The 57,671-nt window shown below is 37.9% G+C and carries 53 protein-coding genes and 2 tRNA genes (2 of these 55 cut by a window edge); 28 read left to right on the forward strand and 27 right to left on the reverse strand.

The window, feature by feature from the left end; all coding sequences use genetic code 11:
- The 14 genes from FHS59_RS10440 to FHS59_RS10505 all read right to left on the reverse strand — a co-directional run.
- Window positions 1-1,518 carry the 5' portion of an acyl-CoA dehydrogenase family protein gene (locus FHS59_RS10440; RefSeq protein ID WP_184495085.1) on the reverse strand. It extends 276 nt beyond the left edge of the window, so the window shows 1,518 of its 1,794 coding nt (coding positions 1-1,518); its start codon is at window positions 1,516-1,518; the stop codon falls past the left edge of the window.
- 43 nt (window positions 1,519-1,561) lie between these two features.
- Window positions 1,562-2,737 (reverse strand): thiolase family protein, encoded by a 1,176-nt coding sequence (locus FHS59_RS10445; RefSeq protein ID WP_184495086.1) that lies wholly within the window; start codon window positions 2,735-2,737, stop codon window positions 1,562-1,564.
- Between the two features lie 62 nt (window positions 2,738-2,799).
- A complete protein-coding gene (locus FHS59_RS10450) occupies window positions 2,800-3,159 on the reverse strand; it encodes a four helix bundle protein (protein ID WP_184495087.1) in 360 nt (119 codons plus the stop codon).
- A gap of 64 nt (window positions 3,160-3,223) precedes the next feature.
- Complete coding sequence (locus FHS59_RS10455; RefSeq protein WP_184495088.1) at window positions 3,224-5,629, reverse strand: 3-hydroxyacyl-CoA dehydrogenase/enoyl-CoA hydratase family protein; 2,406 nt, start codon at window positions 5,627-5,629, stop codon at window positions 3,224-3,226.
- A 45-nt stretch (window positions 5,630-5,674) separates the two neighbouring features.
- Window positions 5,675-6,145, reverse strand: a complete 471-nt coding sequence (locus FHS59_RS10460; RefSeq protein WP_184495089.1) for a MarR family winged helix-turn-helix transcriptional regulator — start codon at window positions 6,143-6,145, stop codon at window positions 5,675-5,677.
- 270 nt (window positions 6,146-6,415) lie between these two features.
- A complete protein-coding gene (locus tag FHS59_RS10465; RefSeq protein ID WP_184495090.1) occupies window positions 6,416-8,164 on the reverse strand; it encodes an AMP-dependent synthetase/ligase in 1,749 nt (582 codons plus the stop codon).
- A 472-nt stretch (window positions 8,165-8,636) separates the two neighbouring features.
- Window positions 8,637-10,298, reverse strand: coding sequence for an Ig-like domain-containing domain (locus FHS59_RS10470; protein ID WP_184495091.1), 1,662 nt, complete (start codon window positions 10,296-10,298; stop codon window positions 8,637-8,639).
- Window positions 10,295-11,191, reverse strand: coding sequence for a class I SAM-dependent methyltransferase (locus tag FHS59_RS10475; protein WP_184495092.1), 897 nt, complete (start codon window positions 11,189-11,191; stop codon window positions 10,295-10,297). Before FHS59_RS10475 ends, FHS59_RS10470 begins: the two co-directional genes overlap by 4 nt.
- Window positions 11,192-11,193: 2 nt before the next feature.
- Window positions 11,194-13,059 (reverse strand): tRNA uridine-5-carboxymethylaminomethyl(34) synthesis enzyme MnmG, encoded by a 1,866-nt coding sequence (gene mnmG / locus FHS59_RS10480; RefSeq protein ID WP_184495093.1) that lies wholly within the window; start codon window positions 13,057-13,059, stop codon window positions 11,194-11,196.
- A gap of 79 nt (window positions 13,060-13,138) precedes the next feature.
- Window positions 13,139-13,564: an rRNA maturation RNase YbeY gene (gene ybeY / locus FHS59_RS10485; protein WP_184495094.1), complete on the reverse strand. Its 426-nt coding sequence runs from the start codon at window positions 13,562-13,564 to the stop codon at window positions 13,139-13,141.
- A gap of 3 nt (window positions 13,565-13,567) precedes the next feature.
- Window positions 13,568-13,969, reverse strand: coding sequence for an ATP-binding protein (locus FHS59_RS10490; protein WP_184495095.1), 402 nt, complete (start codon window positions 13,967-13,969; stop codon window positions 13,568-13,570).
- Window positions 13,970-13,999: 30 nt separating this feature from the next.
- Window positions 14,000-14,764, reverse strand: coding sequence for an exodeoxyribonuclease III (locus FHS59_RS10495; RefSeq protein WP_184495096.1), 765 nt, complete (start codon window positions 14,762-14,764; stop codon window positions 14,000-14,002).
- 1 nt (window position 14,765) lies between these two features.
- Entirely contained in the window at window positions 14,766-15,128 is a 363-nt protein-coding gene (locus FHS59_RS10500; RefSeq protein ID WP_184495097.1) for a hypothetical protein, read from the reverse strand.
- Between the two features lie 8 nt (window positions 15,129-15,136).
- A complete protein-coding gene (locus tag FHS59_RS10505; RefSeq protein ID WP_184495098.1) occupies window positions 15,137-15,478 on the reverse strand; it encodes a carboxymuconolactone decarboxylase family protein in 342 nt (113 codons plus the stop codon).
- An 83-nt stretch (window positions 15,479-15,561) separates the two neighbouring features.
- Between FHS59_RS10505 and FHS59_RS10510 the strand changes: the two genes are divergently transcribed.
- The 6 genes from FHS59_RS10510 to FHS59_RS10535 all read left to right on the forward strand — a co-directional run bounded on the left by FHS59_RS10510 (window position 15,562) and on the right by FHS59_RS10535 (window position 19,195).
- Window positions 15,562-16,254, forward strand: a complete 693-nt coding sequence (locus tag FHS59_RS10510; RefSeq protein WP_184495099.1) for a ComF family protein — start codon at window positions 15,562-15,564, stop codon at window positions 16,252-16,254.
- Window positions 16,255-16,261: 7 nt separating this feature from the next.
- Window positions 16,262-16,795 (forward strand): YfiT family bacillithiol transferase, encoded by a 534-nt coding sequence (locus tag FHS59_RS10515; RefSeq protein ID WP_184495100.1) that lies wholly within the window; start codon window positions 16,262-16,264, stop codon window positions 16,793-16,795.
- A gap of 16 nt (window positions 16,796-16,811) precedes the next feature.
- Window positions 16,812-17,570 carry an SDR family NAD(P)-dependent oxidoreductase gene (locus FHS59_RS10520; RefSeq protein ID WP_184495101.1) on the forward strand — a complete coding sequence of 253 codons (759 nt, stop codon included), beginning with the start codon at window positions 16,812-16,814 and terminating at the stop codon, window positions 17,568-17,570.
- Window positions 17,571-17,605: 35 nt separating this feature from the next.
- Window positions 17,606-18,196 (forward strand): hypothetical protein, encoded by a 591-nt coding sequence (locus tag FHS59_RS10525; protein ID WP_184495102.1) that lies wholly within the window; start codon window positions 17,606-17,608, stop codon window positions 18,194-18,196.
- A 9-nt stretch (window positions 18,197-18,205) separates the two neighbouring features.
- Window positions 18,206-18,652 (forward strand): PaaI family thioesterase, encoded by a 447-nt coding sequence (locus FHS59_RS10530; protein ID WP_184495103.1) that lies wholly within the window; start codon window positions 18,206-18,208, stop codon window positions 18,650-18,652.
- Window positions 18,653-18,781: 129 nt separating this feature from the next.
- The gene (locus tag FHS59_RS10535) at window positions 18,782-19,195 is read left to right on the forward strand and encodes a hypothetical protein (RefSeq protein WP_184495104.1); all 414 of its coding nucleotides are present in this window, start codon (window positions 18,782-18,784) and stop codon (window positions 19,193-19,195) included.
- Here FHS59_RS10535 and FHS59_RS10540 read toward each other — a convergent pair.
- The gene (locus FHS59_RS10540) at window positions 19,192-19,725 is read right to left on the reverse strand and encodes an RNA methyltransferase (protein ID WP_184495105.1); all 534 of its coding nucleotides are present in this window, start codon (window positions 19,723-19,725) and stop codon (window positions 19,192-19,194) included. The two genes, FHS59_RS10535 and FHS59_RS10540, sit on opposite strands and share 4 nt — an antisense overlap.
- A gap of 92 nt (window positions 19,726-19,817) precedes the next feature.
- On the opposite strand from FHS59_RS10540, the gene mutS reads away from it, so the two are divergent.
- The 5 genes from mutS to FHS59_RS10565 all read left to right on the forward strand — a co-directional run bounded on the left by mutS (window position 19,818) and on the right by FHS59_RS10565 (window position 24,593).
- Window positions 19,818-22,424 carry a DNA mismatch repair protein MutS gene (gene mutS / locus FHS59_RS10545; RefSeq protein WP_184495106.1) on the forward strand — a complete coding sequence of 869 codons (2,607 nt, stop codon included), beginning with the start codon at window positions 19,818-19,820 and terminating at the stop codon, window positions 22,422-22,424.
- A 56-nt stretch (window positions 22,425-22,480) separates the two neighbouring features.
- Window positions 22,481-23,290: a LuxR C-terminal-related transcriptional regulator gene (locus tag FHS59_RS10550; RefSeq protein WP_184495107.1), complete on the forward strand. Its 810-nt coding sequence runs from the start codon at window positions 22,481-22,483 to the stop codon at window positions 23,288-23,290.
- A 126-nt stretch (window positions 23,291-23,416) separates the two neighbouring features.
- A tRNA-Gly gene (locus FHS59_RS10555) sits at window positions 23,417-23,489 on the forward strand.
- A gap of 65 nt (window positions 23,490-23,554) precedes the next feature.
- Window positions 23,555-23,638: transfer RNA gene (locus FHS59_RS10560), tRNA-Leu, on the forward strand.
- A gap of 103 nt (window positions 23,639-23,741) precedes the next feature.
- Window positions 23,742-24,593: a mechanosensitive ion channel family protein gene (locus FHS59_RS10565; protein WP_184495108.1), complete on the forward strand. Its 852-nt coding sequence runs from the start codon at window positions 23,742-23,744 to the stop codon at window positions 24,591-24,593.
- A gap of 2 nt (window positions 24,594-24,595) precedes the next feature.
- Here FHS59_RS10565 and FHS59_RS10570 read toward each other — a convergent pair whose 3' ends face one another.
- Window positions 24,596-25,063 carry a pyrophosphohydrolase domain-containing protein gene (locus tag FHS59_RS10570; protein ID WP_184495109.1) on the reverse strand — a complete coding sequence of 156 codons (468 nt, stop codon included), beginning with the start codon at window positions 25,061-25,063 and terminating at the stop codon, window positions 24,596-24,598.
- Between the two features lie 271 nt (window positions 25,064-25,334).
- On the opposite strand from FHS59_RS10570, the gene dapF reads away from it, so the two are divergent.
- The 7 genes from dapF (at window position 25,335) to FHS59_RS10605 (ending at window position 34,777) form a co-directional block, all read left to right on the forward strand.
- A complete protein-coding gene (gene dapF / locus FHS59_RS10575) occupies window positions 25,335-26,108 on the forward strand; it encodes a diaminopimelate epimerase (protein WP_184495110.1) in 774 nt (257 codons plus the stop codon).
- 97 nt (window positions 26,109-26,205) lie between these two features.
- Complete coding sequence (gene secA, locus FHS59_RS10580) at window positions 26,206-29,583, forward strand: preprotein translocase subunit SecA (protein WP_184495111.1); 3,378 nt, start codon at window positions 26,206-26,208, stop codon at window positions 29,581-29,583.
- 10 nt (window positions 29,584-29,593) lie between these two features.
- Window positions 29,594-30,136, forward strand: coding sequence for a hypothetical protein (locus FHS59_RS10585; RefSeq protein ID WP_184495112.1), 543 nt, complete (start codon window positions 29,594-29,596; stop codon window positions 30,134-30,136).
- On the forward strand, window positions 30,117-31,307 hold the full coding sequence (locus FHS59_RS10590) for a M20 metallopeptidase family protein (protein ID WP_184495113.1): 1,191 nt from the start codon (window positions 30,117-30,119) through the stop codon (window positions 31,305-31,307). Before FHS59_RS10585 ends, FHS59_RS10590 begins: the two co-directional genes overlap by 20 nt.
- 77 nt (window positions 31,308-31,384) lie before the next feature.
- Entirely contained in the window at window positions 31,385-32,155 is a 771-nt protein-coding gene (locus FHS59_RS10595; RefSeq protein ID WP_184495114.1) for a S1/P1 nuclease, read from the forward strand.
- A 92-nt stretch (window positions 32,156-32,247) separates the two neighbouring features.
- Window positions 32,248-34,110 (forward strand): tetratricopeptide repeat-containing sensor histidine kinase, encoded by a 1,863-nt coding sequence (locus tag FHS59_RS10600; protein WP_184495115.1) that lies wholly within the window; start codon window positions 32,248-32,250, stop codon window positions 34,108-34,110.
- Window positions 34,076-34,777 (forward strand): response regulator, encoded by a 702-nt coding sequence (locus FHS59_RS10605; RefSeq protein WP_246388398.1) that lies wholly within the window; start codon window positions 34,076-34,078, stop codon window positions 34,775-34,777. The genes FHS59_RS10600 and FHS59_RS10605 overlap by 35 nt, the downstream gene beginning before the upstream one ends.
- On the opposite strand, the gene FHS59_RS10610 is transcribed toward FHS59_RS10605, so the two are convergent.
- The gene (locus FHS59_RS10610) at window positions 34,778-36,847 is read right to left on the reverse strand and encodes a protein-disulfide reductase DsbD family protein (RefSeq protein ID WP_184495116.1); all 2,070 of its coding nucleotides are present in this window, start codon (window positions 36,845-36,847) and stop codon (window positions 34,778-34,780) included. It abuts the gene before it with no gap.
- 54 nt (window positions 36,848-36,901) lie between these two features.
- Window positions 36,902-38,290, reverse strand: coding sequence for a dipeptidase (locus FHS59_RS10615; protein ID WP_184495117.1), 1,389 nt, complete (start codon window positions 38,288-38,290; stop codon window positions 36,902-36,904).
- A 104-nt stretch (window positions 38,291-38,394) separates the two neighbouring features.
- Here FHS59_RS10615 and FHS59_RS10620 point away from each other — a divergent pair, with 104 nt between their 5' ends.
- Window positions 38,395-39,372 (forward strand): NADPH:quinone oxidoreductase family protein, encoded by a 978-nt coding sequence (locus FHS59_RS10620; RefSeq protein WP_184495118.1) that lies wholly within the window; start codon window positions 38,395-38,397, stop codon window positions 39,370-39,372.
- Window position 39,373: 1 nt separating this feature from the next.
- Here the strand turns inward: FHS59_RS10620 and FHS59_RS10625 are convergent, their stop codons facing one another.
- From FHS59_RS10625 to FHS59_RS10635, 3 genes are read right to left on the reverse strand one after another with little or no spacing between them, the layout of a single operon-like run.
- Window positions 39,374-39,805 (reverse strand): MarR family winged helix-turn-helix transcriptional regulator, encoded by a 432-nt coding sequence (locus FHS59_RS10625; RefSeq protein ID WP_184495119.1) that lies wholly within the window; start codon window positions 39,803-39,805, stop codon window positions 39,374-39,376.
- Window positions 39,806-39,851: 46 nt separating this feature from the next.
- Window positions 39,852-41,072 carry a redoxin domain-containing protein gene (locus FHS59_RS10630; RefSeq protein ID WP_184495120.1) on the reverse strand — a complete coding sequence of 407 codons (1,221 nt, stop codon included), beginning with the start codon at window positions 41,070-41,072 and terminating at the stop codon, window positions 39,852-39,854.
- A gap of 33 nt (window positions 41,073-41,105) precedes the next feature.
- Window positions 41,106-42,413: a Gfo/Idh/MocA family protein gene (locus tag FHS59_RS10635; protein ID WP_184495121.1), complete on the reverse strand. Its 1,308-nt coding sequence runs from the start codon at window positions 42,411-42,413 to the stop codon at window positions 41,106-41,108.
- A 175-nt stretch (window positions 42,414-42,588) separates the two neighbouring features.
- Here FHS59_RS10635 and FHS59_RS10640 point away from each other — a divergent pair, with 175 nt between their 5' ends.
- On the forward strand, window positions 42,589-43,521 hold the full coding sequence (locus FHS59_RS10640) for a hydrogen peroxide-inducible genes activator (RefSeq protein ID WP_184495122.1): 933 nt from the start codon (window positions 42,589-42,591) through the stop codon (window positions 43,519-43,521).
- Here FHS59_RS10640 and FHS59_RS10645 read toward each other — a convergent pair whose 3' ends face one another.
- From FHS59_RS10645 to FHS59_RS10660, 4 genes are all read right to left on the reverse strand, one after another.
- A complete protein-coding gene (locus FHS59_RS10645) occupies window positions 43,522-43,989 on the reverse strand; it encodes a copper resistance protein NlpE (protein WP_184495123.1) in 468 nt (155 codons plus the stop codon).
- Window positions 43,990-44,107: 118 nt separating this feature from the next.
- Window positions 44,108-44,716 (reverse strand): energy transducer TonB, encoded by a 609-nt coding sequence (locus FHS59_RS10650; RefSeq protein WP_184495124.1) that lies wholly within the window; start codon window positions 44,714-44,716, stop codon window positions 44,108-44,110.
- Between the two features lie 76 nt (window positions 44,717-44,792).
- Entirely contained in the window at window positions 44,793-45,158 is a 366-nt protein-coding gene (locus tag FHS59_RS10655; protein ID WP_184495125.1) for a VOC family protein, read from the reverse strand.
- Window positions 45,155-45,607, reverse strand: a complete 453-nt coding sequence (locus tag FHS59_RS10660; RefSeq protein WP_184495126.1) for a DUF1569 domain-containing protein — start codon at window positions 45,605-45,607, stop codon at window positions 45,155-45,157. Before FHS59_RS10660 ends, FHS59_RS10655 begins: the two co-directional genes overlap by 4 nt.
- 140 nt (window positions 45,608-45,747) lie before the next feature.
- Between FHS59_RS10660 and FHS59_RS10665 the strand changes: the two genes are divergently transcribed.
- The 5 genes from FHS59_RS10665 (at window position 45,748) to FHS59_RS10685 (ending at window position 48,104) form a co-directional block, all read left to right on the forward strand.
- Window positions 45,748-46,323: a hypothetical protein gene (locus FHS59_RS10665; protein WP_184495127.1), complete on the forward strand. Its 576-nt coding sequence runs from the start codon at window positions 45,748-45,750 to the stop codon at window positions 46,321-46,323.
- Window positions 46,316-46,597 carry a winged helix-turn-helix domain-containing protein gene (locus tag FHS59_RS10670; RefSeq protein ID WP_184495128.1) on the forward strand — a complete coding sequence of 94 codons (282 nt, stop codon included), beginning with the start codon at window positions 46,316-46,318 and terminating at the stop codon, window positions 46,595-46,597. Before FHS59_RS10665 ends, FHS59_RS10670 begins: the two co-directional genes overlap by 8 nt.
- Before the next feature lie 42 nt (window positions 46,598-46,639).
- A complete protein-coding gene (locus tag FHS59_RS10675; protein WP_184495129.1) occupies window positions 46,640-47,146 on the forward strand; it encodes a hypothetical protein in 507 nt (168 codons plus the stop codon).
- Window positions 47,147-47,248: 102 nt separating this feature from the next.
- Window positions 47,249-47,809, forward strand: coding sequence for a hypothetical protein (locus FHS59_RS10680; protein ID WP_184495130.1), 561 nt, complete (start codon window positions 47,249-47,251; stop codon window positions 47,807-47,809).
- Between the two features lie 43 nt (window positions 47,810-47,852).
- Window positions 47,853-48,104 carry a CBU_0592 family membrane protein gene (locus FHS59_RS10685; RefSeq protein ID WP_184495131.1) on the forward strand — a complete coding sequence of 84 codons (252 nt, stop codon included), beginning with the start codon at window positions 47,853-47,855 and terminating at the stop codon, window positions 48,102-48,104.
- On the opposite strand, the gene FHS59_RS10690 is transcribed toward FHS59_RS10685, so the two are convergent.
- On the reverse strand, window positions 48,083-48,667 hold the full coding sequence (locus FHS59_RS10690) for a TetR family transcriptional regulator (protein WP_184495132.1): 585 nt from the start codon (window positions 48,665-48,667) through the stop codon (window positions 48,083-48,085). The two genes, FHS59_RS10685 and FHS59_RS10690, sit on opposite strands and share 22 nt — an antisense overlap.
- A gap of 732 nt (window positions 48,668-49,399) precedes the next feature.
- On the opposite strand from FHS59_RS10690, the gene FHS59_RS10695 reads away from it, so the two are divergent.
- The 3 genes from FHS59_RS10695 (at window position 49,400) to FHS59_RS10705 (ending at window position 55,765) form a co-directional block, all read left to right on the forward strand.
- Window positions 49,400-52,642: a SusC/RagA family TonB-linked outer membrane protein gene (locus FHS59_RS10695; protein WP_184495133.1), complete on the forward strand. Its 3,243-nt coding sequence runs from the start codon at window positions 49,400-49,402 to the stop codon at window positions 52,640-52,642.
- Between the two features lie 19 nt (window positions 52,643-52,661).
- Window positions 52,662-54,452 carry a RagB/SusD family nutrient uptake outer membrane protein gene (locus FHS59_RS10700; RefSeq protein WP_184495134.1) on the forward strand — a complete coding sequence of 597 codons (1,791 nt, stop codon included), beginning with the start codon at window positions 52,662-52,664 and terminating at the stop codon, window positions 54,450-54,452.
- Between the two features lie 68 nt (window positions 54,453-54,520).
- Window positions 54,521-55,765, forward strand: a complete 1,245-nt coding sequence (locus FHS59_RS10705; protein ID WP_184495135.1) for an alkaline phosphatase family protein — start codon at window positions 54,521-54,523, stop codon at window positions 55,763-55,765.
- Window positions 55,766-55,800: 35 nt separating this feature from the next.
- On the opposite strand, the gene FHS59_RS10710 is transcribed toward FHS59_RS10705, so the two are convergent.
- On the reverse strand, window positions 55,801-57,671 hold the 3' portion of the coding sequence (locus FHS59_RS10710) for a DUF4139 domain-containing protein (protein WP_184495136.1). It continues 7 nt past the right edge of the window; 1,871 of the gene's 1,878 nt are visible here — the last part of the coding sequence; its start codon lies beyond the right edge, outside the window; its stop codon occupies window positions 55,801-55,803.

Genomic DNA, 57,671 nt, shown 5'->3' on the forward strand with positions numbered 1-57,671 from the left:
TGCGGCATATATCTCAATCATCACATCCGCAAGATTCATCATGATTTCTTGCTCGTCTTCAATTTTATCCTGAAGTGCCATTGCTGCTTTGCCTCCAACCATCAAAAACACTTTTTTCAGTTTCTTCAAAACATCTTTTTCTGCGGCAAAAAGGACAGAAGTATCGATGGATTCAAATGATGGTACAGAAGTCAGTTCTGCAGAAACTGCCATTGCAGGTTCAAACAAATTCACTTCACCTTTCATCGCTCTTTTCAAAAGCATACCGATCATCAGCATTCGGTTGATTTCGTTAGTTCCTTCGTAGATTCTTGCGATTCGAGCATCACGATAGGCTCTTTCCATCGGTGCTTCAGCTGAATATCCCATTCCTCCATACACCTGAACGCCCTGATCCACAACATAATCCAAAACTTCGGAACCGTGGATTTTAGCAATGGCACATTCCATTGCAAAAGCTTCAACTCCCTTTAGTTTGGCTTCGTTTTCTTCCATTCCATCAGCCACAAAAGAATTGATTTGCTCTTCGATATCCTGGCCAGCTCTGTAGCAAAGCGATTCAGATACATAGGTTCTGATGGCCATTTCGGCCAACTTCGCCTTTATTGCTCCAAAGGTATTGATGCTTACTCCGAACTGTTTTCTTTCAGTGGAATATTTAACGGCATTTGAAGTTACTGTTCTAACACCTCCCAAAATTCCAGAACCCAATTTGATACGCCCAATATTCAGAATATTGACTGCTATCTTGAATCCATTTTGTCTATCGGAAAGCATATTTTCCACAGGCACTTTGCAATCATTGAAGAATACCTGACGAGTAGATGATCCCTTAATTCCCATCTTCTTTTCCTCTTCATTCATCGTGATTCCACCAAAGGTCTTCTCTACGATAAAAGCAGTGAGGTTTTTATCATCTTCAATTTTGGCAAAGACAATAAAAAGATCGGCAAATCCTGCATTGGAAATCCACATTTTCTGCCCATTGATCAAGTAGTGTTTTCCATCTTCTGTCAATTCAGCTTTGGTTTTACCACTATTTGCATCCGAGCCTGCATCCGGTTCAGTCAAGCAATAACATGCTGCCCATTCTCCAGTAGCTAGTTTTGGAAGGTATTTTTTCTTTTGCTCTTCCGAGCCATAATATAAAATCGGAAGTGTTCCGATTCCGGTATGAGCACCATAGGTAGTAGAAAATGAGCCTGCAGCTCCGATGATATCCGCGATCAACATCGAAGTGTTAAAACTCATTCCCATTCCTCCATATTCCTCAGGAACCGAAATTCCAAGGAGTCCTAATTCTCCTGCTTTTTTGAAAATGGAAGGAACCAAGTCGGGATTTTTCATACTATCAATCTCCTCGATATTAGGAGTGATTTCTGTATCAATAAAGTCCTGACAAGCCTGAGCCATCATCTTTTGCTCTTCGGTAAATTCCTCAGGAATAAAAATCTCCTGGGCATCAGTTTCTCTGATCAGGAACTCTCCGCCTTTGATTGATTTTGTGATCGTTGCCATATGGGTGAAATTTTACTTTTTAATTTTGTCCTTCTAATTGCACTTATTTTAACAATTCATAGACTCCAGCTACTCCTTGACCACCACCCACACAGGCAGTAACAAGACCATATTTTTTATTTTGTCTTCTGAGCTCGTTAAACATTTGAACTGAAAGTTTTGCGCCAGTACATCCCAGTGGATGTCCCAAAGCAACAGCTCCACCATTGACATTGACGATGTCAGGATTCATGTCTAGTGACTTGATAACAGCCAATCCTTGGGCGGCAAAAGCCTCGTTCAATTCAATCAAATCAATGTCATTCAAAGTCAAACCCGCTTGTTTCAATGCTTTTGGAACAGCTTCTTTTGGTCCGATTCCCATAATTCTTGGGTCAACACCTGCGACACTGTAAGACATCAGTCGGGCTACTGGCTCGAGATTCAAGCTTTTCATAAATCGCTCTGACATCACGACAACAAATGCAGCTCCATCTGATGTTTGAGAAGAGTTTCCAGCTGTCACTTGTCCACCGTTTTTAAAAGCCGGTTTTAGGCCTGCCAAAACTTCCATGGTTGTTCCAGCTCTTGGGCCTTCATCCGTATCGACAACATACTTTCTAGTTTTCTTTTTCCCTTTCTCATCCAGGTAAGTTTCTTCCACCTCTACAGGAACAATCTCATCTTTAAATTTTCCGGCTTTAATTGCTGCCAGAGCTTTTTCATGAGATTTCACAGAAAAAGCATCAGCTTCTTCTCTGGTGATGCTGTATTCTTTTGCCAGTTCCTCAGCAGTCAATCCCATACTGATGTAATAGGATGGATGCTCAGTAGCAATTTTATAATTCAATACAGTTTTATATCCCATCATTGGCACCAAAGACATGCTTTCTGTACCTCCGGCGATGATGCAATCAGCCATTCCTGCTTTGATTTTTCCTACTGCAAGGGCTATTGCTTCTAATCCTGATCCGCAATATCTATTAATGATAAATCCAGGATTTTCTATCCCTAATGCCAACAGGGAAATCATCCGTCCCATTTGCATTCCCTGTTCGGCTTCTGGCACAGCATTTCCTACAATCAAATCGTCCACATGCTTGGTTTCCAGTCCAGGTGTATTCGCTATCAAATGTTTGATTACATCTGATGCCAGATCATCAGGTCTATAAAATCTAAATCCACCTTTTTTGGCTTTTCCTACTGCTGATCTATATCCGTTTACTATATATGCTTCCATTTTCTTATCTATATTGAATTAATTGTATTTGATTTTTGGTATCAAGTAAAAAGAATCAAGTATCAAGATTTTGCTTCAATTGATGATTTAAGCCCCATGATCATTCGCTGAACTTCACCAAGTTCTTTTTCCATTTCTTCCGATTTTCCTGAATCAAGGATTCCTATTCGTTCAGAAATAATCAATTGGGTTTCCAACTCAAAACTTTCTCCTAAGCTTATTTCTAAAGAGTTTATGAATGATTTTCCAGAAGTTTTTGCACAACCTTCTGCTATGTTTGAAGGAATGGATACACCAGCTTTCCTCATTTGAGAAATAAGACCAAATTTTTCTTCAATTGGGTAATCCTTAGTCACGGGGTATATTTTGACTGCAAAATCAACTGATTTCTGCCAAACTTTAAGCTCTTTGAAATTGTGCATAATTTGTATGGTTATCTACCTCTAAAGTCTTGGTTCTTGATACTTAAATCTAGATTCTTCAATCTTAGTTTCTCAAAGGTTTTCCTTTAAATAGAATGCTGTGAATTCTTTCCAGCGTCTTCTTTTCTCCGGTCAAACTCAAGAAAGCTTCCCGTTCCAAATCCAATAAATACCTCTCTGATACTTCTGTAGGGGAGGATAAATCACCACCAGACATTACCCAAGCTAGCTTTCTTGCGATTTTTGCATCATGGTCTGAAATATATGCTCCGTACTGCATTCCAGTAATCCCAGCGTCAAACAATGCCAGAGAAGTCTTACCCAGAACTTTAATATTTGTCTGCTCAATAGGCTGAGTATAACCCTCATCAAATAGAGAAATTACTTTGGCTTTTGCATCCGCCAGCTGACGTTTACGATTCAAGGTAATTCCGTCACTTTTTCTCAAATAACCCAAATTCTTAGCTTCCTGAGCGGAAGTAGAAACTTTGGCCATAGCGATATTCATAAAATACTCCTGCAACTGATTCAATTCCACATCACCATTGATCAGACTGTTGGAAAATCTTAACGTCATTTCCTTAGTTCCTCCTCCGGCTGGAATCAATCCGACTCCCACTTCAACTAATCCCATGTATAATTCAGCATGAGCTTGTACATGGTCAGAATGAAGAGAAAGTTCGCATCCACCACCCAAAGCCATATTGTGCGGAGCTACCACAACAGGTACAGAAGAAAATCTAGCTCTCAACATGGTATTTTGGAACTGGGCAATCATCAGATTGATTTCATCAAAATCCTGATCGCCGGCAAACATGAATAACATCGCCAGATTGGCTCCTGCAGAGAAATTGGCTCCTTCGTTTCCTATTACCAATCCCTTGTAGGATTTTTCTGCCATTCCTATTGCCGTATTGATTCCTTCGATGACTTCAGATCCCATGGAATTCATCTTGGTATGAAATTCCAATCCGATCACATCGTCTCCCATATCAAAAATGGAGGATCCAGCATTTCCCCAGACTTTTTTCCCTGCAGATTTAAGCGTATCCAAAATGATGAAATCTTCTATTCCAGGAATCTCCAGATAAGATTTACTTGGGATATCGTAATAATGCTTTTTGCCATCTATGACTTTATAAAAAGATTCATTTCCGCTTTCTAGCATTTCATAAACCCATGCAGCTGGTTTTTCGCCAGCAGCTTCCATTTTTTCGACGGTTTCTTTGACTCCTAAAATGTCCCAGTTTTCAAATGGTCCATATTCCCAGCCGAAACCTGCACTTACAGCCTGATCTATTCGATAAAGTTCATCGGAGATTTCTGGGATTCTGTTTGAGCAGTATCGGAACAAATCGTAAAATGTAGTTCGGTAGAATTCACCGGCACGATCGTCGAAATTGACAAGGAACTTGATACGTTCTTTTAAATTCTCAATTCCTTTTGATGCCTCTAAAGCCTTAAAACTCGGTTTCTCTACATCCTTGTATTCAAAAGTGTTGAAATCAATTTCTTTCAGTTCTTTTCTCCCATCCTTGTGTCGGATCATTTTGAAATAACCCTGTCCTGTTTTATCTCCAAACCATTTATTGTTGTATAAAACCTCAACGATTTTTGGAAGCTTAAACTTTTCTCTGGATTCATCCTGAGGCAAAGCTTTGTAAAGGTTATTAGCCACATTGACAGTGGTGTCCAAACCAACCACATCCATCGTTCTAAACGTCGCTGATTTCGCTCTACCGATGATGGTACCCGTCAGTTTATCCACTTCAGAAACTCCCATTCCCATCTTTTCGATTGCATGCATAGCTGAAATAATGGCATATACACCAATTCTATTGGCAATGAAAGCGGGTGTATCTTTACACAATACTGTTTCTTTCCCTAAAAATTTATCTCCATAATCCATAAGGAAATCGATGATTTCAGGATTGGTTTTAGGTCCTGGAATGATCTCCAATAATCTCAAATACCTTGGAGGATTGAAAAAGTGTGTACCGGCAAAGTTCTCCTGAAAATCCTCAGATCTGCCTTCGCACATCATGTGCATCGGGATTCCTGAAGTATTGGAAGTGATCAAAGTACCGGGCTTTCTATATTTTTCTACCTTTTCGAAAAGTGACTGTTTGATATCCAATCTCTCCACGACTACTTCCATCACCCAATCGTAATCTTTGATTTTGGGAAGATCATCATCAAAATTTCCAGTAGTTATTCTTGAGGCAAATTCCTTATCATAAATCGGAGAAGGATTCGCTTTCAAGGTGCTTTGCAAAGCTGTAGTAACTATTCTGTTTCTGACTGCTGGATGTTCTTTAGTTAATCCTTTTTTTTGTTCCTCCTCAGTCAATTCGAAAGGAACAATATCCAGTAAAAGTACTTGCACACCGATGTTCGCAAAATGACAGGCAATTCGGGATCCCATCACTCCTGAACCTAAAATGGCGACATTTTTTATGGCTCTTTTCATTTTTTTGGGTTTTTCGGTAGTTATAGGCTTTCGCCAATGATTGGTTTATAGTTCAAATATGATTTTGTTTATCTCATCCGATCCTTCGGACTGGACCTGGTCTATGACCAACTGTATTTTTTCAAAAACTTTAAAGAAATTCTGAAGCTCAGATTCTGTTACGACTTCTCTTATTTGCTCATTGAATTCACGAATGGTTTTGACAGATATTTCCTTTTTTCTTTTTCCTTCCTCTGTCAAAAATATTCTAACGGATCTTTTGTCTACTAAATCGGGTTTTTTGAAAATCAACCCTTTTTCCTCCATATTTTTTAACATTCGGGTTAGGCTTCTTGTCTCCAAACCCATCATAGGAGCAATCTTCGTCGCAGGAGTACCTTCTTTGGAATTGATGTTAATCAGTACAAATCCGATCGCAGTAGTGAAACCTTCTCCCGCAGCCTGTTGATTGTACATTCTGGAAATCGCATGCCAGGCACTTTTAATATGGTAATCAACTGTTTCTTCTCGCTTCATACTTTAGAGTTTTCCAATGATCTATGGAATTCTAATGTAGCGAAAATTATGTATGCATGCATACTAAATCAATAAAAAAGTTATGCATGCATCACAAATATTTAACTGTAAATCTTAATAATCCAATAATAAAAATCTGATTATTGACTGATTTTAAGGATTATCAGAATAAAAATTAATATTTAATCTCATTTCCAAATCATGTTTGGGAAAATTTCAGAATACAAAAAGTAGTTTTGTTTTGATGTTTTTGATCTGGATCAATTCCTTTTACGAACTGTAAATAGCATCGATATCTTTTTGATACTTAGAGAGAATGATTTTTCGTTTCAATTTCATCGTGGGTGTCAATTCCCCAGATTCAATTCCCCAAGGTTCGGGAAGTAATTTGAATCTTTTGATTGTCTCCCATTTTGCAAAATATTTGTTCATGTCCTCCAGGACTCTTTCATACTTTGCAATCACTTCTGGCTTCAGAATCATCTCAGACATTTCCGTAAAAGGAAATCCTTTGTGTCTGCAATATTCTTTTAAACCATCTTCGGAAGGAATAATTAAGGCTACTACATAATTTCTATTTTCGCCAATTACCATTACTTGATCTATCAAACTGGATTCTTTGATTTTATTTTCGATGACCTGAGGGGCTACATACTTGCCTCCAGAGGTTTTGAACATTTCTTTTTTTCGATCCGTGATTTTTAGATATTCTCCGTCCAGCTCTCCAATATCTCCCGTATGGAACCATCCATTTTTAAGTACCTCTGCCGTGACATCAGGTTGCTTGTAGTATCCTAGCATCACATTGGGTCCTTTCACCAGAATCTCACCGTCTGAAGCTATTTGAACTTCCACGTCTTTTAATAATTTTCCTACATATCCAATTCGGATCTCCTTGTGATTACAAATAGATGCCGAAACAACAGGTGAAGTTTCTGTAAGACCATATCCTTCACATACTTTGATTCCTGCCGCCCAAAATACTCTCGCTAGTCTCGGTTGAAGAGCGGAAGCACCACAATTAATCTGAACAATCTCACCACCCAAAGCCTCTCTCCATTTACTGAAAATCAACTTATTTGCCATTTTCAATTGCCAATTATACCAAGCACCTTGGTCTTCAGATGGATTGTATTCATGTCCTAACTTTAAGGCCCAAAAGAAAAGTGATCTTTTGATCCCTTTTAATTCATATCCCTTAGAAACAATTTTATCATAAATTTTCTCCAAGAGCCTAGGTACCGTATTAAAACCTTGAGGTTTAATTTCTCTCAAATTATCACCTATTAGCTCGAGATTCTCAGCATAATAAATAGAAATTCCCATTTTGAGATGGCAAAATGATGCGGTCCTTTCAAAAATATGACACAGCGGTAAGAAGCTTAACACTTTATCTTTCCCTCTTTCTAAAGTAAGAATTTCAGAAACTGACATCACATTGCTTAGTACATTTTTATGAGAAAGCATGACACCTTTAGGCCTACCAGTAGTTCCAGAAGTATAAATAATCGTGAATAAGTCATCTGTTTCCACGGAGGCTTTCGAATCTTCTAAAATCTGTAAGTCTCCATTCTCCCCAGATTTCATAAAATCTTTCCAGAAGTCTACTCCATCAAGCTGATGAAAACTGAAAACTTTCAGTTCAGGATTAGCAGCTTTTACCTTCTCAAGAATTTCCTGATCCCCAACAAAGACCATTTTGACTTCTGCATGCTCAAAAATATATCGGTAATCCTCAGTAGTAATTGTAGGATACATGGGAACTGAAATAGCTCCGATTTGCTGCAGAGCTAGATCCACAAAATTCCATTCTGGTCTATTATTTGAAATAATGGCAACTTTATCGCCTTTTGAAATCCCAGAATTCAAAAAAGCTAAACTGAGATTTTCTGTTATTTCTTTTAAATCCCTTGAAGAGTAGGTTTGCCAAGAATTATTTTCTTTAAAAGCCAATGAGACATTTTTATCGTATTGGCTGATTTGATAAGGGATAAGATCAAATAATCTGTCTGGGGTCATTTTCTGATTTTTGGGTTATCAGAAATAAGTTAATCAAAAAATAGGGTTTTCTTAAACCTATCCACATTGTCCACCTGCTAATAGTTATTATATATTATTTAAATAAAGAAAACTATTACAGTTATTAGGACTGTGGATTTGTGGACAAAGTATGTTTTCAAGGTTCTCCACTTTTATCGGTAAGATATCCTGAGTTTATCCATTGAGTTATACCATGCTTTTCCACATGTAACTTATTGAAGTTCTGGTCTATGTATTTTTATCCACCAATTTGGTGTTTTTATCTGTTTATTAGCCGTGGGTAAATACACTGTGGATTATTTGATTGATCTCTGTGGACAGTTTTGTACTTATCCCCAAGTTGATTCAACTTGACTTCTTCACAATTTGAGAATGGGGATAAACCTATTTTTGTCCTGATTTTATCGACAATTTTCCACAGGTTATCCCGACTTATCAACATGGCCTTTTTCTAGTTCAAACCTGTTTTTGGAGGAGCAATAATGGTTAAACCATCCACTGTCCAGCCGGCTTTTAAAACGATATCCTGTGATTTTGTTTCCTGATCTTCGAAGTAAAATACTCTTTCTGCATACCTCTTCTCTGGATAATTGGAAGGATCCCATCGATGATTTCCATTTAGATCTTCTATGACGCGGATTTTATAGGCAGCTGGATCGATAAGAGTGAAACTAAATTGATTTCCCTCTTCTATGAAAATTTCTTTAGCGATTTGGGATTTAGTATCAATCAATTGCACAATAAATGGTGCAACTGCTCCATTGATTTGGCCTGATAGGCCATCAGCAAGTGTTTCACGTTTCAATTTCCGATAGTTAGCAGATAATACAGCTTCATTGAACTGGCCTTCTATGTCTATAAAAGTGGAATCTGCGGCTTTGATGGTAAAGATCTCAGTGGGGATAGAATCTGGGATAGAAAGCTGAATTTTTAATCTGTCCCTTTTCGAAGAATCTTCCATTGAGATCATTGGAGCTTGGATCGGGATAATTGAAGCTGTATCATAAGCGATGTAAAGCGAATCATAATTTATCTCATCAATTGGCTTATTGAAGCTCAGCTCAATCAAAAGATCCTGATAAAAGCTTTTACCTGAGTTTGCTGTAAAAGTTAATTTTTCTGCTCGTCTTTCTGATTCCTCGAACTTGGCATAAACAGCTGTGTCCACTTTAAACCCTAGAGAATCTTGAAGTTTTACGTCAATTTTTAAGCTATCTGGAATTGTTGATTTTGAATAAAGCCTGATTTTCTTGTCTGAATAATTATAAAAAATGCTTCTTCCTATTTCCTCATTTTCCAAGTTGATCTCAATTGGATCTTTGTTTACCACAATGTCATAATTGCTTCCTGATGGTGATGATCTAGTCAGTTTTATAGGTGTTTGATCTCCTTTGGAAATATTAAACACTGCTCCTGTAAGGTTTTGGTCTATCGTAAGAGTGTCAAGAATGAAATCATAGGATTCGCTTTTAAATTCAGCTTTTAAGTTGTTATTCGCGTCATTCCAGGCATATGCACGGTATTGGCCGGCTTTAATGTTACTAATATTGAAATTTCCTAAAGAGTCAGCTTGACTGAGATAATAAGGCTGAGCTGTAAAGACATCTGTTGTGTCTAGTGATTCATAAAGACCGATTATTACGTTTTCGTAATCAAAACCTCTCTCTGGAAAGTAATTGTTTACTTTTCCGGAGAAATTTAAGCTGTCAATTGTTTCTCCTGTGGAAAAAACCAATTTTAAATTTTCCGTAGGGTTTGATTCTGCTAAATCCTGAACAGTTTTTTGGAAGTTGAAGACGTAGGTAGTGTTTTCTTCAAGCTCCTGATTTAATTCTATTTTGACCGTATTCTTTACAGAAGTGATAACCAGTTCATCTTTATTCACCTTTGGAGTGATGATGATATTTTTATTGGGATTATCCAGTTTGATATATTCATCAAAAGTGATGTAGATTTCCTCAGGGTTTTGGTTTAAGCTTTGGTCAACTGGAAACATTTCAAGAACCACCGGAGGATCTTCATCTCTTGGACCTCCCATGGGAGTACTTTGCTTGGCGCAGGAATAAAGTAAAAATGCCAGTAGAAAGCTTGCTATATAAAATGCGTATTTCACTTCTTCTTGAATATATAGAGATTACTTGAATATTGTCCCGTTAAAGGTTTAGCCGATTTATTTGACTCCCATCCTGATTTAATCGCCTTCACATAATTCAAAAGTTTGTTTTGTTTTGGGTTCTTGTATCCTTCAGAAAGTAAGGAAACGTAATAGCTATCAAATGGCATTGAATTTACCTTAACTAGTTCTAAATCATATAGTTGTTCAAAATTTTTAAGAGAAGTTTGGTTAAAGTGATATAGATGTCTTGGTACATCCCATCCTGCCCAATCATTCCCATACTTTTTTGCATCATAACTTTCCGGATTTGGAACAGCAATTAGTATATAACTATCTGATTTTAAGTGTTTTATAATACGTTTTACCGTTTTTCTTAAAGAATGAATGTGTTCTAATACATGGAATAAACTGATGACATCATACTTCTTCTTTTCATCTAATAATTCAATATTCTCAATGACTTTTCCATCTAATAGTTGATTGGCCTGATTTCTTGCTTTTGGTGTTGGCTCTATTCCTTTAACGTTCCAACCTGAAAGTTTTGCAGCATGCAGAAACTCACCGGTCCCGCAACCATAATCAAGGATTTTACCTGGTTCTTTAAGGCTTGAAATTAATTTGACTTTTTCTGTAACTGCGTAATCTCTGACCTTATTGTATACGATTTGGGTAATGCTCTTATTATTTTTCTCGTGGGAGTAATATTCAGGAAAATCGTAATAAGGCCCAATCTTTTCTTCTTTTGGTCTGGGGTTGGTGAAAAGTAATGAGCAGTTTTGACATTTACATATTATAAATGTCTCCTTGCTTACTGCATGATCCTTTATCTCTGTGTAATTAAGAAAAAGCCCACTTTTGCAGAGTGGGCATTTATTGAGTCTTTCGGCCATGATTATCTTCCTAAATAAACAGTAAGAATCGATAAATCTGCTGGTGAAACACCGCTGATTCTTGAAGCCTGTCCTAATGTTTCCGGTTTGATTTTATGGAGCTTTTGTTTGCCTTCGTTTGATAATGCAGGGATGGTTAAGTAATCAAATTTTAATGGAATTTTATAATTTTCCATATTACTCAATTTTTCGACCATCTGTTGTTCTTTTTCGATATAGCTATCGTATTTGATCTGGACTTCTGCTTGTTCTCTCACTTCTGGAGAAAACCCTGACAAGTATTGATCCATTTCTGGATCTAGAATCATAATTTCATTTAGACCAATTTGAGGTCTTTTAAGAAGCTTTTCCGCAGATATCTTTTCTTTAATTTCTGCTGTACCGATTGTTTCAAGACCTTGATTGATTTGATCTGGACTAAGTTTCTTTTGTTTCAGGTCGTTGATCAATCTTGCAGTTTCTTTCTTCTTATCAAGCATTTTGTCCAAACGTTCTTGACTGGCAAGATTAATATCATATCCCAGCTGGGTCAATCTTAAATCTGCATTATCCTGTCTAAGAAGTAATCTGAATTCAGCTCTTGAAGTAAACATTCTATATGGTTCTTCGGTGCCTTTGTTAATCAAATCATCAATTAACACTCCAATATAGGCATCTGATCTTTTTAGTAAGAAAGGATCTTTTTCCTGAACTTTCAGACTTGCATTTATGCCAGCGATTAGGCCCTGAGATGCAGCTTCCTCATAACCTGTGGTACCGTTTATTTGTCCTGCGAAATATAAGTTTTCAACCAACTGGGTCTCTAAAGTGAGTTTTAATTGGGTTGGTGGGAAGAAATCATATTCAATCGCATAGCCAGGACGGAACATTTTTGCATTCTCAAATCCTGCTATTTTTCTTATTGCTTTGTATTGGACGTCTTCTGGTAAGGATGTAGAAAAACCGTTTACATAGATCTCTACTGTATTCCAACCTTCAGGCTCTACGAATATTTGGTGCCTTTCTCTTTCTGCAAATCGATTGATCTTGTCTTCAATAGATGGACAATATCTTGGTCCAAGCCCTTGAATTCGTCCATTAAACATTGGAGATCTATCAAAACCTTCTTCAAGAGTGCTGTGGACATCTTTATTTGTATAAGTTATCCAACAAGTTCTTTGCTCTTTTATTGGGCTTGTTTCGTCAGAATAACTGAATTTCTCAGGATTTTCATCTCCATATTGTACTTCCATTTTGGAGTAATCAAGACTTCTCCCGTCTACTCTTGGTGGTGTACCTGTTTTCATTCTTCCTGCTTCAAAGCCTAAAGAAACCAATTGTTCTGTTATCCCTTTTGCTGCAGATTCTCCAGTCCTACCTCCTCCAAATTGTTTTTCACCTATATGGATTAATCCATTTAGGAAAGTCCCATTGGTTAAAACCACACTTTTTGATTCGATTTCTATACCAATTCCGGTTCTAACTCCTGTTATTCGTCCATCTTTAACAAGAACTCCTGTGATCATTTCCTGCCAGAAATCAACATTTGGGGTTTGTTCCAAGGCTAAGCGCCATTCTTCCGCGAACCTCATTCGGTCATTTTGTGATCTTGGAGACCACATTGCTGGGCCTTTTGATCGATTGAGCATTCTGAATTGGATCATGGATTTATCTGAAATAATTCCAGACATTCCTCCCAGAGCATCTATTTCTCGAACAATTTGTCCTTTTGCAACTCCACCCATAGCAGGATTACATGACATTTGGGCAATGGTATTCATGTTCATGGTACATAAAAGTACCTTCGAACCCATTTTTGCTGCAGCGTGCGCTGCTTCGCATCCAGCATGACCTGCTCCTACTACAATGACATCATATTTTGGAAACATGACCAATATTTGTTTACTGTTTCACGTGGAACACTTTGATTTATTTCACATCTGTGAACAAACTGTTTCACGTGGAACATTAGAGATTTTTAAATAATTTAATTGCGAACTCTTCCTTGTTTCGCATCTTTTTTGCTTCTTCTTTTTTCTTGTCTTTGTAACCCATTAAATGAAACAAGCCGTGACTTATTACTCTGCTTAATTCATCTTCTAATGGAACTTGAAGTTTTTCAGAATTTTCTTGAACCCGATCGATACTTATAAATATATCTCCTTCGATTTCTTTCTCTGATTCTGAATTATCGAATGTGATAATGTCAGTATATGTATGATGATTTAAGTATTCTACATTAATGCTGTATAAATACTCATCGCTGCAGAAAATGTAGTTTAAATCTTGAATAGTATAATTTTCCTCCTGAGCGATCGACTTTAGCCATTTTTTGCGTAGAAGTTTTTTTGATAGTTGAAACGCTGTTTCTTCCTGAAAGAAATTGATGGCCATAGCTTAATTCATATAGAAGGATAATATTGTCTTTCTTCCTTCTTCTTCAAATTTTACTTCGTCGCTAAGGTGTTTGATTAGGAATATTCCCCTACCCCCAGTTTTTTCTATGTTTTCTGGTTCGGTTGGATCTTTCAATTCGTTGTAATCAAAACCGGGTCCTTCATCTGAAATGACAAACCTTAGAAGCTGATCTTCCATAAACAGCTCCAAATGCACCAGTTTGTTTTTATCATGTTGATTTCCATGAATAATGGCATTGCTGATACACTCAGTAACTGAAATCATGATATTTCCATAGATATCATCATTGATTTCAAAATTTTCCCTCGCGTTATCGATAAAGCTTTCGATTATCTTTATGTTTTCAATGAGTGAGGGTATGGAAATTTTTATTGATTTCATCTGTTATTTATTCAATAATCAAGTTTTATACTATTCAGTGATTTCTAAAGTTATTGGACAATGGTCCGAATGATAAGCTTCTGGCATAATTACAGCGTTTTTTAGTCTATTCTGCATTTCCTTTGTTGCCATGTGGTAATCGATTCTCCACCCAAGGTTTTTAGCTCTTGCATTGGCTCGATAGCTCCACCAGGTATATTGATGAGGTTCTGGATTAAAATGCCTGAAGGAATCAATAAATCCTGACTCAGTAAATTTATCCATCCATGCTCTTTCTTCCGGTAAGAAACCCGAACTGTTTTTATTGGAAATAGGATTATGAATGTCAATTGCCTTATGGCAAATATTATAATCTCCGCTGAGTATTAAGTTTGGCTTAGATCTTCTCAAATCCTGCATGTAACCAAATATGTCATCCAAAAATTCATACTTGAAACTTTGGCGTATATCACCGGTTGTACCAGATGGAAAATAGGCAGATAGAAAAGAGAAGTTTTCAAACTCTAATTCGAGCAATCTTCCCTCATCATCATACTTATTTAGACCCATCCCATGATGAACAGATTTGGGAGTAATTTTACTCAATATCGCGACTCCACTATATCCTTTTTTCACTGCAGGATACCAGTAAACTTCATATCCTAAATCTTTAAAGATAGCAGTATCAATTTGATCTTCTAAGGCCTTAACCTCCTGTAAACCAATAACATCCGGGTTTTCTTGCTCTAACCATTGGAGAAATCCTTTGTTTAAAGCTGCCCTGATTCCATTTACATTATAGGAGATAATTTTCATGTTACTTTATTTCTATTTCGTACTCTTTTTCGAAGTATTCCAACACCTGAATTTTCAATAATTTCTCTTGCTCGAGCAAATCAAAATGAGGCAATTCTTTAATTAGTTTCCAATGTGGCCAGCCATCTTGATCTACAAAATCCAATTCATAAAAACCATCATAACTCAACACTTTGCAAACTGCAATATGCATCAAATCTTGTTTTTGTTCTTTTGTAAAGATTTTGTTACCCATTCCTAATTCCTGGACTCCTATTAAAAACAAAACGCCATTTAAATCACTAGGTTTTTTCCCAATGGTTTCTTTTAGGCCTTCTAATAGTTTTGACCACTTCCTCTCAAGATCAAGATCTTTCTTAAGCATTGTTTAAATTATTGATTATCAAGTTCTTCCCAAAATTCTGTAGCTCTTCTCAGATGGGGAATTACGATAGATCCACCAATTAAAGTGGCTATCGAAAATACTTCAAATATTTCGGTTTTATTTAAACCTACCTCTTTGCACTTTTCTAGGTGATACTTAATGCAATCATCACATCTCAACACCATAGAACATGCTAATCCAAGCATTTCTTTTGTTTTCACATCTAGTGCACCTTCTGCATAGGCATTGGTATCCAAATTGAAAAACCTTTTGATCACTTTGTTATCTGCAGCCATGATTTTCTCATTCATCTTGGCTCTATAATCATTGAATTCTTCTACGAGATTCATTAAATTAACAATTTAGGATACACATTTACAGGCAAATATAGCATGTATTCGGCCTTGGTAAGTACTAACAGAACTTTTTGCTTATGCGTTTACATTTTTTCAAAGATTTTTTTGATCTGATTTATCCTAGAAACTGCTCATTATGCGGTAGAAGCTTATTTGACTTTGAAGTTTGTTTCTGCAGAATTTGCATCGGGATATTGCCTAGGACGCTGTATCATCGGATGCCTACCGAAAATGATCTTACAGATAAAATCAAGGGACTGAGTAATGTCGGTATGGCTATGTCATTTTTGAGGTTTACTTCTGGAGGTAAAAGTCAAAAGATTTTACATCGCCTGAAGTATAGAAATAAGCCGGAAATAGCTGAAAAACTTGGGAAATTGTATGCACAGGATTTGATTGAGGCTAATTTTAAAAATTGCTGGGATTTGATTGTTCCGGTTCCCCTTCATCCTGTCAAATTATTGCGAAGAGGTTATAACCAGAGTGAACAATTTGCAAAAGGGTTGTCAGAAGGTTTAGAAGTCGACTATGAAAACGCATTGGAAAGAAAGAAATTCACTGAAACCCAAACAAAAAAATCGAGATTACAGCGGATGGAAAACGTAGAAGATGTTTTCCAAATTTCAGCAGAACACTCGGTTGCAAATCTTAGAATTTTATTGGTAGACGATGTTATAACTACGGGAGCCACCTTATGTTCCTGTGCAAATGTACTTTTGGCTAATGGAGCAAAAACTGTAGATTTGGCTAGCATCGCTGCAGGTAAATAAGCATCATATGATAGACATTGAACATCTCAAATATCCAATTGGAAAATTTCAGGTTGATTCTGTAATTACAATAGATGATTTAAAAAAGGCTATTGAGGAAATTAAATCTCTTCCAAAGTTTTTAGAAAATACAGTTAAGGAATTTAACGAAGGCCAATTAGCCACACCTTATAGACCAGGTGGATGGACTGTTCGTCAAGTTATCCATCATTGTGCGGATAGTCATATGAATGCGCTAATCAGGTTTAAACTGGCTTTGACTGAAGAAAACCCAAGAATTAAGCCTTATGACGAAGCTGCTTGGGCAAACCTTCCGGATTATGAACTTCCAATTGAAATTTCTATCGGAATGCTAAAGAATATCCATTTCAAATGGGTTCGTATTCTTGAAGAAATGAGCCCTGAAGATTTCGACAAAACCTATTTTCATCCAGAGTCTCAAAAAGATGTTTCTTTAGATGAAGTAACATTGATGTATGCATGGCATGGAAAGCACCATTTGGCGCATATTCAAGCTCTGATGATCCGGGAAAATTGGTGATTAATAGATAAAACACATGCAAATTTCACTTAAAGGCCAAAGAATCCTTGTCACAGGGGCTTCTAGAGGTATTGGAAGGGCTATTGCCAAACAACTTTCAGAATCAGGTGCTGAGGTAATCATTCATTTTAATTCAAATGAAGAAGAGGCTAAATCCTTGCAAAATGAACTATCAGGAGTTTCATATGTAGAAAAATGTGATTTAGGGAATTCGGATTCTGTGGTTGGTTTTATCCCAAAATTGGTGGAGAAATATGGTCCTTTGTCAGGAATTGTCAATAATGCAGGAATTGCTAAATCTGCTTCTGATGATTTGCCAACTGATAAATGGTTAGAAATCTGGAATGAGACAATTCAAGTAAATTCCACTTCGGTAGGTATTTTATGCAAAGAATTTGTGGATCATGCCAAAATAAACAATGGCGGAAGAATCGTGACTATTTCTTCTAGAGCTGCGTTTAGAGGCGATACAACAGATTATTTAGCGTATGCAGCCTCCAAAGGAGCTTTGGTGAGTTTGACAAGATCCATAGCCAGACATTATGGAAAAGTGGGTATCAAAGCATTTTTGATAGCTCCTGGATTTACTAGAACTGACATGGCCAATGAAATTCTTTCTGAATACGGAGAGGGATTTGCATTGAATGATATCGCGCTAAATGAGCTGACAAAACCAGAAGATATTGCACCTATGGTGACTTTATTATGCTCAGGTTTTGCCGATCATGCAACTGGGGCAAGTATTGATATCAATGCAGGTTCTTACGTCCATTGATCCCAACTCTTTAGAAGGATTAGAGTTACCATACTATGGCAAAAAACTCTTCCAGAGACCCAATATTCACTCCTGAACTTTTAAAAGTTCTCAAAATCTTTGGTTTAGCCTCTCTCTTTCTCGTGTTTGCCTTATCCTTTTTTAATGATAAAAGAGCTGACAATACTGGTGAAGACAGGACATTTAAAGTGAATGACTCCAATCGTCTGTTTTTTCTAAATCTGAGAGCCATTCATTATGAAAGAGAGGCAAGAGCCGATGCAAAAATGACGCTTTTCCGCCATAAAGGTTTGCTCCATGAGGAAAGTAAACCGAGCTTAAACTTCGTGATTATTTTGAATGCCTTAAAAGATGAATCCTACATCTATTTTGAGCCTCAAAACATCGATTGGCCAATTGATTTAAAAGCAGTTTCATCTGAAGGAGAAAAGCTATTTCATCTAGAAAATGGAAATAATATGCTGTTTTACAGTTATTTAAATGAATTATCTCCTTGGATTGAAGTGGATGCGGGCTTTTATATTCAAGTTGATGGAAATTGGGAAAGAATATGGGAGACTGAAGAGGAGAGAGAATCTTTGAAAGAAATAATCGAAGACTATATACAACTATTAGAGAATAAATAAATCAGAAAAATGGCAAGTCCACTTGAGTTCTTTTCAGGACAGATAGGTAAAAAATTAGATAATACTCCTTCTGCAGCGGGTAATTGGCTGGCGGGAATTTTATTGGAGGTTTCAGAGAAACATATCAAAATCCAATACACGATTGAGCCTTACATGTGCAATCCAACAAAAATCTTGCATGGAGGTGTTGCTTCTTTAATGCTAGATGATGGGATTGGCATTGCGAATTTTGTGGCCGGCAGTGAATACTTGATGACAAGTATCAACTTGAGTGTGGATTTTCTATCGTCTGCTCAAATAGGTGAAATAGTGGTTTTGGAGGCAAATCTTGTGAGATCTGGAGCTAACCTGAATCATTGGGAAGCAGTCATTAAGAAAGAATCAGGTAAAATCGTTGCAAAAGCGAGTTCGAATATGATAAAAACTCATATAAAAATCAGCGATCTTAAACTTTAAGTTATTTTGAACGTATGATTTTCAGACTAACTAAAAACTTTTGAATCTATAGAAGTAAAACTCTGCCTAAAAGGACAGATTTAATTTTTCTGAGATTTTAAGTTTGAAAAAAACAACACGATTTTATCTATGAAAAAACTCTTATTCATCGCCCTTTTTTGTCTGATTTCTTGGACATCTTTTTCACAAACTACAATCACATTCCACCAAAGCAACTTGCCTTTTATTGGGGTAAATCACCAATTTGGAGAAAAATTCATCCCTGAATTTAGAGTGGGAACTGATTCTTATTTTGAGTCAATGTCTGCAGAATTGGCAGCTAATTACATTTTCAAAAAGTCTGATCGATTTGAATTCTATGGTGGAGCTGGTTTACGAGTTGGGGTTTTTGATGGAGTTGTGGTTCCTATAGGCTTGAATATTTATCCTTTTGAGCAAAAGGATTTTGGGTTTCATATAGAAGGAGCTCCGATCATAAGTTTCAATGATGATTCTATATTCCGAGGCTCATTTGGTATCCGATATCGTTTTATCAAAAATTAAAACTGATTTAGTTTTACCATCAAATCCCAAATAGAGATACCCAGTGTCACCGAAATATTCAAAGAATGTTTGGTGCCCAATTGTGGAATTTCTAAGACGGTATCGCAGGCTTTGAGAACATCTTCCTCAACGCCAAAAACCTCATTTCCGAAAACCAGTGCGTACTTTTTGCCTTTTTGGGGTGAAAAATCATAGAGTTTTACGGATCTATCCACTTGCTCCAAAGCACAGATTTGGTAGCCTTCTAACTTGAGTTTTTCTATAGCTTGCACAGTTTCTGGGGAATATTCCCATTCCACAGATTCTGTCGCACCTAAGGCTGTTTTTTGGATATCACGATGAGGTGGAGTTCCCGTAATTCCGCAGAGATAGATTTTTTCTATTCCGAAAGCATCTCCTGTTCGAAATGCAGAACCTACATTATTTAAGCTTCGGATGTTGTCCAGCACAATGACTATCGGTGATTTTTCCATTTCCTTAAATTCCTCGACCGATACTCTTTCGAGTTCTTCCATGCTTAATTTTTTCATCCTTTTTTGTTCTGCTTTATGAATGGCTTATTTTCGGGGATATTCCCGCCGAATATCTCTCCCAAAATTAGTATAAAAGTAAGTATACCCACATGAGTAAGTCTAAAGACGGAAAAGAAACGCCCTTAATGAAGCAATACAATGCCATCAAAGCCAAACATCCTGGCGCATTGTTATTATTTAGGGTTGGTGATTTTTATGAAACTTTTGGTGAAGATGCGATCAAAGCAAGTAAAGTTCTGGACATTGTTTTGACGAAAAGAGCGAATGGATCTGCTTCCCATATTGAATTGGCAGGGTTTCCACATCATTCTCTGGATACATATTTGCCAAAGTTGGTAAGAGCGGGAAACCGCGTCGCAATTTGTGACCAGCTGGAAGATCCAAAATCCGTCAAAGGTATCGTCAAAAGAGGTGTTACGGAATTGGTGACTCCTGGATTATCATTCAATGATCAGGTATTAGACACAAAAAGAAACAATTATCTGGCCTCCATCCATTTTGGAAAAGAGAAACACGGGATCGCTTTCTTGGATCTTTCGACCGGTGAATTTATGTGCGCCGAAGGGAATTCATCCTATTTGGAAAAGCTTATCCAAAGTTTTGCTCCATCAGAAATAATCTTTTCTAAGGCTTCAAAGAAAGCAGCGCAAGATCTCCTGAAGAATGATTTTATCACTTTCCATTGCGAGGATTGGGTTTTCCAATTCGATTTTACCTATGAAAAGCTAAAAACGCACTTTGGTACAGCAAATCTGAAAGGCTTTGGGATTGAGGATCAAGAAAGTGGAATTACTGCAGCTGGTGCAATTTTATACTATCTGGAAGAGACAGAGCACAAAGAGATTCAGCATATTTCTGCTATTTCGAGAATTGCTGAAGAGAAATATGTTTGGTTGGATAAGTTTACGATTCGTAACCTGGAACTAGTCTATGCACAGCATGAAGGAGGAGTTCCATTAATTCAGATTCTAGATCAAACCTTGACCCCAATGGGATCAAGAATGATGAAAAAATGGATGGTTTTGCCGTTGAAGGAGAAAAAGGCCATCGAAGAGCGTCTGAATGTTGTCGATTTCTTCTATCAAAATTCAACTTTGATAGAAACAATCTTATCAGAATTGAAACATATAGGAGATCTCGAGAGATTGATTTCCAAAGTGGTGGTGGGTAGAGCGAACCCTAGGGAAATCAATCAGATAAAAAGGGCTTTGAAGGCGATTGTACCTATCAAAGAACTTCTAAAGACTCAGGATAACCCAACACTTAAAAGGCTTTCTGATCAATTAAACCTTTGCGAATTTCTTTTGGAAAAAATCGAAAAGGAATTGAAAGAAGATGCTCCGATGCAGACACATCAAGGCGGCATCATCAAAGATGGAGTGGATTCAGAATTGGACGAATATCGAAATCTAGCAAATACTGGAAAGGATTTTTTGGTTCAGTTGCAGCAGCGTGAAGTGCAGAACACTGGGATTACCTCTTTGAAAATCGCCTATAATAAAGTCTTCGGCTACTATTTAGAGGTGACACATGCTCATAAAGACAAGGTGCCTCAGGAATGGATCAGAAAGCAGACCTTGGTCAATGCTGAAAGGTATATTACTCCCGAACTGAAAGATTACGAAGAAAAGATCCTTCATGCAGAAGAGCGCTTGGTAGGTATTGAGCAGCGATATTTTCTGGAATTAGTTCAGGAAACAGCGAAATATGTCACTCAAATTCAGCAAAATGCCAGAGTGATCGGAACACTGGACGTTTTACTTTCTTTTGCCCAAGTTGCGTTATCCAACCAATATTCCAGGCCAAAAATTTCCGATACGGAAACTTTAGAATTTAAAGATGGTAGACATCCAGTAATCGAAAAGCAACTTCCTCTAGGAGAAAATTATGTGCCAAATGATATTTATCTAGATCATGACAGCCAGCAAATAATCATTATCACAGGACCAAACATGGCAGGTAAATCTGCTTTATTGAGGCAAACTGCTTTGATTGTGTTGATGGCCCAAATGGGAAGTTTCGTGCCGGCCTCATTTGCTAGAGTAGGGATTATTGACAAGGTTTTCACGCGAGTGGGAGCTTCGGATAACCTTTCGAAGGGTGAATCTACATTTATGGTGGAAATGACCGAAACGGCGAGTATTCTCAATAATTTGTCAAATCGAAGCCTTGTTTTGATGGATGAAATTGGAAGAGGAACATCAACTTATGATGGAATTTCAATTGCTTGGTCAATTGTAGAATACTTACATAACCATCCTCAATACAAAGCCAAAACACTTTTTGCGACCCATTATCATGAATTAAACCAGTTGACAGAGGATTTCCCAAGGATTAAGAATTTCAATGTTTCAGTAAAAGAGGTCGGAAACAAAGTTATTTTTATGAGAAAGCTGAAAGAAGGCGGAAGTGAGCATAGTTTCGGGATTCATGTGGCTCAAATGGCAGGTATGCCTAACCCTGTGGTTTTGAGAGCTTCTGAGATTATGGGACATCTTGAAAAAGACAAAGCCGTCAACGAAAAAAATGAAAACATTAAATCCATTCCAAAAAATAACTATCAATTGAGTTTGTTTGAATTAGATCCTAAAATTCAGGAAGCGAAGGAATTAATTGATCAGATCGACATCAATGCCATTTCTCCGATTGAAGCATTATTAAAGCTTCATGAGATTAAGAAAAAATTAGAAGCATAGGTGAAAAGATATTTAGTATATTGAAGATGCTTTTTAAACAATATTAATGGGGTAATATGGATAAGGTGCTTTTAAAGGACCTGAAAAAACAGGATAAGTATTCTAAATTTTTTCATGAATGGAAAGAACAGGAGTTTAAAGATTCTCCTGATGAAGACAAAATGCTATCTGAACTTGAGGTTTTAAGTCAGAATATAGGCATGAGGGAAGGTTTGGTTATTGCGTGCTTTGATTATCGTAAACTTAACCTGGCTTTTTATACGGGAAATGTTGAGGAACTTACTGGTTATCCGTCCTCAATGTTTAAATCAAAAGGAATGGAAACGTCCTTTACTATGATTCATCCTGAGGATAGAGAAGAGCTTTTCAGATTCCAAAAGATAATTTTTGATGCCTTTCACCAGTTGACTTTGACTGAGAAACATCGATTTGAATTTTCATACACGACTCGTTGGGTACATCGCATTACTCAAGAAGTTTTTTGGGTGATGGGGAGAGTAAAACCCTATTTGATTGATTCTGCTGGTAATTTTGCCATGGACTTGCATATCATCTTGAAGTTGGAATTTCCGCCAAAGTCAAAAAATTATGATTGGAATTATTCCTACTTAAAAGATGATGGTTCGAGGATTTTTGTAAGTAAAAACTCTCCGGTAGATCGGAAAATTTCTTTGACAAAAAAGGAAAAAGAGATTGTGAAAATGATTCTCGATGGATTGGAATCAAAGGAGATCAGTGAGAAATTGAACATCTCATTTAATACTGTTTCTACCCATCGTAAAAATATTTTAAGGAAGCTTGGAGCAAGAAATGTGGGAGAGATGATAAAAATTCTTGCATCCTATGACTTTGATATTGGTCTGTAAATCAAGGCAAACGAATTTTTTGCAAAGAAAAAGGGAAAAATTCAGGCAATAATACTTGTAAATTTATTTTCGGATCTTACCTTTGCATCCACAAATGACTCAGAGAACGTTTGGGTCTTAATAAAAGCGAGAGTAGCTCAGCTGGTAGAGCACGACCTTGCCAAGGTCGGGGTCGCGAGTTCGAATCTCGTCTCTCGCTCGAAGAAGCCCTTGATTCAAGGGCTTTCTTGTTTAAGGTAATTAGCTTCGACATGTCGGAGTGAAGCCGGGATGGTGGAATAGGTAGACACGCAAGACTTAAAATCTTGTGACCTCACGGTCGTGCGGGTTCGATTCCCGCTCCTGGTACAGAAGCCTCGCAGAAATGCGGGGCTTTTTGTTTTTAATGATTTCAGCAACTTGATTCAAATAGAAATTCTGAACTATATAATTTTTTCGTACTTTAATTTCTATGGAAGAATTTGACTTTTTATCGCTGGATTGGTCATCCTTAAAACACGTCTTAATAATCTCAGGTATAGCTATCCTTACATTTTTGGTGTTTCTGTATCTGGCACGCAAATCAAAAACATTTTTAAGAATCCGATTGATTCGTCGAATGGATGATGATCTGCTGGCAAATTTCTTGGCAGGGATTTTCAGTTCCTTGGTGATTCTTGCTGGCCTATTGGTTGTATTTAGGATTATTGGCTTAACTGGAGTTGTTTCTGGACTTCTTGCCGGAGCAGGGATTTCTGCCTTCATTATCGGTTTTGCCTTAAAAGATATCGGTGAAAATTTCCTTGCCGGGATCATTTTGGCATTTAAGCGCCCTTTTCGGGTTGGTGATATAGTTGATATCAATGGGATGAATGGGCAAGTGCTGACTTTAAACCTTAGAGATACTCAAATCAAAACTGGAGATGGTAAAGATGTATTTATTCCAAATGGAGTAATTCTCAAAAACCCTCTGATTAATTATACCATCGATGGATTCCTCCGATATGATTTTATTATCGGGCTAGATTATGGATCAGATTATCAAGGTGCCATTGATTTGATTAAAAAAGAGATAATCGATGTACCTGGAGTTTTGAATGGCGCAAAGTCGCCAGAAGTTTGGGTGACTGATTTGGCAGAAAGTACTTTGAATATTCAGGTGACCTTTTGGGTGAATACTTTTGAAAGATCAATTTCTGATGCAGTTGTAAAAAGTGGTGCGATTCTTCAAGTGTTGACGGCATTAGAAAAGGCCGGCTATAATATGCCGGCCCGAATTATCGAATTGAAAAACCATCAGAACAAAAGCCTGAAGACTTCCTGAGATTATTTTTCTAAAATTCCCTTTAAATCTGCAGGTGAATAATTGACGGATTTCAAGGTTTTATGATCTCCTTCTCTGAAAACCAGAAAAAGATCCCCTTCCTTTTCGTAGAAACTAGGTGTGCCTTTTGCCTCGTAATGTGCCACAGTATCCTTTGCTTCCTGTTCGGTCACGCAGGCTTTGCTCATATTGGATCGCTGAACTTCATCAAATAGAGCTTTGAATTTTTCTCCTAGTCCAAACTCCAAAATCGCTCCTGAAAGCACATATTGAAGGTCGCAAAGCGCATCTGCGATCTCTACCAAATCTTTGTTTTCGATCGCTTCTTCCAATTCCTTTAACTCTTCTGCCAAAAGGGAAACCCTCAAATTACACCTTGTTTCGGAAGGAATCGTCGGTTCCGGTAACACAGGATGCTTAAAAGTTTCATGGAAGAGAGCTACTGAGGTTAGAGATTTAGGATCTTGCATAAGTATCGGATATGATATGGTGGAAATAAATGTAAATGAACTGAAACGATTGCTCAATGCATCGATCAGTTTTGGAAATACAAAGAAACACCAAGTATTGTCCTCATAAAAGGAATCGATAAGATCATTTATTGCATTATTTTATGCAGAATCTGTCGCATTCCAAATTGAGAATCAGACTTATTGTCTGATTTTGTGACAAGTTGTTTTAAGTTTGCAGCCAATATAGCTTTGGTTAAGTTTTTGAACCAGCAAGGAAGAATTAAAATCCATGGAAATTACCTTTTATAAATATCAAGGAACGGGGAATGATTTCGTGATGATAGATGATCGATCTGAATCATTCGAAGTGACCGATTTGGCGTTAATTTCTAAGCTTTGTGACAGAAAGTTTGGGGTTGGTGCAGATGGGTTGATTTTGATTAGAAATCATCAAGATTATGATTTTGAGATGATTTACTTCAATGCCGATGGATCCCAAAGTATGTGTGGCAATGGAGCAAGATGTGCTGTTGCCTTTTCTGCCTTTCTGGGAATAGTAAAAGACCAAACCACTTTTCTGGCCATTGATGGCAAACATGAAGCGGTCCTTGAAAATGGGTTGGTTCAATTGCTGATGGGCGAAGTTGATGGAATTGAATCCAGGCAAGAAGATTTCTTTGTCAATACGGGATCTCCTCATCATATCCGACTGGTAGAAAAAGTGTCAGATTATCCGGTTTTTGCTGAAGGCAAAAGCGTTAGGTATGACGCTTCTTATGCTCCTGGGGGAACAAATGTCAATTTTGTGGAACCAATCGCGGAAGATGAAATCTTCGTTCGTACCTATGAAAGAGGTGTGGAAGATGAAACACTTTCCTGTGGAACAGGTGTGACCGCTGCAGCTTTGGTCTATGGAAAAGATCAAGATGCCGCAGAGATAAAAATAAATACCCTTGGCGGGAAGTTATCCGTTAAATTTAATTCCAAACCAGAAGGCGGCTATTCCGACATCTGGTTAATCGGTCCAGCCGAGCAAGTATTTAAAGGACAAATTATCATTTAGAACGTTAAGATCATCTGGTACGAACCGGATATCATTATCAATTGTAATAAAAAGGGCTTAATTTTAAAGCCCGATTTTAGAATCACATTCATTCGACATGTTAGAATTTATTGCCAAAGGACTCGCAAAAGTTTTCGGAACGAAGTCCGATAGAGATATCAAAGAATTAGCTCCAAAAGTAGAAGAGATCAATAAGATCTTTGCAAGCTTTGCATCCATCAGTGATGATGAGCTACGAGGTAAAACCGCAGAAATTAAGGGCAAAATCAATGAAAAGCTTAAATCAATCGATGATAGCATCGCTGAGATTCGAGTGAAAATCAATGAACTTGCGGCTAATGCCATCCACGAAAAAGACCAACTTTTTAATCAAATTGACCAACTCGAAAAACAACGGGATGAGTCTTTGGAGGAAGTTCTTCTAGAAGTGATGCCGACAGCTTTTGCAGTAGTGAAAGAAACGGCCAGAAGATTTAAGGAAAACAAGCAACTGAAGGTAAGTGCAAATCTTTTTGATCGTGAGTTAGCTGCCAAAAAACAAAATGTAGTCATTGAAGGTGACCAGGCTATCTGGCATAATACCTGGCTTGCTGCTGGCAATGAAGTCGTTTGGGACATGGTCCACTACGATGTGCAGTTAATTGGTGGTATGGTTTTACACAGTGGTAAAATTGCCGAAATGGCTACTGGTGAAGGTAAGACATTGGTTTCTACCCTACCTGCATACCTTAATGCTTTGGCAGGAAGAGGTGTTCATATCGTAACCGTGAATGATTACTTGGCAAAACGAGATTCTGAATGGAACGCACCACTTTTTGAATTCCACGGACTTTCTGTGGATTGTATAGATAAGTATCAGCCAAATTCAGCAGGAAGAAAAGGCGCTTATGCTTGTGATATTGTCTATGGTACCAATAACGAATTCGGTTTTGACTACCTAAGAGATAACATGGCGAGAGACGGTGGGGATTTGGTGCAAGGAAAGCATCATTTTGCCATGGTCGATGAGGTCGATTCTGTATTGATTGATGATGCACGTACGCCCTTGATTATTTCCGGACCTGTACCTAAAGGGGATGTTCATGAATTTGATGACATGAAACCTCGAGTGGCTACTTTGGTGGATGAGCAAAGAAAACTGATCCAAGGATTTTTGACTTCCGCGAAAAAGTTGATTTCTGAAGGTAATGAAAAAGAGGGTGGATTGGCATTGTTTAGGGCTTTCCGAGGAATGCCGAAATACAAGCCATTGATTAAATATCTATCCGAACCTGGAATTCGGGTAATTCTACAAAAAACAGAGAACTTCTATTTGCAGGACAATAAGCGCCAAATGCCTGAAGCAGATGAGCCTTTATTGTTTACGATAGATGAAAAAACCAATGTAGTAGATCTGACTGATCGTGGTATTGAAACCATGACCACGAAGAATGAAAATGCTGAATTCTTCATTTTGCCGGACATCGGAGTGATGATCGCTGAAATGGAAAAGGATGAAACACTTGATGATAAAGAAAAACTAATCCGCAAGGAAGAAGTTATCAAGGATTATGGTGTAAAAGCTCAGCGTATCCATACCGTAAACCAATTGCTGAAAGCATATTGTATGTTTGAGCGGGATACGGAATACATTATTGTCGACGGCAAAGTAAAAATTGTCGATGAGCAAACTGGTCGTGTGATGGAAGGAAGAAGATATTCTGACGGCTTGCACCAGGCGATCGAAGCTAAAGAGAATGTGAAGGTAGAAGATGCGACGCAGACGTATGCGACCATCACTTTGCAAAATTACTTCAGAATGTACCATAAGCTTGCCGGTATGACTGGTACAGCGGAGACGGAAGCTGGAGAATTCTGGGAAATCTACAAATTGGACGTAGTGGTGATTCCTACCAATAGGGTGATCCAGCGTTCCGATAAAGAAGATAAAGTTTACAAAACGGTCAGAGAGAAATTCAATGCCGTAGTAGACGAGATTAATGAGCTTGTTGCTCTAGGAAGACCTGTTTTAGTGGGTACTACTTCGGTAGAAATCTCTGAAGTGTTGAGCAGAATGCTCACCTTGAAGAAAATCCCGCATCAGGTTTTGAACGCGAAGCAACACGCAAAAGAAGCAGATGTTGTCGCAGTAGCCGGACAAGCAGGAACAGTGACGATTGCTACTAACATGGCTGGTAGAGGTACGGATATCAAACTTTCGCCAGAATCTAAAAAAGCTGGTGGTTTGGCAATTATCGGTACTGAAAGACACGAATCAAGACGTGTGGATAGACAGTTGAGAGGTCGTGCCGGTCGTCAAGGTGATGTGGGTTCTTCCCAGTTCTTTGTTTCCCTTGAGGATAGCTTGATGCGTCTATTTGGATCTGAAAGAATCGCCAAATTGATGGATAGAATGGGTCTTGAAGAAGGTGAAGTAATTCAGCACAGCATGATTACGAAATCTATCGAGAGAGCTCAGACCAAAGTGGAAGAAAATAACTTTGGTACCAGAAAGAGACTTTTGGAATACGATGATGTGATGAACTCACAGCGAGAGGTGGTTTACAAGCGTAGAAGAAATGCGCTGAAAGGAGACCGTTTGGAGCTGGATATTCTAAATATAATGTATGATGTCTGCGAAAGCAACATCGAAATGGGCAAGTCTAATGGTGATCCAGAAGATTTGAGAATGAACGTATTTACCTCTTTGGGAATCGATTTTCAGATTTCTGAAAATGACTTGAAATCCAAAGATTCAGCTTCTTTGACCCAGCAATTGTACGAAGCGGCTTTTGATAGCTATCAGAAGAAAAATGAAATGATCATGAGAACTGCGCTTCCTATCTTTAAGAAAGTACAGGAAGAAAGAGGTGCAACAGTAAAAGATATCATGGTACCGATCTCCGACGGCATCAAGCAAATCGGAGTTGTGGTAAATCTAGAAGCCATGATCAATAGTGAAGGTCGTGAATTGATCCGATCTATTGAGAAGAATGTGACACTAGCCATCATCGATCAGAACTGGAAAGAACATCTTCGTGACATGGATGATCTAAAACAATCCGTTCAAAATGCAGTATATGAGCAAAAAGATCCGTTATTGATCTATAAGTTTGAAGCTTTTGAAATGTTTAAAAGGTTTATCGGCAAACTTAATGAGGATATGATTTCCTTTATTTCGAGAGCTGATTTGCCAAAGCAAGATCCTAGTCAGGTGCATGCTGCTCAGCCGACTAGAGCGGCTGAACCTCAAGGTCAAGCAAGTAAAGCAGAAGTTTCAAGTACATTAAATCCTGGTGCAAACCGCGCTGCTGCCGCTGCAGCAAGTGCCGGTAGACCTGCTCCTCAAGTGGTAGCTCCAAGAAAGTCCGAAAAGGCTTATGGTAGAAATGATAAGGTAACTGTTCAATACACCAATGGAACTACAAAAGCTGATGTGAAATACAAGAGTGTAGAGCAGGATATTCAGGAAGGTAAATGCGTAGTAATCGATTAAATTTAATGATATGAAAGCGGTTTGGGTTCTAGGATTATTGGTCTTCATTGTTGGGTGTAATTCATCCAAATCAACAACCAGTGGCGCAGGTTCATACGCTAACTATCAAGAGAATTTAAGCGGTTCTTTGCCTGTTTATCCAGATTATAAAGAAGCAATGGAAGCAGAAAGTTCTTCTAGTTCCGTTGAGTCTGTAGAATCTGTGGATGATGTTTTGGGACAAAAAATTCGGGCCATGTATGATAAAAATCTTACTGAGCCCTATTTCAATGGATATTCTGTTTTGGTGTATTCAGGAATTGAAAGGACAAAAGCCTTTGAGACCAGAGATGATCTGATGGAGAATTTTCCTGAAATCAAGGCAGAAATGCAGTACCAAGAACCCCGCTATCTCGTGAAGGTGGGCAAGTTTAATTATAAAATTGAGGCTCAAAAGAGCTTTTCACTGATCAAATCCCAGTTTCCTACAGCTCGAATAATTCAGGATAGATTTCAGAGAAAAGAATACGAAGCCCCGGAAATCACAAATTCGAATGCTGAAGGACAAAATTAAGTCACTGGCTAAGGCCTACAAAGAAGAAGTCATCGAGACCCGGAGACATCTCCATGCCAATCCAGAACTTTCTTATGTTGAATTCAAAACATCGGCATTTGTAGAAGAAAGACTGAGATCTTTGGGAATTACCAAGATCGAAAAAAAGGCCACTACAGGTTGGTCTGCTATGATTGAAGGTAAAAACCCAGGTAAAAAAGTAGTTGCATTAAGAGCGGATATGGATGCTTTGCCGATTATTGAAGCAAATGATGTCCCTTATAAATCTACGAATGAAGGTGTCATGCACGCTTGTGGACATGATGCACATACTGCTTCATTATTAGGTGCCGCCAAGATTCTGAATGAAGTCAAAGATGATTTTGAAGGAAGTATCAAACTGATTTTTCAACCTGGCGAAGAAGTCGTTCCTGGTGGAGCATCTTTGATGATCAAAGATAAAGTACTAGAAAACCCAAGACCTTCCGGAATTATCGGGCAGCATGTAATGCCATTTATCGAAGCTGGTAAAGTAGGCTTCAGAAAAGGGATTTACATGGCGAGCGCTGATGAATTGTATATTACTGTCAAAGGAAAAGGCGGTCATGGTGCGATGCCAGAAACCTTGATTGATCCGGTTTTAATTGCTTCTCATATGATTGTGGCCTTGCAGCAGGTAGTAAGCCGAGCAGCAAGTCCTAAAATTCCTTCTGTACTTTCTTTTGGAAGAGTTGAGGCTCTTGGAGCTACCAATGTGATCCCAAATGAAGTAAAAATCCAGGGTACTTTTAGAACTTTGAATGAAGACTGGAGAGCGAAAGCACATCAAAAAATGCTTCAGATTGCCCATGGCATCGTAGAAGGAATGGGAGGAGAATTGGATTTTGAAATCCGAAAAGGCTATCCATTTTTGCAAAATGATCCTGAGCTAACTGATAGATCCCAGCAGGCTGCGATAGACTACTTGGGAAAAGAAAACGTGGTAGATCTTGACATCTGGATGGCTGCAGAGGATTTTGCATACTATTCTCAGGAAATCAACGGCTGTTTTTACCGATTAGGAACCCGAAATGAAGCAAGAGGAATCACTTCTGGAGTACATACTCCGACTTTTGATATAGAGGAAGATGCTTTGGAAATCGGAGCTGGTCTTATGGCTTGGTTGGCAGTTTCTGAATTACAGAATTCTTAATCTTCAGGTCACAATACCCTGAAGTTTTCCCCCTAGATTTGGAGTTTATTCGTTTCCGTCGAAATCAAAACAAACAAATGAAATTCAATAAGTCCATTGTTCTGACATTCATCATGTCATTGATGGTTTCTCAGGTATTTGCTTGGGGACAACTAGGTCATTACCTCATTGGTTATATGACATCCATGCAATTGAAGAATTCCACTCGAAAAAAGGTGGAAAGAGTCTTATACCCGATGTCAATTGGGAGAAGTGGGACTTGGATGGATGAAATCAAATCTGATAGAGCTTTTGACTATGTAAACTCCTGGCATTATTTGACCAGCAAAAATGGCGAGTTTGATCCTTCCCTTCAGGAAAAAGGAGGAAATGCTTATGAAGCTATTCAACAGATCAAAGCTGAACTTATCGCTGGAAACTTAACGGTTAAGGAAGAAGCTGAAAAGCTTAAAATGCTTATTCATATTGTTGAAGACATTCATCAGCCATTGCATGTGGGTACTGGAGAGGATCGAGGAGGAAATGATGTCAAATTGGAATTCTTTTATCAAAACTCGAACCTCCATTCAGTTTGGGATTCTGGAATAATCGACCGATGGAGTATGTCCTACACGGAAATTGGGAATGAATTAAGTAGACGTTTGACTCCTGAAATGGAAGATCAATATCGAAATTCCACTATCGATGATTGGTTAAAGGAAGCGGTTGCATTAAGACCTATGGTATACAAACTTCCTGAAAACATGAAATTGTCCTACAACTATGGATACGATAATAGAGAGATTGTCGAGGAGAGATTGATCGCTGCAAGTGTAAGATTAGCAATGATTCTGGAAGAAATTTATTGATTTAGGAGAAAGATTTTTAACAAATGGCTTTGGTGATTTTTGTACCAAAGCCATTTTTTTATATTGGAAGTTAAATTCATAGCTTCTGAATCATGAAATATAGGTTCTACACCTTAATTGTATTTTTCTTAGCAAGTTTCCAACTATTTTCTCAAGACTTACGAACAAGACTGGGAAGGACTATATACAATCCTGATTCAGCAACTATTATTCTTGAACTTGAAGAGGAAAACCTCCAAAACGCTGCTGATAGCGGGATTTACTTTTACTTTTTAGCAGAGCAATATAATGTTGCCAGAGAGAATGATCTGGCAGCCGAATATTTTCTAAAAAGTGCAGAATTAATTGATTCAAAATCAAAAAATCAAGACCTCATTTCCCTGTCATATATTCGGTTAAATCGGCTAGAATCCATAGATGGTAGATTTGAAAGAGCTTTGATGTATTCCCAAAAAGGGCTTCAAAATTCTACTGCAGCTCTTGATACCAATTATATGGGTTATGCCCTTTTGGATATTTCGGTGGTTTATCATGACATGGAAGAATATGAACGAGGCGTTGAATACGGCAAGCAAGCGTATCAGTTGCTAACTTCTTATTCCAAAGCAAGAGCTCCTTTTATTGCTTTTGCTCTGAATGCGATAGGGATCAATTTTGATGATTGGGATAAGCCAGATTCGGCTTTGTTTTATCACTATAAGGTCTTGGAAAACATCGAGAATCTAGACAGTACTAGGATAAGTTTTACATTTAATAACATAGCAAATACACTTCTTAAACAAAAGAAGTATTCGGAAGCAGAACCTTGGTTACACACAGCGGTCAAAGTAAATCAGAAGTCTATGGATGACTATAGCCTTGCCGCCAACTATACGAATTTGGCTACGATAGCTTATAAAAGAAGAGATTTTGGCAAGGCTCAAGTAATGATGGATTCTGCCTACAAATATGTCGAGCAAAGCGAATCCACTGAGAAAAAAAGGGATTATCTATATGAGCAATATGGGTTCAATAAAGCGAAAGGTAATCTAAACGAGGCAATGGATTACTTGGAGCAATATGTTGCTGTAAAGGATTCGATTTTCAAAGAAGAACGTGTAAAAACTCTCGGAGAGCTTGAGGCCAAATATCAAGTGGAAACCAAAGAAAGAGAGTTGGCTGAATCGCGTGCCGCTTTAGCAGAAAACGAATTGGTGGTCGAGGCTCAAAACAATCAGCTCCTATTACTTTTGATTTTGGTATTGATATCTTTTGGGGTTGGTTTTTTCATTTATTATAGGCAGAAAAACAAAAATCGGCACTTGGAACAAGAAGCAAAGTTGCAGGCTATTTATGCGGAGCAAGAAACCCAGAAAAGGCTTCATGAACAGCGCGACCGGATTTCTTCTGACTTGCACGATAACATTGGTGCGCAATTGACCTTTATCATTTCTTCGCTCAATAATTTAAAATTCGGGAATCTGGATCTTGAAAAATTGTCTGATAAAATAGACCAGATTTCAGGATTTACGGTGGAGACAATCAATGAATTAAGGGATACCATTTGGGCGATGAACAAAGATCATATCAGTGTGGAAGACTTGGAAAGTCGATTGGCTCATTTGATTTCAAAAGCGAAAATCTCTTATCCCCAGATTGATTTCGAGCTCAAAATAGAAAATGAGGTTGACAGGAATTTATTATTGAATTCAATAGAAGGGATGAATTATTACCGAGTAATTCAAGAAGCTGTCAACAATGCACTGAAACATTCGGATGCCAAAAAAATATCGATTACATTTTCTCAAGATCAAGATAAAATAAGACTTTGTGTGGAGGATGATGGTGTTGGCATTTCCCAAGAAAACAAGTTTGGAAATGGATTGGGGAATATGAAAACACGAGCAGAACGAATCGGAAGGGAGCTTAGCATCGCTTCTGATGAAGGAAAAGGAACACAAATATGCATTTATTAAAATCATCAAATACCTGAAAATGATACGAATTGCCATTGCTGAGGACAACAGTTTTTTGCTGAAAGCTATACTTGAAAAGCTTTCCATATTTTCAGATTTGGAAGTGAAGTTTTGGGCGTTTAATGGGCTTGAATTACTGGAGAAATTAGAGAAAGATTCTAATGTGAATCTGATTTTAATGGATATAGAGATGCCTAAAATGAATGGAATCGAAACGGTAGCCAAAGTGTCTCAGAAATATCCACAGATTAAAACCATCATGCTGACAGTTTTTGATGATGATGAAAATATATTTCGAGCTGTACAGGCCGGAGCCAATGGCTATTTTTTAAAAGAAGTAGATCCAAAAACCCTGTATCAGGGAATTTTGGATACGCTTGACGGTGGCGCGGCAATGACCCCCTCAGTAGCTTTGAAAGCTTTGAAACTACTTCGTAATCCTCCAAAATTCGAAGAACCTGTGGAGGAGATTTCGCTTACTTCCAGAGAAATAGAGATTTTAGATCAAACATCTAAAGGATTGACCTACAATCAGATCGGTGAAAATTTGTTTATTTCCCCAAAGACTGTCCGTAAGCATATTGAGAATATCTACCAAAAACTTCAGGTTCACAGCAAGCTCGAGGCTGTACAAAAAGCAGTAAAAAACCGGATTATTGAGGGTTGATTATTTCCTCTTTTCGAATTCGGCTTTTGCTCCATCCAAAAACTCCGTAAAATTCTGGATATCGGTGTCGTAAGCATGAGGCTTAGCCAAAAGCTCTTCCTGATGATCTAGGATCACATAATAGGGCTGGGCGTTGTTGTTGAACTTGGTGATTTGAAAATCTGCATTTTGCTTCCCGACAGTCTTCTTTACTTTTCCATCGTAGTCAGAAGTGTACCATTTATCTTCCGGAAGTTCCTGACGCTCGTCTATATAAAGCGCTACCATGACGAAGTCATTTTTTAGTCTGGAAAGAACAGATGGGTCGGCCCAAACATTCTCTTCCATTTTCCGACAATTCACACAACCATGCCCCGTAAAGTCGATTAGCAAAGGTTTGCCAGCTTTTTTTGCTGCTGCCAATGCCTGATCATAATCAAAATAACCTTGGATTCCATATGGGATTTCCAAAATGTCACTGTATAAAACGTCTTCAGTCCTAGTGTCCTCCTCGTTTGATGATGCAGTGGAAGAGATGGTGAAATTCTGTGTGGTCATCGGAGGTAAGTACCCACTTAGAAGTTTCAGTGGAGCTCCGAATAGCCCAGGAATCATATAAATCACAAACATAAATGTGACCAAAGCTAAAAGCATCCTTGGAACACCTATTGATTCAACAGGCGAGTCATGAGGCAATTTGATTTTGCCGAGTAGGTAAAAACCCAATGCTGCAAAAATGACAATCCAGATGACTAGGAATACGTCTCTATCTAAGATTCCCCAATGATAAACCAAGTCGGCCATGGAAAGGAATTTGAATGCCAAGGCAAGTTCAAGGAAGCCCAAAACGACTTTCACTGAGTTTAACCAACCTCCGGATTTAGGAAGTGATTTCATCCATTCCGGGAAAATCGCAAACAACGTAAAGGGAATGGCGAATGCCAAAGAAAAGACAAACATTCCCAAAATAGGTTTTAGTAACTCTCCACCTGCCGAAGAAATCAAAATCGATCCTACTATCGGTCCGGTACATGAAAAGGAAACCAAAACCAACGTAAATGCCATAAAGAACACTCCTGCAAGTCCTCCTTTTTCTGCTTTTTCATCTACCTTATTTACAAGCCCTGAAGGCAAGGTGATTTCAAACATTCCCAAAAAGGCTAGTGCGAAGAAGATAAAAACGCCGAAGAAAAAGAGATTGGGAAGCCAATGTGTGGCAAGCCAATTTGCAAATTCAGGGCCTTGGATTGCCGCTACAGCAGTACCAGCTACTGTGTAAATGGCAATGATCGAAAGTCCATAAATAAATGCCTGACGGATTCCAGTGGCTCTGGATTTATTTCTTCCGGTAAAGAAAGTAACAGTCATTGGGATCATCGGGAACACGCAAGGCGTAAGCAAAGCAGCCAGCCCTGCCAGGAATGCCAATATCATAAACCCAATTAAGGATTCGTTCTGAGAAGTGTTTTCAACTGTAAATTCATTGGTTTCTGAAGTTGAAACCTGCTCATCGCTTTGTTCTGCTCCGGATTCAACTATTGCAAAAGGGCTTGCTTCCTCCGTATCTTCTGAAGATTCCACATCGGAAGTAACTGTACTTACGCCTGAAACCGCATCAAAAGTGATTTCAAATTCTTCCTCATAATTGATGCATTGTCCTGTCACATCTGAGCACATTTGGTATTCTAATGCTCCTTTGATGATTCCAGTGGCGGAAGTTGGCGTTAATTTTTGCTCAAACCTTCCTTTTCCCATGAAGTAGGTGACATCACCTTCCCAGGTTTCATCAAACTTCTTTTTCGGATTAATTGCCTGAAGTGTGCCGTTGAGTTCGTAATCTTCCGAGTCCTCTAATTTTAGAACCGTCAAATTTGGCCCTAAATCCGGATCGAAATCATTGGAATATACATACCACCCAATTGGAATTTGAGCCTCGAAAACCAAAGTTGCTTCCTCTCCGATTACCGTTTTTTCCGGAACTAGCTGAATGGTCCACTTTGGAGGTGAAACAATTTGCCCTTTTGCAAAGGGGGTGAAGTTCAGAAACAAAAGTATTGCTACAGCGAACTGCAGAAATCTAGAGATTTTCATGTATTCGAGGATGATTGTATTCGAAAGGAATTAAAAGGTCAATAAGTTCCTGAATTACTGATTACTTAAGGTTTTGAAATGCTTAAAGAAAGCTGCAATTGTTTCAATCCCAATGAAATAATTTGCTACACCATAATGTTCATTTGGAGAGTGAAGTGCATCCGTATCTAATCCAAAACCGAATAATATCGGATCTGTTTCCAGTTCTTTTTGGAACAAGGCAACAATCGGGATAGAACCACCTTCTCTGGTAGGAATAGGTCTTTTTCCAAAAGTTTCTTCCATAGCTTTTTCCGCAGCCTGATACCCAACTGAACTGTCAGAAACAACTGCCGGAGATCCGCCATGATGTGCTTTTACTTTGACAGTGACTGAAGCCGGAGCGATTGATCTAAAGTAGTCTTCAAATAGTTTGGAGATTTCATGCCAGTCCTGATCAGGAACCAAACGCATGGAGATTTTTGCAGAGGCCTTCGAAGGCAATACCGTTTTGGCACCTTCTCCTATGTATCCACCCCAGATTCCATTCACATCCAGCGTAGGCCTGATGCCTACACGTTCGATGGTGGTGTAGCCTTTTTCGCCATGAACTTCAGCGATCTTCAATTTCTTTTTATACTCGTCCAGATCAAAAGGAGCTTCATTCAATCGAGCTCTTTGCTCAGCTGTTAACTCAGCTACTTTATCATAGAATCCTGGAATCGTGATATGATCATTTTCATCTTTCATGGATGCGATCATATCGCAAAGCACGTTGATTGGGTTTGCAACTGCTCCTCCATAAGTACCGGAGTGTAGATCACGGTTGGCTCCTGTTACCTCAACTTCCATATATGCCATACCACGAAGTCCGACCGTAATAGAAGGATCCTTCATGCTGATCATGTGGGTATCTGAAATTAGAATCACATCTGCTTTCAGTTTTTCTTTATTGTCAATGACGAACTTGTCTAAGTTGTCAGAACCTACTTCTTCCTCCCCTTCGATCATAAATTTTACATTGCAAGGCAAATCATTGGAAGCCATCATCGCTTCAAAAGCTTTCACATGCATGTAAAACTGTCCTTTATCATCAGCAGAACCTCTCGCAAAAATCGCCCCTTGAGGATGCTCTTCAGTTTTCTTGATCACTGGCTCAAAAGGAGGAGAATCCCATAACTCATAAGGATCTGCCGGCTGCACATCATAGTGTCCATAAACTAACACGGTGGGCGCGCTTGGATCTATGATTTTTTCTCCGTAGACAATTGGATACCCTTTTGTCTGGCATATTTCTGCCGTGTCTGCTCCAGCTTTTATTAAACTTTCTTTTACAAATTCCGCTGCTGCAAAAACAGCATTTTTGAATTTTGGATCTGCACTGACAGATGGAATTCTGAGCAAGTCCAGCAATTCATTTAGAAAGCGGTCTTTATTATTCTGAATAAAATTGGTAACAGACATAGAAGTTTATAATTGGGTTGTACAAGCCTCAAAATTATCCTTTTAATGAGGAATTGCCTACTTTAAATCTTACTTTTCTTCTTTTAGAAACTTCAATAAATCGAATGAAAGCGATTCTTTACGAGCATTTTGGAATGCCGGATCAGTTAAAATTTAAGGATGTCCCAAACCCCGAGCCTTTGGAAAATCAGGTTTTGATCGAAGTGAAAGCTTGTGGAGTAAATTTTCCAGACCTTTTGATCGTCCAAAATAAGTATCAGATTAAGCCGGAACTCCCTTTTTCGCCTGGAGGAGAAGTTGCTGGAAAAGTAATAGGAATGGGTAAGAAAGTAACCCATCTCAATATCGGTGATTCGGTACTTGCTCTTTGCGGTTGGGGAGGATTTGCGGAGCAAATAGCAGTCAATCAAGACCGGGTGTTTAAAATTCCAGCAGCTCTAGATCCAAAATTAGCTGCTGCAACTTTGTATAATTTTGGTACTTCTTACCATGCGTTGAAAGACCGAGCAAATATACAGAAAGGGGAAACGCTTTTGGTTTTGGGTGCTTCGGGAGGAATCGGTTTAGCGGCGGTTGAACTTGGTAAAATAATGGGTGCAAAAGTGATTGCGGCTGCATCATCTTCAGAAAAACTGGAATTATGTCAAGATAGAGGAGCTGATTTGTTGATCAATTATGAAGAAGAAGATCTGAAAAGTAGAATCAAAGAACTTACGGATGGAAAAGGAGTAGATGTGATTTTGGATCCAGTAGGAGGGAAATTTACCGATGCTGCGATTCGCGGGATGGCTTGGAAAGGAATGTACCTGATCGTCGGGTTTGCAAGCGGTGATATCCCTAAAATTCCGATGAACCTACCGCTGCTAAAAGGCTGCGAAATTGCCGGAGTCTTTTGGGGTCAGTTTTCGAAAATTGAGCCTGATAAAAATGCTGCAAATCTAGATCAACTCACCCATTGGTTAATAGAAGGGAAAATCAAAGGGCCAATTGTAAAAGAATATCCATTGAAAGATGCAAAAGGAGCATTAATGGATTTACAAGAACGTGATCACATCCATAAATCGGTGATTATTGTTTCATGATCTAATCGGATTTTAAGCTTTCCAGATTTTCTAAAAACTGATTTAGTGAAGATCCTAGAGCCGGAAATTTTTCTTCGGAAAGATCTTTCATTTCTTTCTCCAAATCTTCCAAAGCATTCTGCACTTTCGATTGGAGGGATTTGCCAGGGTAAGTCAATTCCACTCGAACAGTCCTTTCATCCTCCTCTCCCCGCTGTCTTTTGACATAATTTATTGCTTCCAGTTTTTTGAGTAGTGGAGTCAATGTTCCAGAATCCAAATGAAGTTTCTCACCGATTTGCTTGACTAAAATTCCGTCGGTTTCCCATAAGATGCTTAAGGTGAGATATTGGGGATATGTCAAATTGAATTCTTTTAACCTAATCTGAATCAATTGAATCAGTAATCTAGATCCAGAATAAAGATCCAAGGATACTTGGTGCAAATAACTCATTTCTCTTTTAATTATATTTTATACAATTTAACTGTATAAGTCTAAATTAAAAGTATCTACCAATCATTTTATGGTCAACGATGGCTTTTTTCAACTCCAATGCATCAATGGTTCCAGGAACGTAATAAGCAACATTTCCTCCCGGTTCGACAAGTAAAGTGATTGGAAGGCTTCCGTCCCAGTTTTCTCCCACAACTTTAATCACCTCATATTTATCTTCCGTGTCCATGATATAATTGGGAACTGCAGAAGCTTTGCCTTTCAGGAATTTCAGAGCTTTATCTTCATTTTCAGGACTGTCCATACTTACCGATACAAATTGAAAATCACGCTCCCCAAACATCCTTTGAAGCGTTACAAATTCAGGATATTCCACAATACATGGCCCACACCAAGTTGCCCAAAAATTAACTAGAAGAAGTTCATCCGTATTATTTTTCAATAGGTCAGCAAGGCCATTTGGTGAAAGCTTTTCGATGGTAACTTCTTTTTCCTTCCAGGCTTTATTGGTTTTAATGGTGTATTCGTTTTTCCATGCCCATTTCATCGAGCAGCCAAAAGCAGGGGTTTGCGCAATATCAGCAGGCAATGCTTTACCAGCCAAAGTCATATCAAGCGCATTTCTTAAATCCTCCGCTTGTCCGGTTCCCGGTTTTTCGGAAGCATCAATCCTTCCCGAATAGGTCAGTTTTCTATCCTTGTCAAAAACAAAAACATGAGGTGTGGCTGTAGGGCCATATGCCAATGAAAATTCATGTTTGTCTCCATCATAGAGATAAGGGAAATTATAAGATTTGTCTGCTGCGCGGATTTTCATCTCTTCATAGGTATCACTCAGGTCGGTATAGCCTAATTCTTCCGGCAAAATACCAATCGGGCTGTTTGAAGAGATTGCTACAAAAGCCACATTTTTATCCTTGTAATCATTTACGGTTTTCATAAATCGATCCTCATAGGCTTGAGCTGTAGGGCAATGATTACAGGTGAAATTCACCACCAAAACATCTGCATCACTATAATCTGAAAGTTGATGGTATTTGCCATCTATTCCGGGTAGGTTAAAGTCCGGTGCATTGTCTCCAATAGCAAGTTTACCAACAGGTTGCTCCTCGACAGCAATCGGATTAGCGACAAATTCTACTGACATCGTTTCTTCTTCTGGCATTGCATCAGTGCTATTTTCTTCTTTTCCCGAACAGCGAGAAAGGAGAAACACCAAAAGCAGCATGATTTCAGCGAGCAAGATTATTTTCAACTTTGATTTCATAGAGTGGGTTAATTTGGGGCTGATGTAATCTAATTAGGCTAGTTTATAGCCATTTTGATAAACATAGTGCTTGTGTGTATTTGCTTCAAAATCATCAATGAATTCCTGTTTCATAGGATCCCATTTCAGCGGTCTACCTAAAACATTGGCAATATTACCAAGTGTACAGGCTGTGCAGGTACTATGTCCAATTTCTACAGGAACTACAGGATCCTTTCGCATCAAAATTGAATCAATAAAATCTACATGATGAGCTCCAAAGCTGGTTTCTTCGTTTGAGAATTTTCTTTCACAGCTGGCAACATTTGTATCATATTGACCTCTGGAAACTTTTATCCATCCTTTTTCACCAAAGAATTTTACTCCTTGCCTGCCCTCGTCAAAAGGAGTGATGAGCATTTTTACTCCATTGGAATAATGATAAGTCAGTGGTGTAGAATCCGTACCGGGAATAATTTCAATTGGTCCGTTTCGGTCCATTCCGATTCCCCATTGGGCAATGTCAATCATATGCGCTCCCCAATCTGTCATCAGTCCGCCTCCCGTTTCCTGATACCATCTCCAGGCTCCCCAGACTTTTTCATTTTGTTCAGGATTTAAACTGATCGGAGGATTGAGTTCCTCATTGTAATGGATATCTGGAAGTGGTCCAATCCAAGTTTTCCAATCTAATCCAGCAGGTATTTCCTGCTTTGGCAAATCATAAGGTTTTGGATGTGGAGGCGTTCCCACATGTACCAAAACCTCAGAGATTTTACCGAGATTTCCCTTTTGAACCATCCTTACGGCATGTTGGAAATTGGCGGCAGATCGTTGCATACTGCCAACAGCTAAAATGATGCTGTTTGATCTTACTGCTTTGATGAGCTCTTGCCCTTCCTGAATCGTGAAAGTCAGAGGTTTTTCTAGATAAATGTCTTTTCCGGCATGGCAGGCATCGATCGCCATCATGGCATGCCAGTGATCCGGAGAAGCAATCACCACTGCATCCACATCAGGATTTTCAAGTAGTTTTTTGTAATCAGAGTAAAGAGTTACTTCTTTTCCTTCCCGTTTTTGATCTGAATAATTTTTTGCAACCCGATTTTTAAATCTCTCCAATTTGATTTGATAGACATCAGCACCTGCTATGACATCGACTGCTGGGTTTTTCATCATGTTATTGAGCAATCCCATGGCTTGTCTACCGACACCGATAAATCCTAATCGCACTTTACCTGAGTCAGGACTTATGATAGAGCTACTATTTGCATATGAGAAAGTGGAGAGGGAGCTGAGTCCTAAGGTGCCTAAAATAGATGCACCAAGAAATTTCCTTCGTGAAAAAGAAGAGTTACTCATGAGGTTGTGTTTTGGGTTTTTGATTGGTAATCAAGAATATGACGAATAAATTACTGTTTTTCCTGAGATAAGAGAAATTTTAGCTAAGCTAATTAATTCATGGCTAGAGGGCAATCTTCAAATGTCAAGCATGGATATTAGAAATATTTTTACTTTTAATTTCTAATTTCACCGTATGACTATCCAACAACTCGAATACCTCATCGCAGTAGATAAACATCGACATTTTGGACATGCAGCTGAGAGTTGCTTTGTGACACAACCGACCTTAAGTGCTCAGCTTAGTAAATTGGAAAGAGAACTGGGGGTGATACTTTTTGATAGGAGTAAGATGCCTGTAATTCCTACAGAAATTGGAGTTCAGATTATTGCCCAAGCCAAGAAAGTGGTTTCTGAAACCAAAGGGATTCTAGAATTAGTAGCGAATCTCAAAGGAGATATTTCAGGAGTGATCAAATTGGGGATAATTCCGACTCTTGCTCCGTATTTGTTGCACTTATTTATCCGGAAGTTTTTGGAAAAATACCCAAAGGTGAAGATGGAAGTTCAGGAGATGGTGACGGAAGAAATAGTCCGAAAGGTTAAAAATGATGAGTTGGATTTGGGTATTGTTGTGACTCCATTGCAAGAGCCAGGGATATTAGAAAAGCCAATGTTTTATGAGAAGTTTTATGCCTATCTATCCAAAGATCATCCGCTTTTAAAAGAGAAAGAGTTTAGACCAGAAATGGTAAAACAGCAAGACCTTTGGATTTTGCAGCAGGGCCATTGCTTCCGAGATCAAGTCATCAACCTTTGTGATCAAAGTTTGAGCGGACCAAGCAATTTTCACTATGAAAGTGGTTCGCTGGAAGGCTTAAAAAACATGGTGAATAAATACCAAGGGATTACCTTATTGCCTGAATTGGCGACGTTTGATTTGACCGATGAGGAGAAGACAAGAATCAGACCTTTTGCTGGCAATCCTCCTATTCGTGAGGTCAGTATTATTTTGAACCGAAGCTACCTGAAGCAAAAACTTGTGGAGCTATTGTACATTCAGATCACTGACGAAATTCCATCTGAAATGACTTCCAAATCGCATGGAAAAATCGTCAGGTTTAAATAATCAGGGTTTTTTATGAAGAATATAGTGGTCGGCCAAATCTCCTTCGATCATATTTCCTGATCTATCCAATTGCCAAATTTGATTTTCTCCTACTTTAAACTGGGTTGGCGCAAATTTGACTCCTTCTAAAATCACTTTTGAGCCTGTTTCATCCCATTTGAAAGTTCCATTATATGTTTCTTCCAAAGCATCGTTTCTTCCCAGGTAATTAGTGACTATGAAAAAAGTCATGTCTTTATTCAAAGTCAGCGTTGTTTCGATCCCACTGCAATCTGCACAAGGTACAACCCCTGAATAAGTTCCATCCCAGTCCAATGAAGTCATGGAATTATCGCCAATTGGCAAACCCTCTTTATTTGTTAAAGTGCTATGCTCTTCCTTTTGGGCTGTTTCAGTGAGTTTTTTTTCTGAGCATGATGCAATGCCAATCGAAATGAAAAGGATCAATAGGTAATAAGAGTACTTCATTTTTTAATTGGATTGTTACAAAGGTAGACCAGCAGAAATTAAACCAAAAACCAATGGGGCATAAAAAAGGAGAACTTGTTTTAGTTCTCCAGAGGTAATTAAGCAAACTTCACTTTTACTATAATGATTTTGGACTATTTATAGGCCCATAACCTACGATAACGATGTTTGTGATTTCTTGATCTTTCAAAAACTTCGCTTGGTTATAATCTAATTTTGATTTCCAGTTTTCACCGATCATCGCAAAGTATTCTGCTCTATCCATATAAAGTTTAGATGCGAAAGGATTTTTCTCAATCTCTTTATTCAGTTTCACTAATGGATCAACAGGCTTTTCCTTTTTGTATTTTTCCAAAGGATTGCTCACCAAATCCTTACCTTTTTGTAAATGGAATTCGAAATTCATTAAATATTCTTCTCCCGGAGTTTTTCCATCCAGAAATTCAGGATTCCAATTTGCTTTCAGTAAATCAAATGTTCTTAAAACCTCTTCTGAGAGAGATTTATCACCTCCATAAATCTGTGGCTCACCTACAGGATATCCAGCTTCATCAAAAGTGATGGACAAGGTAATATTGCCAGTTTCCTCATTCAATCTTGCTTCTTTTGGGTACTTGACATTTTTAGACAAGAACATGTTCATTTCTTTTACGGGACTATTAGACTGAGCAAAAGAACTATAGCATATAAAAATTAATAGGAAGGAAAACGATGCTAATTTTTTCATAAATGTTTTGGTTTAGTGTTAGTTTAACTAAACTACTGATTTTAAGAAAAATAAAAAAGTTTAGTTGATGGTAATTTCATTTAAAAACTCCAAAATGCCATAAAATTCCAGCTGGGTCATGTAGGAAGAATTCACTTCCCCATTCTTCAAGTTTGATGGCACTCAGCTTTACGCCTTTAAATTTTTCAGGTAATCCCAATACTTTCATCGCTTCCCAATAAGATTCTAGATTCTCTACTTCCAAAAAGATCATGGTGTTTTCGCACCATTCTTTGGAATAATAATCTTGTAGATAAAAGCAGATATTTTCCTTTACTGTGACCAAAGAAAACCCCTTGCTCAAGGGCTTTACGTTGAATCCCAGGGTTTGATAAAATCGGGTGCTTTCCTCAAAATTCTTTGAACCTATGAAAGTTCTAATCGATTTAGCGGGATGAATCATACTCCAAATTGTGTTAGATGATGATTTAAATGTTTATAAAATTGATTATTCCACTCTTTTGTTGTCATTGGGCCAAAAGAAATCGATTCTTTTCCATCAAAGTAATTTGGTCCATAATCAAAGGTTTTTTGGATGTAAGAAATTAATCGACTTTTCTCATCTTCAAAATCTTTTCTATCAGAAATAATGAATTGTGGTGCTGTCCTTGAGTTTTTAGGATAAGGTTTTTCATTGACCACCCCCTTTTTCACAAATGTTTTCAAGAGAAATCTGACAAATCCGTTTGGCTTGGGGTGTTTGTCTGTATAGGCCATTTCATAGGCGACACAACAATGGGCAAGCATTTGGTCTACGCTCATTTTGCCCCAATTTGGTTTGCTTTCTGGCGTAAGCTGATTGATTCGATCAATCAATTCTTGGTGAACTTCAGGGTCAAATATATTTTTCATAGTTGAGATTACTTCTTATGCCACAAATTATAGAGTTTTCATTAAATCAAAAGATTGTCTTATAATATTTTACGCATAAATATGTTTATAACGTAAACCTATTTATGTTTGTATCGTTATGATTTAAAAAAGCAAAATCAATGGAAAAAGAATTAAGCACAAATGAATCACTTGCTATCATCACCGAGATGATCGGCAAGGCGAAAAGAGAAGCTGCCGGAGATGGGAGTTTTCAAGTATTACTTTGGGGTTGGGTAATTTCCCTTTGCAATTTGGGGCATTACACACTGGAAAAAATGGATTTTTCTCAACCTTACATCGTATGGTTATTGGTTATTCCTGCCACGCTTGTCAGCATTATTTATGGAATTAGAAAATCGAAAAATGCCCGGGTAAAAACCCATCTGGACTTGGTTTTAAACCAGTTATGGATGGCAATTTTTGTGGGAATTGTTATCGTTTTGGCGTTTATGCCTACCCTTCAATACAATCAAAGCCCGATTATTTTGATTTTAGCTGCTTTGGGGATGTTTGCAACCGGTGTTTTAATCCGTGTTGGAATCGTAAAGCTTGGTGGAATCCTTTTGGCAATAGCTTCAATAATTGCTTTTACACTACCGGTAAGTGATCAGTATTTAGTTTCTGGGATTGCCATAGTTTTGGGATATCTTGTGCCCGGTTATTATTTGAAAAGAAATTATCGTGAGCGTGTTTAAGCCATTAGACCCACTTCTTCATTCTCAATTAAGGTTGGCTGTTATGTCTCTCTTGCTAGGCGTAGAGGAGGCTGAGTTTACTTTTTTGAAAGAAAAAACAGAGTCTACCGCAGGTAATTTAAGCGTGCAGCTGGATAAGCTTGAAAAGGCGGGTTATATCAAAATCGAAAAGTCATTTAAAGGGAAAAGACCTTTAACTACTTGTAAGATTCAGCAAAAAGGAGTAAAAGCCTTTGAGGACTATGTTGATAACCTAAAAAATTACATTGAATAAAAAATTTTCTCTATTTAGTTTATAATATAAACCAGTTTACAAATGAAAAATATAATCTTTATGTGGATGTTTTGTTTGCCAATGATGGTAAACGCACAAAATTATGAACTCAATCTTGAGGCTCGTAATGAAGTTGAAAAATTGGAATTTCTACTTGGGGAATGGAGTGGAAGTGGATGGATGCTAAACCAGAGCAGGGAGAAAATGACTTTTGAGCAAAAGGAAACGGTACAAATGAAAATAAATGGCACGGGTCTTTTGATCGAAGGAGTGGGTACTTCTGGTGGCGAAATAATTCATAATGCACTGGCAATCATTACCAAAGCAGATGGAGAAGGAAAGTATAAATTTGATTCATTTCTTCAAAGTAATCAACATGGGACATTCAAGGCAGAGTTGAAAGGAGATGTGTTGTATTGGTATCCAACAGAAAATGTCCGCTATGTCATTCGAATCAACGAAAAAGGCCAATGGTTCGAAATTGGGGAAGCGAATGTCGGTGGTAATTGGTATCAGTTCTTCGAGATGACTTTGGATAAAAGTAATTGAAAGTTGTTTTTAAAACTTCTTACAAGTTTAAGCAAGGGAAACCCCTTGCTTTTTTTTTATTGGCTATCGAACTAAATTGTAAAACATTTTAATCTTGAAGCCATGAGAAATTTTTACTTCTTTTCACTTTTTGTGCTAATTAGTTTCTTTTCAACACCTGTTTTTGCTCAAGAGGAAGCAGAAGAAGAGGAGCAGGAGGAAATGGAGGAAGGAAAGCACAGTTTAGCCTTTGTACTGGGACATGCCAGAATTGGACAAGGAAGAAATGCAGAAGGGGAAAAACAGTTTACTTCAGTACCATCTTTTGCTTTGGATTACAATTATTGGATTAGCGAAAAATTTGCACTGGGTCTCCACACAGATTTTCTGAATGAGAATTTTTTTATTGAATCAGAATCGGAGGGCACCTTGATTGAGCGGGAAAGGCCAATAGCACCTGCGATAATGGGAACTTTGAAACCGGGAGAACACTGGTCGTTCGGATTAGGTTTTGGAGGGGAATTTGTCAAAGGGGGAGAAACCTATTTTGTTACTCGATTTGCCATTGAATATGGAGTTGAAATCCGAAATGGCTGGGAAGTTCTGGGTTCTTTGACTCAGGATTTCAGAGCAAATGCCTATAATGTCACAGGTTTGGGGATTGGAATTGAAAAGAGATTTTAGATTTTAAAAGTAACATTTACTTTAGCCCATTTAATTTTACAAAATGATATATGAGATAATTGGTTGGTTAGGGGCTTTTCTTTTCATTCTCTCTTACTTCTTCTTAGCAAGAGGAATTTGGAAACAGGAGCAAGCAAGATATCATTTTTTCAACTTGGGCGGAGCTATTTGTTTGGTGATTAATGCGATTCATTTTTCTGATCCAGCAAATATTGTCGTAAACGGTGTTTGGGGAGCTATAGCAATTATGGCATTGTATAAATACTGGAAGTTCTATTTCCGTAATAAATCGTAAACCTGATTTTTGAAAATTTCCAATTTTTGCTGGTAGACTTCTTCTTCATCTATCATTGACAAGTAGTAATAAGCACCTTCTATCACCACAAAAATCTGCTCTGCCAGAAGGCTGGTATCTTTCCCATTTAGTTTTTCATCTCGATCCAGGATTCCCTTTAAATATTCACGTAATTTTTCGTGTAGTTTTCGATATTCCGTCCTAATTACTTTATTTCTAAATATCAAACTATAACAACTGTAAAAGACACCATCATCAAAAAGTAAATTCCAATCTCTTGAAAAAAGTCTATCAATAAATGTCTTTGGATCAGTGTAATTTTTCTCTTCTAATTCTTGAATGATAGGTTCATATATCATCAGGTATTGTTGAAGAATATATGAGATCAAATTAGAAATAAGTAGCTCTTTTGTAGGGAAATAATGCATGATCAAACTAGGTGGCATACCTAGGTGTTTCCCGATTTTTGCTATCGAAGTATTTTCCAATCCATGTTCTTTTGATAGCTCGTAAAACCCTTGAATGATCTCTTTTTTTCTGTCGGAGGAGATCCTATGATTCATGTTATTTTAATATTAATGTTTAGTAAATCGAAGTTTGAAACTAAGCAAATTCTTTTGAATTGGAAAAATCGATAGAAAATTTTGAACAGTCATTCAAGACTTTTTGAATTTAAAATTTTTTAAATCCTTAATTATTTCGATTTAGAATAACTATTTTATTTCTTTTTCCGCAATAATTTTCATCTAAAAAAAAAATTCAACCGCTTCAGTTGAAGCCTTTTACTTTTCAATAGATTTACTTTTAATCCATACACTAGAACTCAAAATATTTTGATTTCCAGTACAAATTTTTTGCTGCTACAACAATGTCAAGAAATCAAATCATGTAGAATGAACTGTTTGTGGGACGAAAATTTTCGCAAAAAAAAAATTTTTTTGAATCAAATAAATCAATTGAATCAAATCAGTTTGAGCTGACTTTTTCCTAACCTTCTACTTGTTGAAAAGATTGAATTTTACAAATTTTTTAAGGAAAGGGAGGAGTTTAGGCAAATTTTTATAAAAAAAGTCCAACAAATAATTCTGTGTTATTACATCATTTCTAAAGTGTGAAATTCTTTAATCCAGTATTAAATTTTCATTAATATCTATAAAAATGAAATATAATTGTTTTGATTAATTAAAAACAGTATTTAATATTGAATGAATATTCAATAAATTTTTTGAAGATGAATTTGCTTTTTCAGTCTTCTTAAAGAATCTCTTGAATGGCAAAAATTAAATCAAAGCTATATGGAACAAGTGTTACACAGAAGAATGACCCAAAGACTTTTCAATTTGAAGAAATTTGGAATTCTGGTTTTAGTGATCTTATCCGTCTCTATGAAGACTTTCGCTCAAAACCAGATAAGAGGTAAGGTGACCGATAAGGAAGGTCTTGGGATTCCAGGAGTTTCCGTTTTGGAAAAAGGTACTCAAAATGGCACGATCACTGACCTTGATGGCTCTTATGTGATTGTGGCATCCAATGAAGATGCTGTCTTAGTTTTCTCATTTATAGGTTACAAAACAATGGAGGAACCTATAAAAAGCAAAACAATTATTGATTTGACTTTTGAAGAGGAAGATACCCTGCTAGAGCAAGTCGTAGTGGTGGGCTATGGTACTCAAAAGAAAGTCAACGTAACTGGAGCTGTGGATCAACTTGCAGGGGAGGAGATCGCCGACAGGCCAATCGCCAATGTCATGCAAGGGCTTCAAGGTATGAGCCCAGGGTTGAATATTACTTACCAAGGTGGTAAGCCAGGTTCAGTTCCAGATATTAATATCCGTGGTTTTACTTCAATCAATGGGGGTGGTCCTTTGATTATCATAGATGGAATCGCTGGTAATAACAGTGACTTATTAAGATTAAACCCTTCTGATATTGAATCTTATTCTGTTTTAAGAGATGCAGCTTCTGCAGCCATTTATGGGGCAAGAGCTGCTTTTGGTGTCATATTGATAACCACAAAAAAAGGAGCTGAAGGGAATCAAAGGATTTCTTATAATAATTACTTCTCTTGGGGCAGGCCTTCGGTTTTGCCAAAACCAGTAACAGATCCATACATTCACTCCAGAGTTTTGGAGATTTCTACCAATAACACTCCTTGGGATTATGTAAACTATTCAGATGCACATTATCAATGGGCAAAACAAAGATCAGAAGATCCTTCTATAGAGGATACAAGATTGGATCCAAATAACCCAAACATATGGGCTTATATGGGTAATTATGATTGGTATGATTACTTTTTTAATAAATCCAGTTTTTCAACGAATCATAGTTTATCAATCAGTGGCAATAGTGGAGGCAAGATGCCAATGGGTTATTACGTATCCGGAGATTATACCAATGAAAATGGATTGAATAAGCTTGCTGATGATTATTGGAACAGATATTCATTAAGAGCTCGTATCACAGCCAAACCATTGAAATGGTTGAATATCGATAATAACTTAAATATCTATCAAACACGTAGAGAGGATCCTACCAATGACATCACCAGTGTTTATAATTTAAGACCAATTGACGTGGCGGTTAATCCTGATGGAACCTGGGCTAATACTGAAACGGGAAGACTTGCAGCCAGATTAGTAGATGGAGGTGAAAATCAGGAAAACATGTTTGGTTTTCAGAATATTTTAGGTGCATCTGCCAGTTTATTGGATGGAGATTTGACGTTTAATGCTACTGCCAGCTTCAAAAGAGAACAATGGAAATACCATTGGGACAGAAAGAAATTTAATATTGGTTTCGGACCTGAAGATATAAGAACAGAGGGTGGAGACGGATCTGTAATTGAAAGAAATGGATCATTAAATACAACCATTCTAGATTTTTATGGCAAGTATTCCAAAACATTTGGAAAGCACAATTTTAATATCCTTGCAGGTTATAATCAGGAGGATTACGATTATTCTACTATCCAAGCAGAAAGAAGAGTGTTGATTTCTTCTTCACTTCCATATATAGGTTTGACCACGGGAGATTCTTTTATTACACCTTCTTATAGTGCTTATGCTCTTCGAAGCTTATTTGGCCGTGTCAATTACACGTTCAATGAAAAGTATATTCTTGAAATAAATGGGAGATATGATGGATCTTCCAGATTTCCAAAAGATAATAGATGGGGCTTTTTCCCTTCTGTCTCTGCTTCTTGGTTGATGATGGATGAAAGCTTTTTCCAGCCATTAACAAGTGTGGTGTCCACCTTTAAAGTAAGAGCTTCTTATGGTAGTTTAGGAAATCAAAATGTATCCAATTTTGGTTATATCCAGGCTTTGCCAACGAACCTATCCAGCTATTTGATTGACGGGAGTAAGAGAACGATTATTACATCTGCTCCATCTTTAGCTGTAGACCCTAATTTTTATACGTGGGAAGAAGTAATTTCTACCAACGTAGGATTGGACTTCGGATTTTTAGGAGATAGAATCAGCGGTACCTTTGATTATTTCATCCGAGATACCAAGGGTATGCTAACTGACCCTGTAGAACTCCCAGGAGTTTTGGGTACAGCACCTCCAAAACAAAATGCGGCTGATTTAAGAACGAAAGGATTTGATTTTTCTATAGGATATAGAGACCAGATAGGTAGTACATCAAACCCGGTAACTTTTGGTGTCAAATTGATCCTTTCGGACTCTAGATCTACTATTACCAAATTCCAAAATGAACAGAATTTATTCTCCAACTGGAGAGTAGGTCAAGAAGTGGGAGAAATATGGGGATTGGAAAGTGATGGCTTATTTGTCAATGAAGATGAAATCGCTCAGTTGGACCAATCCAGTATTGTTCCTTGGGGTGCATTGGATATAGTACCAGGCTGGCCAAAATATGTGGATTTAAATGACGACGGTAAGATTGAAACGGGACAATCTCAGGATGATCCAAAAGATTTGAGATTAATAGGTAATACAACTGCGAGATATCGTTACGGAGCCAATATTAATGTCGGATGGAGTGGATTTGATTTGTCTATTTTCTTACAAGGTGTGGCAAAAAGAGATTATTATCCAAGCCGATATCTTTTCTGGGGACCTTATCAACAGCCATATGGGAATGTATATCCTTGGAACCTAGATTTCTATCGAGCAGAAGCTGATGGTGCTGATTTATTGGCTCAGCATTCTCAATCTTACATTGAAGCGGGCTTAGCAGAGCAAAATTTGGACTCAAGTTATCCAGTTCTGCAATCTTGGATGGCAGATGCCAATTATGGTGCAGGACTGGATATTCCTCAAACAAATTATTTACTAAGTGGTGCTTACTTAAGACTTAAAAACATCACTCTTGGGTATAGTCTTCCTCAGGTGTTAACAGAAAGGCTAAAAGTAAACAAAGTCAGATTTTATGTGACTGGAGAGAACTTATATGAAATTTCTGCCATCAAGAAATATGTGGATCCAGAATCGATTAATGCATCAAGTGGAGATGCAAATTCATATCCTTTCCAGAGAAAGTTTGCCTTTGGAATCAACATAGATCTGTAATTAAGAAAAGAAAAAAATCATGAAAAAATATATCCTTTATTTAAGTGCAGCTTTCCTTTTAGCTTCATGTAACGATGATTTTCTGGATAAATATCCTCAGACTTCTGTAGCTCCTGAAGAGTTTTTCAAAACAGAGGAAGATTTAGAATTATATGTAAACGGGTTACTTACCATGGCTGGACCTGGAAGTTATCTAGGTGACCAAAGCAGTGATAATTTGGCCACTACAGGTGCTATTGAAATCAAAAGCATTATGACTGGATCTCCAAGTTCTCAAACCATTACAGGAGGTTGGAACTGGGGTACCCTAAGAAATATCAATTATTTCCTAGATAACTATACCAAAGCAACTGGAACAGAAGAGGGTATTGCCCATTACGTGGGTTTGGGTAGGTATTATCGTGCAATGTTCTATTTCAACATGGTAAAAAGATATTCTGATGTTCCTTGGTTTGAAACTACCTTGAGTCCAGGTGATGAAGATTTATACAAGCCTAGAGATTCACGGGAAATGGTCATGAGCAAGGTTATGGAAGATTTGGATTTTGCTATGGCCAATGTAAGAGAATCAGTTCCTACTGGTACTCCTGATGTTTGGGCTGTAAAGGCATTTGCTGCAAGAGTGGCTTTATATGAAGGCACTTATAGAAAATACCATTCTGAATTAGGCTTGGAGGGGACTTCTTCCCAGTTCTTGGAAAAGGCTAAAACTGTCGCTCAAGAAATTATTAATTCTGGTTTGTTCTCTATTTATAATTCAGGGAAACCATCCAGCGATTATGCTTCTCTTTTTGGCGCACAGAACTTATTGGGAAATCCTGAAGTAATCCTTGCCAATATTTATGATTCCAGCAAAGACAGAGGTTCGAATAATAACACCGGTATTTTTGGTGATTATGAGCAGTCACCATCCAAAGACCTTGTAATGAGTTATTTGATGAAAGATGGATCTAGATTTACTGAAATGGAGGGATATGAAAAATTGGGATTTGTAGCTGAATTCAAAGATAGAGACCCCAGGCTAAGTCAGACGATTGTATATCCAGGTTGGGTGAGACAGCCTGATTCAAATCCATACATTCAGAACTTAAGCAAAAATTTTACTGGCTATCATCAAATGAAAGGCTATGTAAATAGTATCGATAATGTGGAGGTTTCTAGTGCTGATTTTCCAGTTTACAGATTCGCAGAGACTCTTTTGATTTATGCAGAAGCAAAAGCAGAATTAGACGAACTGAATCAAGGGGATTTAGATATGAGTATCAATGTACTAAGACAAAGAGCGGGAATGCCAAACTTGGATTTGGCAATGGCAAATGGAAATCCAGACCCATTTTTAATTTCTAAATACCCTAATGTTTCTAGTTCAAATCAAGGGGTTCTTTTAGAGATTCGAAGAGAAAGAAGGATAGAATTGGCTTTAGAAGGATATAGATTCGATGATTTAATGAGATGGAATGCTGGTAAATTGCTGGAAAACATTCCAATGGGAATGTACTTTCCTGGCTTAGGAAAGTACGATATGACGGGTGATGGAATCGAAGATATTATTTTGGTGGACAAGGAAAGTTCAATTCCTGTTGGCGATGAAAAAGAAAAAAATAGTCTTGGTGTTGCCTTGATTTATTATAAAGCTGGAACCATTGATGAAAATGTTGACGTATTTTTATCTGAAGGGAAAAATGGGGGTAATATGGTGACAGAAACCAAAGCTAGAAATTTTGTGGAACCTAAATACTATTATAGACCTGTACCAATTCAGCAGGTAACACTTAATCCAAATTTGACTCAAATTTTTGGTTGGGATTAATTCATAAACAATTGGATTCTTGAGCCCAGTGGTTGAAACTGGGCTTTATCCATTTATTTAAAAAAAGAATGAAGAAAATATTAATTGCAGTCTTCGTATGTATTGCTGCATTACAATCCTGTACAACTAAGGAAAAGGAATCTGAACCTATCAAAAAAGCCCTTTTTGTTATCGTAGATGGTATTCCTTACGATGTAATCGACTCCGTGGCAACTCCAAATCTGGATCAAATTATTTCTCAAGGAGGAATAATGCAAGCGACAATGGGCGGGGAAAAAGACGGCTATAGCCAAACTCCTACCATCTCTGCCGTGGGGTATAATTCCGTCCTAACGGGTGTTTGGGCTAATAAACACAATGTTTGGGGAAATGGAATAAAGGATCCGAATTACCATTACCCAACAATTTTCAGGTTGTTTAAAAATCAATTTCCGGAAAGGAAAACGGCTATTTTTTCTACCTGGTTGGATAACAGAACCAAATTAGTTGGAGATGGACTTACGCAAACAGGCAACTTATCCATCGATTACCATTTTGATGGTTTAGAACTGGATACCATCAAATATCCACATGATGAAGGGAAAATCTACATTCATCTAATCGACGAGGAAGTTTCAAAAGAAGCGGCTAAAACGATCTCAGAAAATGCCCCTGATTTAACCTGGATGTATCTGGAGTTTACCGATGATATGTCTCATAAGTTTGGGAATAGCCCTCAATATGTGGATGCTGTGAAGAAAGCAGATGTTCAGATCGGAAGGGTTTGGGAAGCCATCAAGGAACGTGAAGCAAACTTTAATGAAGATTGGCTAATCGTTATTACTACAGATCACGGAAGAGAGGCTGATGGGCATGGACACGGTGGGCAAAGTGATCGAGAACGAAGTATATGGATTGCGACAAATGCCAAAGAATTGAATCCTCATTTTCAAGAGGTAGGACAGACTGTAGATGTCATGCCTTCTATAGCGAATTTTTTAGGTTTGAAAATCCAAAAAGAACAAGCCTTGGAATTAGATGGGGTGTCTTTTATAGGTCCAGTTTCAGCCAGTAACTTCAAAGCCAATTTGGAGGGTTCAGCATTGAATCTAAGTTGGAATACTCTTTCTAAAGGCGAAAAAGGAAAAGTTTGGCTGAGCAAAACCAACAACTTCAAGTCTGGAGGTGTGGATCAATACCAAGAATTAGGAGAAGTTGACTTGGATCAAGCTACTGCCAATTTTGAAATTGAGGTTCCATCAAAAGGATTTTTAAAGGTAGTATTAGAAACTCCCTCGGGCTATTTAAATTATTGGATTGTTCCAACCAATTAAAAAAAGAGGCTCAGAATTTATTCTGAGCCTCTTTTTTAATCCAAAACCACTTTTTCCCTTTTCGGGTATTTTACTTCATACTGCATTTTTAATTCTTGTTGGGACCCAGGAGAAATTTGTAGGATCCAACTTACTTTTCCTGTTTGAGGATCGAGTTTTCCTCCGGAAAGTTCTAATGCTTCCACATTGATTTCAGAGTTAACCGAAACAGGAATTTGATCTTCGACTTTGATTGTTACGGTTTGGGATTTATTGTTTCTTACAGTGATTTTATACTCACGATTTTCTGTAATATTCGATCCAATGGTTCTCTTCTTGGAGAATTCTTCATTCTTTTCTCTTGACACGACAATGCTTCGATCTCTACCCATAGAAACCTGTAAGGTATCCTGAAGACTAGAGGCATTTAGCACCGATCGACCAACAAATCCATCTTCAAAATACAGGTTACTTTCCCCTTCCAACAAACTGTATTGGCTCCAATCACTGATTTCTGCGATTAAGAAGACATCATTATCGATTTTAGGAATCGCCGAATAGCTATACTGAGCTGGTATATCATATGCCTTTAAGTCCACTATGGTTTTTTCACCATTGGATTTGATGGTATAGGGTTCGGCGACTTCTATTTCAACAGTGGTCTGATTTTCTTGAACGATTGTTTGAATAGATTGGGCCATGGCTCTTTTATCTTTGCTTTCAACCATTACGCCCGCTACCTTGCCTTGGAGACTCTCATATATATCGCGACTATAACCAGTTACAACCACTTCATTTAATGCATAGGTATCCGGCTCCATGGTGACATTAATGCTGGAGGAGTTTATAAGTAATTCCTTTTGAGAATAGCCAATAAATGAAAAAACTAAAGAGGAAGCTGACTGAGGTAAACTCAAAGAGTAAAAGCCTTCCACATCGGTTACAGTGCCAATTGTTGACCCTTTTACCAAGACTGAAGTGCCTGGAAGAGGCTCATTGTTTTCATCAAATACTCGTCCTGATACACTGTTGAAGGTGCTTCTTTTTTGAGAATAGCTTGTCAGTCTTGCAAAATTCAACTCCCATTTATCAAGCGTAGGGACTTGACCGCTTTCGTTAGGATTTCCATTGGAAAAACGCAACTTGACATCATTCCAATCCACTCCGGTATTCTGGTTCACTTCAGCTTTATAATTAAGCTTCATCGGTGAAGTTACATCTTTGACACGGACATCATATTTTGGATACCAACCGGCATTTGCCACCAAATAATTCAGTTCAAAACTTGCAGGACCAGGAGCATCTGCCTTAATACGAATCCGTACTTCTGAAGTCGATTTATTTCCTGATTCCTGGATTATTCGGATCTGGTTGATCAGCTTATTTTTTTCAAAATTGCTTTCTTTTAGATTGGTTGTCAGTTGATTTACCTCAGATTTGATCTTAGTGAGCTCGCTTTCATAAAATTCCATTGCCTGCTTTAGCTGGGTCATATTCAATCCACTTTGGCTTCCTCCAATTGATTGATTGGCATTAAGCAATTTCTCTTGCTGTGCAAGTACATCCAGCCGCACCAATGATGCTTCTTCCTTCTTCTCGATTGCCTTGATTTGATCCTCAAGAGACTTCACTTCATCATTTACTTTTTGCTCAGAAAGAAAATCTATGCGTTTGTTTACCGCCTGAATGATGAAATCTCCCTGACCTTTTACCTGAATACTTTTTTCATCCAGATAGGGTGATAATCCTTTGATGACTACAAAAGACTCTCCAGAAGGAATCTGACCTGAAGAAGTTTCAAAAATCTGCGCCCCGGATAAGAATACCGTCACCTCTTCAATCTTAGATGTAAACTTAGTTTCCTTGATTTCCTGAGCCAAGGCATTAAAAAAGAACAGAATAAAAAGGGTATTGAGTAGGAATAATT

This window comes from Algoriphagus iocasae (assembly GCF_014206875.1).
Classification (GTDB): domain Bacteria; phylum Bacteroidota; class Bacteroidia; order Cytophagales; family Cyclobacteriaceae; genus Algoriphagus; species Algoriphagus iocasae.

Coding starts and splice junctions, on each gene's coding strand:
- FHS59_RS10445 (WP_184495086.1), bottom strand. CDS start 2,737: ATGGAAGCATATATAGTAAACGGATATAGATCAGCAGTAGGAAAAGCC.
- FHS59_RS10450 (WP_184495087.1), bottom strand. CDS start 3,159: ATGCACAATTTCAAAGAGCTTAAAGTTTGGCAGAAATCAGTTGATTTT.
- FHS59_RS10455 (WP_184495088.1), bottom strand. CDS start 5,629: ATGAAAAGAGCCATAAAAAATGTCGCCATTTTAGGTTCAGGAGTGATG.
- FHS59_RS10460 (WP_184495089.1), bottom strand. CDS start 6,145: ATGAAGCGAGAAGAAACAGTTGATTACCATATTAAAAGTGCCTGGCAT.
- FHS59_RS10465 (WP_184495090.1), bottom strand. CDS start 8,164: ATGACCCCAGACAGATTATTTGATCTTATCCCTTATCAAATCAGCCAA.
- FHS59_RS10475 (WP_184495092.1), bottom strand. CDS start 11,191: ATGGCCGAAAGACTCAATAAATGCCCACTCTGCAAAAGTGGGCTTTTT.
- mnmG (WP_184495093.1), bottom strand. CDS start 13,059: ATGTTTCCAAAATATGATGTCATTGTAGTAGGAGCAGGTCATGCTGGA.
- ybeY (WP_184495094.1), bottom strand. CDS start 13,564: ATGGCCATCAATTTCTTTCAGGAAGAAACAGCGTTTCAACTATCAAAA.
- FHS59_RS10490 (WP_184495095.1), bottom strand. CDS start 13,969: ATGAAATCAATAAAAATTTCCATACCCTCACTCATTGAAAACATAAAG.
- FHS59_RS10495 (WP_184495096.1), bottom strand. CDS start 14,764: ATGAAAATTATCTCCTATAATGTAAATGGAATCAGGGCAGCTTTAAAC.
- FHS59_RS10500 (WP_184495097.1), bottom strand. CDS start 15,128: ATGCTTAAGAAAGATCTTGATCTTGAGAGGAAGTGGTCAAAACTATTA.
- FHS59_RS10505 (WP_184495098.1), bottom strand. CDS start 15,478: ATGAATCTCGTAGAAGAATTCAATGATTATAGAGCCAAGATGAATGAG.
- FHS59_RS10510 (WP_184495099.1), top strand. CDS start 15,562: ATGCGTTTACATTTTTTCAAAGATTTTTTTGATCTGATTTATCCTAGA.
- FHS59_RS10515 (WP_184495100.1), top strand. CDS start 16,262: ATGATAGACATTGAACATCTCAAATATCCAATTGGAAAATTTCAGGTT.
- FHS59_RS10520 (WP_184495101.1), top strand. CDS start 16,812: ATGCAAATTTCACTTAAAGGCCAAAGAATCCTTGTCACAGGGGCTTCT.
- FHS59_RS10525 (WP_184495102.1), top strand. CDS start 17,606: ATGGCAAAAAACTCTTCCAGAGACCCAATATTCACTCCTGAACTTTTA.
- FHS59_RS10530 (WP_184495103.1), top strand. CDS start 18,206: ATGGCAAGTCCACTTGAGTTCTTTTCAGGACAGATAGGTAAAAAATTA.
- FHS59_RS10535 (WP_184495104.1), top strand. CDS start 18,782: ATGAAAAAACTCTTATTCATCGCCCTTTTTTGTCTGATTTCTTGGACA.
- FHS59_RS10540 (WP_184495105.1), bottom strand. CDS start 19,725: ATGAAAAAATTAAGCATGGAAGAACTCGAAAGAGTATCGGTCGAGGAA.
- mutS (WP_184495106.1), top strand. CDS start 19,818: ATGAGTAAGTCTAAAGACGGAAAAGAAACGCCCTTAATGAAGCAATAC.
- FHS59_RS10550 (WP_184495107.1), top strand. CDS start 22,481: ATGGATAAGGTGCTTTTAAAGGACCTGAAAAAACAGGATAAGTATTCT.
- FHS59_RS10565 (WP_184495108.1), top strand. CDS start 23,742: ATGGAAGAATTTGACTTTTTATCGCTGGATTGGTCATCCTTAAAACAC.
- FHS59_RS10570 (WP_184495109.1), bottom strand. CDS start 25,063: ATGCAAGATCCTAAATCTCTAACCTCAGTAGCTCTCTTCCATGAAACT.
- dapF (WP_184495110.1), top strand. CDS start 25,335: ATGGAAATTACCTTTTATAAATATCAAGGAACGGGGAATGATTTCGTG.
- secA (WP_184495111.1), top strand. CDS start 26,206: ATGTTAGAATTTATTGCCAAAGGACTCGCAAAAGTTTTCGGAACGAAG.
- FHS59_RS10585 (WP_184495112.1), top strand. CDS start 29,594: ATGAAAGCGGTTTGGGTTCTAGGATTATTGGTCTTCATTGTTGGGTGT.
- FHS59_RS10590 (WP_184495113.1), top strand. CDS start 30,117: ATGCTGAAGGACAAAATTAAGTCACTGGCTAAGGCCTACAAAGAAGAA.
- FHS59_RS10595 (WP_184495114.1), top strand. CDS start 31,385: ATGAAATTCAATAAGTCCATTGTTCTGACATTCATCATGTCATTGATG.
- FHS59_RS10600 (WP_184495115.1), top strand. CDS start 32,248: ATGAAATATAGGTTCTACACCTTAATTGTATTTTTCTTAGCAAGTTTC.
- FHS59_RS10605 (WP_246388398.1), top strand. CDS start 34,076: ATGAAGGAAAAGGAACACAAATATGCATTTATTAAAATCATCAAATAC.
- FHS59_RS10610 (WP_184495116.1), bottom strand. CDS start 36,847: ATGAAAATCTCTAGATTTCTGCAGTTCGCTGTAGCAATACTTTTGTTT.
- FHS59_RS10615 (WP_184495117.1), bottom strand. CDS start 38,290: ATGTCTGTTACCAATTTTATTCAGAATAATAAAGACCGCTTTCTAAAT.
- FHS59_RS10620 (WP_184495118.1), top strand. CDS start 38,395: ATGAAAGCGATTCTTTACGAGCATTTTGGAATGCCGGATCAGTTAAAA.
- FHS59_RS10625 (WP_184495119.1), bottom strand. CDS start 39,805: ATGAGTTATTTGCACCAAGTATCCTTGGATCTTTATTCTGGATCTAGA.
- FHS59_RS10630 (WP_184495120.1), bottom strand. CDS start 41,072: ATGAAATCAAAGTTGAAAATAATCTTGCTCGCTGAAATCATGCTGCTT.
- FHS59_RS10635 (WP_184495121.1), bottom strand. CDS start 42,413: ATGAGTAACTCTTCTTTTTCACGAAGGAAATTTCTTGGTGCATCTATT.
- FHS59_RS10640 (WP_184495122.1), top strand. CDS start 42,589: ATGACTATCCAACAACTCGAATACCTCATCGCAGTAGATAAACATCGA.
- FHS59_RS10645 (WP_184495123.1), bottom strand. CDS start 43,989: ATGAAGTACTCTTATTACCTATTGATCCTTTTCATTTCGATTGGCATT.
- FHS59_RS10650 (WP_184495124.1), bottom strand. CDS start 44,716: ATGAAAAAATTAGCATCGTTTTCCTTCCTATTAATTTTTATATGCTAT.
- FHS59_RS10655 (WP_184495125.1), bottom strand. CDS start 45,158: ATGATTCATCCCGCTAAATCGATTAGAACTTTCATAGGTTCAAAGAAT.
- FHS59_RS10660 (WP_184495126.1), bottom strand. CDS start 45,607: ATGAAAAATATATTTGACCCTGAAGTTCACCAAGAATTGATTGATCGA.
- FHS59_RS10665 (WP_184495127.1), top strand. CDS start 45,748: ATGGAAAAAGAATTAAGCACAAATGAATCACTTGCTATCATCACCGAG.
- FHS59_RS10675 (WP_184495129.1), top strand. CDS start 46,640: ATGAAAAATATAATCTTTATGTGGATGTTTTGTTTGCCAATGATGGTA.
- FHS59_RS10680 (WP_184495130.1), top strand. CDS start 47,249: ATGAGAAATTTTTACTTCTTTTCACTTTTTGTGCTAATTAGTTTCTTT.
- FHS59_RS10685 (WP_184495131.1), top strand. CDS start 47,853: ATGATATATGAGATAATTGGTTGGTTAGGGGCTTTTCTTTTCATTCTC.
- FHS59_RS10690 (WP_184495132.1), bottom strand. CDS start 48,667: ATGAATCATAGGATCTCCTCCGACAGAAAAAAAGAGATCATTCAAGGG.
- FHS59_RS10695 (WP_184495133.1), top strand. CDS start 49,400: ATGGAACAAGTGTTACACAGAAGAATGACCCAAAGACTTTTCAATTTG.
- FHS59_RS10700 (WP_184495134.1), top strand. CDS start 52,662: ATGAAAAAATATATCCTTTATTTAAGTGCAGCTTTCCTTTTAGCTTCA.
- FHS59_RS10705 (WP_184495135.1), top strand. CDS start 54,521: ATGAAGAAAATATTAATTGCAGTCTTCGTATGTATTGCTGCATTACAA.